Here is a 56592-nt window from a genome sequence, read left to right as displayed (position 1 = left end):
CGCCACCGCCACCCCGTAGGCGGCCGTGACACCCAGCTCACGGTGCGTGAACCGCCACAGCGGCACGACCGCGCCGGCCAGCAGCACGGCCTGCGCCACCAGCAGCGTGCGAGGGTCGTCGTACACCAGGTACAGGGGGGCGAGCAGCACCAGCAGCGGCGACACGTGGTCACCGAGCACGCTGAAGTGCGGCCCGAACCCGTTGTGCACGCCCTTGACGATCGCCACCGGCAGATGCCCCTGGGCGTAGGAGCGCACCGCCTGGTCGAAGATCACCAGGTCGTACGTGGACGAGCGCCACGTGCGGAACCGGTTGAGGGCGAGCACCGAGTAGCACAGCGCCGCCGCGACCACGATCGCGGCGACGGCGACGCGGTGCGCCGACCCGGTTGCCCGCCGTGCCGGGACCACGGCGTCGCTGACCGCCGTGACCGCCCCGGAGCTGGTCACGGTCGCATCAGCCCGGCCACCGTCATGGCGGCCAGCGTAGCGCCCGCGCTTCCGCCCGCCGGCGTGGAGTTGACGGCCGCTACTACGTCCTGCGATGCTACGTCCCACGTAGTAGTGGAGGTGGCATGTCCGGACTCACCGAGTTCGGCCGGTTCTCAGAACCGGCGTTGCTCGTGCTCGTCAGCCTCGCCGAAGGTCCCAAGCACGGGTATGCGATGCAGGACGACATCGCCGCCATCACCGGCGACCGCCCCGGCCCCGGCACGCTGTACGGGGCGATCCGCCGCCTCGAGGACCTGGCGCTGATCGAGGCCCTGCCGGAGCGCGAGCGCCGCAAGCCCTACCAGCTCACCGCCGCCGGCCGGGCCGCGCTGCAGGCGGAGCTGTCGCGCATGCGGGCCGTCGCCGGCACCGGCCTGCGCCGGTTGGCCCTGTCGTGAACCGCGCGGTCCGGCTGGTTGTCGCCCTGTACCCGCGCCACTTCCGGGACCGGTACGGCCCGGAGATCGCCGACCTGCTCAGCCACTCCCAGCGGCCGCTGCGCGACCTGGCCGACGTGGCACGCTGCGCGCTCGCCGAACGCGTGCGGGCACTCACGTACGCCCGGCTGCGCCCCTACGTGCACGCGACCACCGGCCTGATCGCCGCCCCCGTGGCCTTCGCCGGCGCCTTCCTCGTCTTCTACACCCTCTGCGCGTGGCTGTTCGCGGCCGTTGCCGCCGTCGCCGGCGCATCGCTCACCGCCGGTTCCGCGCGCCTCGTGCCGGCCGCAGCGGCCCTGCCGGTCGCCGCCGGTGCGATCTGGCTGGCCGGGCACGCGCGGCTGCCGTTCACGTCGGCGCTCGCGCCGGCCGGGCTGACCCTCGGCGCCCTGCCGGTGATGCTGCTCGTCACCGATCTCGGCGGCTGGCCCGTGACCGCCGCCGTCGGCACCTGGGGCCTGACGACGTGCGCACTGTCCACAGTGGCCACCGCCCTGACCCGCCGGGGACACCGCCGCCGCGCGGTGCTCACGATGGCGTTCGGCGGCCTCCTGGCCTGCGAGCTGGCGGTCGCCGTGTACGGCCTGACGGTGTTCGGCTCGATGGGCATGGCGGTCGCCGCCTACCCGGTCACCTCGCTCGGCATCGACCCGTCCCTGATGGGTGACCCGTCCGGCCGCGTGGCCGACGCGATGACGATCCTGCCCGCGCTGCTCACCGCCTGCACCGCCTACGCCCTCGGCCTGGCCACCACCACCCGACCCGACACCTCGACGCCCGCCCCCACACCACAGGAAGCCACCTGAGCCACACCACCCCGACGCCCCGATCGCCAGGGCTCCGTCACTCGTTGCGACTGTCCACTGCCGCACGGCATCAGCGACAGATGAGGATCGCGCTGATCATGCGATGACGGCGAGCAGCCTCGCCACGACTTCCTCGGGCTCGCCGAAGCCGGCTGCGCTGCGATACGTGCCACGAGCGCGGAAGTTGGACCGCACCGGCTCCATCTGCGCTTCGTACCTCGGCAGCGCCCGGAGGGCATCGTCATGGCTGCAGGGGGACGCGGCGGGGGCGGACGACCCGGTGCGTGATCCTCCAGCCGTCGTCGCCGTGCCTGAGGGTGTCCTCGTAGGTTCCGCTCGCGACGGACCCGTCCGTCATGACGCCGAGGTACTTGGACAGGGCCTGGACCGTCCCGTCCGGCGCTTCGTCGAGGACGATGTTCGTGACGTGATGGGCCAAGGGGTTCGCCTCGCCGAGCGCGAGTGCGGCGTCCCGCGCGCCGGCCAGCCCGGCGAGCACGCCGCCGCCGAGGGCGGTGACGTCGTACGTGACGTCCTCGATGAACAGGTCGGGCATGCCGGCGAAGTCGCCGCGGTCGGTCAGGTGCCCGTGCAGGTTGATGACGTCCTCGATGGCGAACCGGTCCTCGGCGCTCAGCATCGTGTACCCCTCCACTGAAGTGGGGCTGTCCCCGTTTACTTGCCGTACCATATTCGGGGATGTCCCCGGATAGCAAGCGCCGGCCTCGATCCGACGCGCAACGCAACAGAGAACGCCTGCTCACCGCCGCACGTGAACTCGTGGCCGAGGTCGGCAGCGAGGTCGCCCTCGACGACGTCGCCCGGCGCGCCGGCGTCGGCAACGCGACGCTGTACCGGCACTTCCCCACCCGCGCCGAGCTGCTCGCCGCCCTGTACACCGACGAGGTCGCGGCGCTGTGCGACCACGGCAACCAACTCCTCGCTGCCCCCGCACCGGTCGAGGCGCTCTTCACCTGGCTCGACGCGTTCGTCGCCCACGTGGCGACCAAGCGCCCGCTCGCCCTGGCGGCCACCGACGTCCCGGACGGCCGCCGCACACCGATGTTCGAGGAGTGGCACGCCGCCATCACCACCACGGCCACCGCCCTGGTACGGCGCGCTCAACCGGCGCTCCGGCCGGACATCACCGCCACCGACGTGCTGGCCCTCGCCAGTGGCGCGGCACTCACCACCGACGCCCAGAACGCACGCCGCCTGGTCGCGGTGCTCCGTAACGGTCTGACCGCCCCGCACGACAACGACAGGTGAGCGCTGCGCCGGCTATCGCGAGCCGGCGGCGTCGAGCACCGCGACGATGGGTTCGAGGTCGGCGATGAGCTGGTCGCGCTCGCCCGGCTCCAGGATGGCCAACGCCGCCGAGGCGAGGTCGTCGGTGACCGCCTCGATCTGCTGCTTCGTCTCGCGGCCGGCCTCGCTGAGCGAGCCGGAGTCGTCGATGAGGCCACGGACGCGCATCCCGTCCACAACCGCGGCCAGCTGGTCCGCGGGCAGGTGGTGGACCCTGCCGTACTTCTCCGCAGGGATGCCCTCGGACAGCGCGTGCAGCACGTGGGCCTCCGTCCCGCCGATGCCGGCGGTGACCAGGGCGGCGTTGTGACCGTCCCCGCGGTGCTCGCGCAGCAGGGTGGCCGCGTGCCAGAGCCGGGCCACGGGCTCCTCGGGCACCGGCAGCGTCCGCAGCGCGGCGTACACGACCCGTCCTTCCGTCGGGGCGCTGGTCGCTGCCTTGGTGGCCAGGTCGGCGGCGCGCACGACCGTGTCGGAGTCGGCGAGATCGCCGAGGATCCGCCGTAGCGCCGCGGCGCTGCCCTGCTGGCGGGCGGCGGCCGCCTCCTCGGGAGTCGTGATGTCCCAGACGCGCGGGATGTGGCGGGCGACCTCGCCGGCGGCGAAGTTGTAGAAGACGGCGTCGACCACCTCGGCCGGGACCCGGCCCAGCGGCGCGGCCCGCCCGGCGAAGTAGGCGTCCCAGGTGTTGCGGAGCCCGAGCGCGAAGAGGGCGACGTCCGGCTCGTCAGCGAAGTACGTGACCAGGTGGATCGGCTCCACGAGCTGGTGCAGGCGGCGGGCGGTGTCGCCGGCCACGGGAACCAAGGACTGCATCCGGAACATCTCCTGTGATCGAGAACGGCGACCCCGCGATCGGGGCCACTCACCTCTGCTACGAACGACCCCACCGCGATCCGACACCGCCTCCCGAACAATCTGCAAAATCCTTCGGGCACACCCCTGCAAAGGCCGTCCCAGCAGGCTGGCGGGTAGCCTTCGGGCTCGTGGATGACCGGGCAGTTGAGGCACCACTCTTGCGCACAATGTGGCCGGTCTTCACAGCCGAGCTCGCCGCGGCACTGGCCGCCGAGGGCGAGGATCGATTGACCGATCAGGTCGACCGGCTGCGCGTCGTCGAAGTCTGTGGTTGCGGTGATGACTTCTGCCAGAGCTTCTACACCGCCGCAAAACCCGCTGGCACCTACGGCGTCGGCCACCGCAACGTCTGCCTCGACGCACCGTGGCCGGGCTACCTCATCCTGGACGTCGTCCACGACGAGATCATGTACGTCGAGGTGCTGTACCGACCGCCGTTGTGCTGACGGACGCGCATACGCCGGTGGCTACAGGAGCAACACCATGAACTGAACGCTGCTCGGGGACCGGAGGGGATTTGAACCCCCGGTGGGGCTTGGCACGCCAGCGACCCCACGCGCCTTCGAGTCGCCCGGGCGTGCCCGGCAATCGACTCTGAGCGCTGCAATAACCCGGCTCTGCCACCGGCCCGGACACAGTGTGGTGGGATCTCGCCGGCCACACAGCCGAGTTTCTCGACGGCGGCGGGGAGTTCACCCGGATCGGATCTTGAACGGCAGGCGCTGCGGGCTATTCGCGTGCGGCTGGCATGCCGGCCAAGAGATTGGAGACCGTTGCCTGGTCGGCCGGCGGCAACGCTCGCAGGCAGGTGGGATTTCGGGTGCTGTCCTCGTCCCAGCAGACGACGGTCCCGTCAGTTGTTCGACCCCATTCGGCGGGGACGGCCGACACGAGACCCTCTGCGATCGTCGCGACCCGGCCGGTCACACCGACGACCTGTCGCGCTTCGGTCAGCCGTACGGTGCCTCGGCAACCTCGGCAACCTCGGCGGTCGCGGTGCCGAGGATCGAGGCGAGCAGCAGCAGCGCCGCGGCCCGCCCGGTCGGCGTGGGTTGCCGATCGGCGACCGCGACCAGGGCGCCTCCGCCGAGCTCGATCGGGAAGACCGGCCAGGCGGAGGCCGTACACCACCGCGTCTGGTCAGGTCTTCAGGTCGCCGCCGGGGTCGGGGTGTGGACGGCTGGCGGCGCTTCGGCCAGGGCCTGCCGGCGTACGCCGCGGATGAGCAGGTAGCCGACCATCCAGAACTCGCCGATGGACGCGGGATACGCGAGTGCCTCGGCGACGACCTGTGCGTCCGGGGCGAGGTACCTGATGAACGCGCTGAGCACGTATCCGGCACCGCCACCGACGAGGACCCAGCCCAGGGCGCGGGGCATCCAGCCCGATCGCAGCACGCACCAGCCCATGGGGATGAGCCACAGGCCGAAGAACAGGGCTCCCACGCCCCACAGGTTGTCGCTGACCAGGTACAGCACCTGGACGTTGGCCGCCGCGTCGCCGACCGGGTCGGCCGAGACCCCGACCGCCGTGGCCAGCATCGCCGCGCTCGCGAGGCCCACGACCGCGTTGACCAGGCCGAAGGCGGCGATCCCGCTCGCGGCGACGGGGTCCGCGGTGCGGAACAGGCGGGCGAACCAGACGGCGGCGAGGGTCTGGGTGACGACCATGCCCAGCTCCAGGGCGACGCCGGCGCGGGCGAGCGACTCGTGCGCGACCAGGTTTGCCAGCGTCGCGCCGGGGTCGTCGGCGGCGAAGAGCTGTGGGCGGACGATGAGGAACCCGAGTATGCCGGTGATGGCGTTGCCGAGGTAGAACAGTCCGGTCAGGCGGGCGGTACGGGTCAACGCGTGCATCGTGGCTCCTTCTCGGTCCGGGCGAGGCCCTTGGTTTCGGGGCGTGGAACCGGGCCGCGAGGCGGTTGCCTCGCGCGCCGTGTCACGTTGTGGGGTCTATTCCTGGGTGTCGGAATATCCGAAGACGTCGTCGAGCGGCACCTGGAACACCCGCGCGATCTGGAAGGCCACCTCCAACGACGGCGAGTAGCGGCCCTGCTCGATGGCGATGATGGTCTGGCGGGTCACGCCGATGCGGTCGGCCAGCTCCGCCTGGGTCATCTCCCCGTGCGCGAAGCGCAGCGCCCGTGAGGAGGCGCTGGGGTGGGCCGCCAGGTTCGCCGCCGCTTGCCGCTGCGCGCAGGAGGTCCGGGAGATCATGCACAACCAGGAGCTGGACGCGATGCTCCGTGAGGCGGCCGGGTGACGGTACGCCTGACCCGCCATGGCAGCGCGGCGTGGATCCGCGCATCGCCCTGAGACAGGGCACAGGGCGATGACCCGCGAGGTGATCCGCGGTCCGAGGGCGGTGCCGCTCGGGCTGATCGTGCCGTCGGTGGGGCTGCGCAGACCGGCGAGCCCTGCGCGGCCGTGCCGACGGCGTCCCCACTTGACATCGTCAATGTGAGCGATAACACTCACCCTCGAAACACCAGGGGCCCCTGTGTCGGATTCGAATGTGATCGCTCACATGAAGGCAGCGTCCGCCAGTACAGCTGCCGACACCCCGGGAAAGGCGCACCATGCATCTCAGGTCTCTGCGGCGCACGGCACTCGCCGCCGCCGCTGCCACGGCGATCGTCGCCGCGGCGCTGGTCGCACTGTCGACCACGGTCGCGCAGGCGGCCGGCACGGGCCCCTGCGACATCTACGCCGGCGGCGGCACCCCCTGCGTCGCCGCGCACAGCACCACCCGCGCGCTGTTCGGCGCCTACAGCGGCTCGCTGTACCAGGTGCGGCGCTGGTCCGACGGCGCGACGTCGAACATCGGCGTGCTCAGCGCCGGCGGCTACGCCAACGCCGCCGCGCAGGACTCGTTCTGCAACGGCACGTACTGCACGATCGTGCGCATCTACGACCAGACGTCGCGGCACAACGACCTCACGATCGCTCCCGGCGGCGGCGCCAACCCGACCGCCGACCAGGGCGCGAACGCGGCGGCGCTGCCCATCACCGCCGGCGGGCACAAGGTGTACGGCGTGTACATCTCGGCCGGCAACGGGTACCGCAACAACAACACCAACGGCGTCGCCACCGGCAGCCAGCCCGAGGGCATGTACATGGTGACCGAGGGCACCCACGTCAACGACCGGTGCTGCTTCGACTACGGCAACGCCGAGACGAACAATCTCGACACCGGCAACGGCGACATGGACGCCATCTACTTCGGCAACCTGTGCTGGTTCTCCCCCTGCTCGGCCGGGCCGCGGGTCGCCGCGGACCTGGAGAACGGGCTCTTCGCCGGCGGCAACGGGTCCTGGACGGCCAACACCGGCCGCAACAGCGCGTTCGTGACCGCGATGCTGAAGAACAACGGCACCACGACGTACGCCATCAAGGACGGCAACGCGCAGTCCGGCAGCCTCGCCACGCGGTACGACGGCGGCCTGCCGACCCAGTCCGGTTACCGCCCGATGACCAAGCAGGGCGCCATCATCCTGGGCATCGGCGGCGACAACAGCAACGGCTCCGTCGGCTCGTTCTTCGAGGGCGTCATGACCAGCGGCTACCCGAGCGACGCCACGGAGAACTCGGTCCAGTCCAACATCGTCGCCGTCGGGTACAGCAAGAGCGTCACGTTCCCTGTCAACGGTGCCACGTACCGGCTGACGAACCTCGCCAGCGGCAAGGTCCTCGACGCGGTCAACTGCGGCACCGCCAACGGCACGCAGATCGACGTGTGGCAGGCGCTGGGCAACACGTGCCAGCAGTGGCGCTTCAACAGCGTCGGCCCCAACAAGTGGACGATCACCAACGTCAACGCCAACAAGGTCCTCGACGCCGTCAACTGCGGCCTGGCGCTCGGCACCGCCACCAACCTGTGGCAGTCGCTGGGCAACACCTGCCAGCAGTGGGCGGTCATCCCGGCCGGCAACGGCCGCTACGAGCTCGTCGTCGAGAACAGCGGCATGGTCCTCGACGACCAGAACTGCGGCACCGCCAACGGCACCAAGGTGCAGCTGTGGATGTGGCTCAACAACACCTGCCAGCTCTGGCAGATCGCGGCGTAACGCACGCGGTGGGCGGCGCGGTCGTCAGACGGCCGCGCCGCTCGCGGCGAGCAGCTCCGCGGTGGCGGTCCACAGGCGGCGCTCCCGCTCGCGGTCGTGGGCGACCGGGCGGACCTCGGTCAGCCGGTCCTTCACCACGAACGCGCCGTCGCGCAGGTGCGCCCACCGCTCGTCCAGCGCCACGGAGGCGAGCATCGGGCCGGAGCGGCGCGGGGTGGACACGAACGGCAGGCGGCCCAGCCCGCGACCGATCGCCTGCAGCGCCCGCGGGGCCCCGCGGCTCAGGGCGGTGCCGGGCATCCAGCCGGGCTCGAACACCGACACGCCCACCCCCGGGGCGTGCCGTTGCAGCTCGTGGGCGTAGTACAGGATCGCCAGCTTGGCGGTGCTGTAGGCGACTCCCGACGCGGTCATGTCCGGCTTCGCGCCGGCGGGCGCCGGCCGGGCGAGCTCCACGGGGTCGCGCCACCGCGCCTCCGGCACCCCGAGCACCCGGCGCCAGAAGTTGGCGCTGTACGTGTTGGAGCCGAGCAGCACGATCCGGGCCGGCTCCGCCGGCGAGCCGAGCAGGTCCGCGATGAGCTGGGCGTGCGCGAGGTGGTTCACGGCGAAGGTCAGCTCGTAGCCGTCGGCGGACGCGGCCCGCGTGTCGGCCGACATGTGGCCCGCGTTGGCGATCAGCGCGCCGATGGGGCGCACCGTCCCGGCGGCGACGAGGTGCCGGACGGTGGCAGCCGCTGCCCGTACATCGGCCAACCGCGACAGGTCGCAGCCGATCTCATGGACGGTGGCGCCACGCGCCCGCGCCTCGTCGGCGACCTCGCGCAGCGCGGGCCCGGCCCGGCCGACCAGCAGGAGCTCGGCGCCCGGCCCGTCGGCCACGGCGAGGGTGGTGGCGCGGCCCAGACCTCGGGTCGGGCCGGTGATGAGCGTTGTCATGCTCCGAGCGTGACCGCCCGGAACGCCGTCAGGCAGTCGTCGCGTTGTCGTAGGACTGCCAGGGCCAGGACACGCCCGCCGGCCCGGTGGAGACTGGGCGGGTGGAGCAGTGGGAGTTCGGCCGGGCGGTGCGCCGCTGGCGTGACCGGGTCGCGCCGGAGACCGCCGGCCTGCCGGTCGGCCGGCGCCGCCGCGCCGCGGGACTGCGCCGCGAGGAGCTCGCCGGGCTCGCCGGGATCTCCGCGGACTACCTGACCCGGCTGGAGCAGGGGCGGGCGACGGCGCCGTCGGTACAGGTGGTGCAGGCCCTCGCGCGGGCGCTGCGCCTGTCCGGTCCCGACCGGGACCTGCTCTACCGGCTCGCCGGCCACGCCCCGCCCGGCGCCGATGTCGTGCCGTCGCACATCCCGCCGAGCGTGCAGCGGCTGCTCGACCGGCTCGCGCACACCCCGGTCGTCGTGTACGACGCCACCTGGACGCTGGTGGTCGCGAACGCCCCGTACGACGCGCTCATGGGCGAGACGTCGGGCTGGCACGGCCTGGAACGCAACGCCGTCTGGCGCAACCTCGCCGGCTTCCCGACCCGTGTCGTCCACACCGCGCAGGAGCAGGCCCGTCACACGGCGCTGCTGGTGGCGGACCTGCGCCAGACCGCGTCGCGGTATCCGGCGGACCGTTCGCTGCGCCGGCTGATCGACGACCTCGCGGCCGCGAGCCCGCGCTTCACCGAGCTGTGGGAGGGCGAGGCGCCCGCACCGCCGTCGGAGCCGTCGCGGCACAAGACCGTCGAGCACCCGGCCGTCGGCCGGATCACCCTGGACTGCGACACGCTCGTCGTCACCGCCGACGACCTGCGCATCACCGTCTACACGGCCGAGCCGGGCACCGACGACGCCGACCGGCTCGCCCTCGCCGTCGTGCTCGGCACGCAGACCCTGACCGGTTCCGCGTGACGGCGCTTCGATGGACAATGCCGCCATGCAGGTTTACCGGGGTGTGTCGGCGTTCCACCTGACGGCGGTCAACGAGGGCGTCGACGTGGTCGAGCAGGCGCTGCTGGCCGCCGGGATGACGTTCACCCGGACCGCGGTGACCGTCGGCTGGCCGGGCGGCCGCGGCGAGGGCGCCGAGTTCGTCTTCGTGCTGCCCGGCACCAACCAGCGCCCCGGCCTCGACCTCGTCCAGCACCTGCGGTCCACCGGCATGTGGCTGCTGATTCGTAAGGTCGACGGCACGACGCCAGGGTGACGATGCAAAAATTGGTCGTGTCTCGTCGTGACTCACAGCGAACGTCCAGGGTCGCGGAGCATGATGGACCGGCGAGCGGTGACTGCATCCTCGCTGGGGGGTCTGTGCTGCACCCGGCCTGGCCGGCGTCGCAGGGCAGTTCGGCGTCACCTGTAGCACCGTCTGCAAACGTCAGCCGGCGCGGACCGCACTCGTGCCGGCATCGATCTGGAGGATTCATGGGAGTCAGCCTCAGCAAGGGCGGCAATGTCAGTCTGACCAAGGCCGCGCCCGGCCTGGCCGCGGTCAACGTGGGTCTGGGCTGGGACGTGCGCACCACCACCGGCGCGGACTTCGACCTGGACGCCAGCGCGCTGCTCGTGGGCGCGGACGGCAAGGTCCTGTCCGACCAGCACTTCGTGTTCTTCAACAACCTCAAGTCGCCCGACGGCACGGTCGAGCACACCGGTGACAACCTGACCGGTGAGGGCGAGGGTGACGACGAGATGATCAAGGTGAACCTCGCCGGGGTCGCCCCCGAGGTTGACAAGATCGTCTTCCCGGTGTCCATCCACGACGCCGACGCCCGCAACCAGTCCTTCGGGCAGGTCACCAACGCGTTCATCCGGGTGGTCAACTCCGCCGACAACAACGAGCTGGCCCGGTACGACCTGAGCGAGGACTACTCGACGGAGACCGCGCTGGTCTTCGGCGAGCTGTACCGCAACGGCGGCGAGTGGAAGTTCCGCGCCGTCGGGCAGGGCTACGCGTCCGGCCTGGCCGGCATCGCGAAGGACTACGGCGTCAACGTGTAACCAGGCGTCACCAGACCGGCGGGCCCCTCCGATCCTGGATGGGCCCGCCGCGCTGTGCGTGAGCTGGGCGGCCTGGAGACCATCGACATGAAGGCCTTCCTGGCCGAGGCGCAGAAGGGTGCCGGCGGCGCTGGCAAGATCGTCGGCTGAGCCGGCGGGGCGCGGACGTGCGTTCAGGACGGTGGTGCCGGACCGCTCACCGCCGGCGCGAACGGGCCCGCAGGAACTCGACGCCGATCGGCACCACCGACAGCACGACGACGCCGATGAGGATCAGCTCGATGTTGGACTTCACGAACGCGATCTGCCCCAGGAAGTAGCCCAGCACCGTGACGCCGGTGCCCCACAGCGCGCCGCCGACGGCGTTGTACAACACGAACGTGCGGTAGTGCATGCCGCTGGTGCCGGCGACGATCGGGGTGAACGTCCGCACCACCGGCACGAAGCGGGCCAGGACGATCGACCGGGCACCGTACCGGGCGAAGAACTCCTGCGCCTTGGCGAGGTGCTCCTGCTTGAACAGCCTCGAGTTCGGCCGCCGGAACAGCGCGGAGCCGACCCGCCGGCCGAACAGGTAGCCGAACTGGTCGCCGGCGAACGCGGCGACCGACACCAGCAGGCACACCAGCCACAGCGGCTGGTGCAGGTAGCGGCCGTCGGCGACGAGCAGCCCGGTGGTGAACAGCAGTGAGTCGCCCGGCAGGAAGAACCCGATCAGCAGGCCGGACTCGGCGAAGACGATCGCCAGGATGCCGAGCATCCCGAAGGTGGAGATGAGCCATTCGGGGTCCAGGAACTTCACACGGTCTTCCTTACGACGGTTGCGGCCGGAGCTGATGCGACGAGGGCGACCGCCGCGGCGGCGATGCCGAGTGCGGCGAGGATGTCGCCCGGGTAGTGCACGCCTACCCAGATCCGGGCCACCCCGACCGCGACTGCCGCGACCAGCAGGGCGACGCCCGCGCCGCGGTGCAGGAACACCCCGACGGCCAGAGCGATCGCGAACGCGGCGGTGGCGTGGTCGCTGGGCAGTGACACCCCGCCGGCGTGCGCGACGAGCTGGTGCACCTGGTGCGTCTGGAACGGGCGCAGCTGCCCGTTCAGGTGGTTCAGCAGCTGCGCGCCGAGAAACGCCACCAGCAGCGCGGCGAACACGTAGGCGACCTGGCCGCGCCGGCCGCCCCGCAGCGCCCACACGACGACCGCGGCGAACGCCGCGAACACGACGTAGATGAACGGGCCGGCGAGGAACTCCATGATGTCATCGACCCCGTCGACCCGGCCGGCGTGGTCGTTGATCAGCTGGAACAGTCGGTAGTTCATCCTGGCCAAGGTAGGGATCCGAACCTGAGAATCCGATGAAGGCGCCGCCGGCCGTCACGGGCGCGCGACGACCGCGGTGCGCGGCGCGGGCCGGAAGAACAGGCGAGCACGACGCCCGCGAACAGCAGCCAGGCGGTGACCTCCAGGACGCAGACCGTTCCCACGAGCCGCTCCGAGCGTAGGCTTACCTAACGTCGCCAATCTCCTACACGTTGTGGGAATACGCAAGCGGAGCGACCGTGGCGGCCACTCAGGGCGTCGGGCTGGCGGTCGGGGACGCGCCGGCAGGGGGCACGGACGGGGAGGCGGTGGCCACCGGCCCGTCGTCGTCGCGTTCCCCGCCTTCGTCCCGGTCGGCCTGTTCGCCGCGGTCCCGGCGGTCGCCGTGGTCGGCGTGCTCCCCGTGCCGGTCGCCACCCTCGCCGTGCAGGCCGACGATCGCGGCTCCGGCGACCGCGCCCAGGGCGGCACAGGGAACCACCGCCAGGACCAAGGTTGCCGCGACGGCCACCACTGCGGCACGGCCGGGCGTGGCGACGAGCCCCGACCAACGGGACCGCGTCGTCGCTGAGGCCGGCGCCGGGCCGGGCCACAGAGGTTGGCCGTTCTCGATCTCGGGCAGGTCCGGAGCTGCGGGTTCGTGTTCAGCACTCATGACCGGCGAAGGTAGGGCGGCGAACCTGAGAATTCGATGAACGGCGTGCTCAGTGCAGCTGGAGCGGAGCGCGTCCGGCAGACTCGCCGAGCGGCGGCAGCCCGTACCACCGCTGGACGGTGCGCAGGATCGAGTAGTGGTCCTGCTGTGGCCGATGACGGCGTCGTACCGCTTGTTCTCCATCACCACGATCACCACATGGTCGGCGGCCCGGGATCGGCCGCGGGGCCGGTCGTCACCGGCGTCCCAGATCCCGGGGTCGTCGTCGGCGCCGCGATCTGGGACGTCCTGGGCTCCCGCGCCGCGTGGCCGTGGTGGACCGCGTCCGCGTGCCTCGGCCTCTTCACCGCCCGGTGGGTGCCGATGCCGGACGCCGCGCACGGCTGGCTGACGCTCGCCTACGTCGTGGCGTGCGCGGCCCTGCTGCCCACCCCGTTCGGGTGCGGGCGCTTTCAGCGACCGTTCAGGTCCCACCTGTGAGGCTCCCGTGATGAAGGTCGCCCGCCGTACGGCGAACAAGGTGCCCGAAGTCACCGTCTACTTCTGGATCATCAAGGTCCTGGCCACCACGGTGGGCGAGACCGCCGCCGACCTGCTCAACATGAACCGGCTGCGCGCCCTGGGCCCGGTCCTGGCGTTTTGGGCCGCGTACGTGCTGACCCGACCGCTCGGCGCGTCGCTCGGCGACTGGCTTTCGCAGTCCCGTGACGCCGCCGGTCTGGGCCTGGGTACGGTCGGACCGAGCGTGGTGTTCCTGCTCGCGTCGGTCCTGCTCGTCGTCCACCTGACCCGCAGCCGGGTGGACGTCGTCGACGAACGGGCCGGCGGGCCCTGCGAGCCGGTCCCGATCAACGCCCGGACCTACCCCTAGGAGGCGGAGTGCGGCTGCTGCTGGTCGAGGACGAGGTCGGGCTGGCCGAGACGATCCGGGACGGCCTGCGCATCGAGGGCTTCACCACCGACGTGATGTTCAACGGTGTGGACGGGCTGTGGGCGGCGACCGAGTCACCCAACGGCGCCTACGACGCGATCGTGCTGGACATCATGCTGCCGGGGCTGAGCGGCTACGAGGTGTGCCGGCAGCTGCGGCAGCGTGACGTGTGGACGCCGGTGCTGATGCTGACCGCGAAGGACGGCGACTACGACGAGGCCGACGGGCTCGACCTCGGCGCCGACGACTACCTCACCAAACCGTTCTCGTTCGTGGTGCTCGTCGCGCGGCTGCGGGCCCTGATCCGCCGCGGCGCGCCGCAACGGCCGGTCGTGCTCAGCGCCGGCGACCTGCGCCTGGACCCGGCCCGGCGGCGGGTGACCCGCGGCGACGACGAGATCCCGGTCACGCCGCGGGAGTTCGCGCTGCTGGAGTTCATGATGCGGCACGCCGGTGACGTGGTCACCAAGACCGCCATCATCGAGAACGTGTGGGACGCCGCGTTCGACGGCGACCCGAACATCATCGAGGTCTACGTCGGCTACATCCGCAAGAAGATCGACCACCCGTACGGACGGTCCGCGATCCGCACCGTCCGCGGCGCCGGCTACCGCATGGACCCGGACGGCGGCTGATGCGTCGCGTCCCGGTGCTCTGCGCGGCCGCGCTGGGCCTGCTCACCGTCCTCGTCGTCGTCCGGTTCGGCCCGCTGGTCCGCCTCGACTCCGCGGTCAGCGAGGCGGCCCGCCACGCCGCCCTGCGGCACGACGGCTGGCGCGCGGCGATGTCGGCGATCACCCACAGCGCCGACAGCCTGGTGCTGGTACCGGCCGGGCTGCTGCTCGCCGTGGTCCTGCTGTGGAAGCGGTGGCGGACCGGCCTGTGGTTCCTGCTCGGCACCGCCACGGCTGCCACCGCCGTCCGGCTCACCGTCATGACCCTGGTGCACCGGCCGCGCCCGGTCGACCAGCTCACCCCGACCGCCGGATGGGCGTTCCCGTCCGGGCACACCACGTCCTCGGCGGTGACCGCCGGCATCCTCATCGTGCTCGGGTGCGCCGTCCTGACCGGCCGCCGGTCGCGCCGCGTCCTCGTCGCCGTCGCCGGCACCTGGGCCGTGCTCGTCGGCGTCAGCCGGGTCGCGCTGCTCGCGCACTGGCCCAGCGACGTCCTCGGCGGCTGGCTCCTCGCCACCGCCGTCACCGTCGCCCTCGCCCGCGGTCTGCGGGTTCAGCGTTCCTTCAGGACCGCGCGGCCACCATCCCCTCAGCGTGACGACGGCCGGACGCACCGGCCGGAGGGGAGCCCGGAATGCACCATCCAGCGGCACGACAGCGCACCGTCGTCGTCTCGGCCAGCTTCGGCGCCGGACACGACGGCGCCGCCGCCGAACTGACCCGCCGCCTGCGCGCCGGCGGGCACCAGGTCGACCGGCACGACTTCGTCGACCTGGTGCCACGGCGGGCCGGGGTGCTGCTGCGCGGCCTGTACCGGCGGCAGCTGACCACACTCCCCCGCACCTGGGGCTGGCTGCTCGCCCTCGCCGGCTCGCAGCGGCTCACCGGCGGCGCCGCCGCGCTCACCGCCGCCACCGACGCCGCGATGCAAGCCGCGGTCGGCACCCTCGCCGCGCATCAGGCGGTGCCGCGATGACGTGGCTCGTCACCGGCGGCGCCGGATACATCGGCGCGCACGTCGTCGCGGCGCTCGTGGCGGCCGGGGAGCCGGTCGTCGCCCTCGACGACCTGTCCACCGGCGACCCCGCCCGCCTTCCCGCCGCGGTGCCGCTCGTCGTCGCCGACGCCGGCGACCCGGTGCTGCTGCGGGCGACGCTCGAGCGGCACCGCGTCACCGGGGTCATGCACCTGGCGGGCAGCAAGTCCGTGCCGGAGTCGGTGCGCCGTCCCATCTGGTACCACCAGCAGAACGTCGGACTCGTCGCAGCGCTGCTCGCCGCGATGGTCGACACCGGTGTGCGCCGGCTGGTGTTCTCGTCGTCGGCCGCCGTGTACGGCGTGCCCGGCACCGCGACCGTGGCAGAGGACGCGCCGGCCCGGCCGGTCAACCCGTACGGGCAGACGAAACTCGTCGCGGAGGACCTCGTGGCCGCCGCGGGCCGGGCGCACGACCTGTCCTGGATCGCGTTGCGCTACTTCAACGCCGTCGGCGCGGGCGCCCCGCACCTCGGCGACCGCGGCGCCACGAACCTGCTGCCGCTCACGTTCGCGGCGCAGGAGACCGGGGTGCCGTTGACCATCGCCGGCACCGCGCTGCCGACCGCGGACGGCACAGGCGTGCGCGACTACGTGCACGTGGCGGACCTCGCCGAGGCGCACCGGCTCGCCGCCCGCCACCTCACCCGCGGTCACCGTGCCGCGGTGTACAACGCCGGCGCCGGCCGCGGGCACTCGGTGCTGGACGTCGTGCGGGCCGTCGCCACGGTCACCGGCGCGCCGGTCCCGGTCAGGTCCGGCCCGCCACGTCCGGGTGACCCGCCGGAGGTCGTCGCGGCGATCGACCGCATCCGTGCCGACCTGCGCTGGCGGCCCCGGCACACGCTGCTGGACGCCGTCACCTCGGCCTGGCAGGCCCGCACCGCCACGCTCACCGCCGCCGGCGGGCGCGGACAGCACGGGTAGCGCGCGGGCCGCCGGGCAGGTCACGGATATGGTGGTGATCGTGGCTGACTCCAACGCGCGCCGTGCCCCGGGCTCACTGGAGGCTCAGGCGATGGCCGCGCTGTGGGCCGCCGGCGAGCCGCTGTCCCCGGCCCAGCTGCAGGCCGCGCTCGACGCCGGCCTGGCGTACAACACCGTGCAGACGATCCTCGTGCGGCTGCACGACAAGGGTCTGCTGGAGCGCCGGCCCGCCGGGCGCGGGCGGGGTCACGTGTACTGGCCGGCCCGGGACGCGGCGACGGCGGCGGCCCAGCAGATGCGGGCGGTGCTGGACGGGCCGACGGACCGGCAGGCGGTGCTGCGCCGGTTCACCGACGACCTCGCCGAGGACGACCTGGCGACGCTGCGCGCGCTGCTGCGGCAGGAGCCGCCGGCGTGACCGTCGCCGTCTACCTGCCGCTGCTGCTGCCGGCGCTGCTCGCGGTCGCCGCGCGCTCGCTGGCCGCCGCGGCCGCGCCGGAGCGGACGGCCCGGGCCCTCGCCGCCGCTGCCGCCCTGGCGGCCACGGTCAGCACCGGCAGCCTGGCGCTGCTGGCGCTGACGCTGCTCGATGACCTGCCCGCGCTGGAGGCCCGGGAGCACGCGGCCGCCTACCCGCTGCCCGAGCCGGTCCCAGGCGTGGTGGCGCTGGCCGCGGCGGCCGCCCTGGTCTGGGTCGGCCGGCGTTGCGTGGCGCACCTGCGGCAGGAGCGGGCCGTCACCCGGGACCTGCTCGCCGCTGGGGTGCCGCACGACGGGCTGCTCGTCGCCGACCTTCCCGAGCCGCACGCCGTGGCGGTGCCGGCGGGCGCCGGCCGGGCCGGGCACGTGCTGGTGACCGCGGGCCTGCTGCGGCTGCTGGACCGCACCGAACGCGCCGCGGTCCTCGCCCACGAGCACGCGCACCTGCGCCACCGCCATCACCGGACGGTCGCGTTCGCCGCCGCCGCCGCGGCCGCCAACCCGCTGCTGCGCCCGGTCTCCCGGGTCGTCGCGCTGCTGGTGGAGCGCAGCGCGGACGAGACGGCCGCCGCCGCGGTCGGGGACCGGCACGTCGTGGCCCGGGCCATCGCGAAGGTCGCCCTGGCCGGCGGCGGGCGGCGTCCCGCCGGTGGCCTCGCGGCCGGCGGGTCCGACGTCGTGCGCCGCGTCCAGGCGCTCACCCGGCCGGCCGCCGGCTGTCTCCGCGCCGCGGGCCGCTTCCGGGCCGCCATGGCCGCGAGCACGGCGGTCGTGGTCGTCTGTGTGGCGGCGGGCGGCGCCGCGGCCGCCGACTTCGTCGCCGTCGCCCGCGCCTGGCTGTAAACCGCGCGTGGTGGCCGATCACCGGGCGGGCAGCGCCGCGGGCGCCGACTCGTCGCCGTCGCCCGCGCCTGACTGGAGTGGCCGCGGTCGCATGACGGCCGGGCCGCGCGGGGTGGTGTCCGGTCAGCCGGGCGCCATGGGCAACCGGATCCGCAGCAGCGCACCACCGTGGGGCCCTTCGTGGACGGTGAGCGTGCCGCCGTGCGCGGCGACGACGTCGCGGGCGATCGGCAGCCCCAGTCCTGTGCCACCGGCCTGGCGGGAGCGGTCGTCGTCGAGCCGCACGAACCGGCCGAAGACCCGCTCCCGCTCGGCCGCCGGGATGCCGGGCCCGTCGTCGGCGACGGTCAGCTCGGCCGTGCCGCCGGCCGCGCTCAGGCCGATCTCGACGCGGCCGCGGGCGTGCCGGGCGGCGTTGTCGAGCAGGTTGCGCAGGACCCGCTGCAGGTGGTGCGGATCGCCGTCGACGCGGACGGGGCTGACCCGAGCCTCCACCCGCAGGCCGGGGTGGCCGGCGCTGAGCCGGTCGCGTTCGGTGTAGACGATGTCGTCGAGGTCGACGTCCTCCCGGCGCAGCTGCGGACCGGACTCGTCGATGCGGGCGAGCAGCAGTAGGTCGGCGATGAGCCGGGCCATCCGGGCGCTCTCGTGCCGCATCCGGGTGACGTGGACGCCGGCGGCCGGCGGCAGGTCGGCGGCGGCCAGCAGGTCGAGGCCGGCGTGGATGGTCGACAGCGGGCTGCGCAGCTCGTGGCTGGCGTCGGCGACGAACCGGCGCTGGGCGTCGGAGGCCGACTCGATCCGGTCCAGCATCGTGTTCATCGTCGTGGCGAGCGCGGCGATCTCGTCGGCGGTGGCCGGCACCGGCAGCCGGGTGTGCAGGTTGCGGGCGGTGATCGTGTCGGCCTGGCGGCGCATCGCGTCGACCGGGCGCAGCGTACGGCCGACGAACAGGAACGTGGCCGCGCCGACGACGAGGGTGAGCAACGGCATCCCCACGGCCAGCGCGCCGATGACCGCCTCGGTCCCGTCGTTGACCTCGTCGAGCGACTGCGCGACCAGGACCGTCCGCGGCCCGTCGGGGGTGCTGACCCCCAGCGCGACGATCCGGAAGTGATCGTCGCGGGCGAGCTCGAGCCCGCGCTGCTCGCGCAGCGTCTGCCCCGGCTGGGGTCGCAGCGGGGAGATCGCGCCGCTCCCGGCGACGGCGGCCGACGCCGCGACGACCCGCCCACCCCCGTCGACCACCTGGACGACGGTGCGGTCCCGCGCGGTCGGCCGCAGCGTGGCGGCGAGACCGGCCCCATCCGCGGTGCCGAGCGCCGCGGCGACCTGGGTGGCGCGCTGGCCGATCGCCTGGTCGATGTTGTCGGTGAGGATGAACCGGGCGGCGACCACGAGCGTCGCCCCGCTGGCGAGCGCCGCGACGGCGACGACGGCCGCCGCGGCGAGCGCGGACCGCATCCGCACCCCGAACCGGCCCGTCAACCGCCCCCACCACCTGGTCATACTCCTGAACCTAGCGGTGGCGACCTGAAGCGGCGCTGAAGACGCCCCCGAGCGTGGTTACCCGCGGCGCGCGACGTAGACGACGTTGACGGCGAACTCGTCCGCGCCGGGCACCTTCCCCGCGACGGCGTCGAAGGCGCGCGCCGCACGGTTGAGCCCGGGCCGCTCATACCAGCCTTTGCTCAGCATCGCGAACCCGCGCCGCTGCACGACCTCGAACCCGTGCGACCGCAGCAACCCGTACATCTGCCGGTGGGACAGCTCGGCGAACCACGGGTTGTCCGCCTGCCGGCGGGCCCGCAGGTGACGCACCGACCGGGCGTTGCCGTGGTTCTCGACGACGAGCAGCCCCGCCTCGGCGTTCGGCAGCGCCTCGGCGGCGAACGACAGGGCCCGGTGCCGGACATCGTCCTGGACGTTGAGCATCAACCGGAACATGGTCACGATCGCCGGACCGTGTGTCGGCACCGGCGCGGGCACGGGCCCGCCGGCCGCCACCTGGTGAAACGCGGCATTGACGCCGAGCTCGGCGGCCTTGGCCATCATGTCGGCGGAGGTGTCGTAGCCGTGCGCCTCATGGACCAGGCCGTGCAGGGCACGGATCGCCCGCCCGGTCCCGCAGGCGAAGTCGTGCTGCGTCGGCCGCCAGGTCCGGAACGTCCGCCGCACCAGCGCCCGCAGGTACGCCCGTTGCCGGCTGCCGACATGCGACGCGTACGTGCCCGGCGCGTACGTGGTGTGCTCGTACTTGTCGACCGCGTCGGCGTTCTGGAACACCTTCGTGTAGCCGTTGGTCATGCGCCTGCCCTCCCGGGCGGCCCCCGCCTGCCCGCCCACGTCACCTACAACGAGTAGGAGCCAGCTGGGACACCCCCTCACACGGCCGTTGACTCAAACGGAGGACACCCGCCGCCGAGCAGACACCTCGCGGGCAGGGCCGCGGCTCGTGGCCGTGTGATGTTCAGACAGCCATAGACTCACGTTCATCGATGACTCGGGACGGTCCGGAAGGGTCGGTCTCCTTGGTTCCGCAACCTGGGAGGGCTCATGGATCGTCGTACGTTGCTGCGCGCCACCGTCGCTGGGGCCGGCGGGCTGGCGCTGCCCTTCACCGCGTGGTCGGCGGCGTACGCCGCGCCCGCGCAGAACGCCGCCGGGCCGTACGGGGCGCTGCAGGCCGCCGACGCCAACGGGATCCAGCTGCCCGCCGGGTTCACGAGCTCGGTCGTCGCCCGGTCCCGGCAGACGGTGCCCGGCACCTCATACGTGTGGCACGACGCGCCCGACGGCGGCGCCGTCATCCCCAACGGCACCGGGTGGATCTACGTGTCCAACGCCGAGACCAGCTCGGGCTCGGGCGGCGGTGCGTCGCGGCTGGTCTTCGACGCCAGCGGCGCCGTGGTCGGGGCGTCGCGGATTCTCTCCGGCACCAACAACAACTGCGCCGGCGGGAAAACGCCGTGGAACACGTGGCTGTCGTGCGAGGAGATCAGCCTCGGCCGGGTCTGGGAGACCTACCCGCTCGGCGGCACCGCCGTGGCCCGTCCGGCGATGGGCCGGTTCAAGCACGAGGCCGCCGCGGCCGACCCGGTTCGCCGCGTCATCTACCTGACCGAGGACGAGACCAACGGCAAGTTCTACCGCTTCGTGCCGACCACGTGGGGCGACCTGTCGTCGGGCACGCTGCAGGTGCTGGTGGCCGGCAGCGCCACGTCCGGCTCGTTCACCTGGGCGAACGTCCCCGACCCGGACGGCTCCCCCACCGCCACCCGCAGCCAGGTCTCCGGCGCGAAGTCGTTCAACGGCGGCGAGGGCTGCCACTACGCGGACGACACCGTCTGGTTCACCACCAAGGGTGACAACCGCGTGTGGCAGGTCAACCTCGCCGGCGGCACGTACGAGCTGGCCTACGACGACAACCTGGTCAGCCCCGGCACCGCCCCGCTCACCGGCGTCGACAACGTCACCGGGTCCACCGCCGGGGACCTGTACGTCGCCGAGGACGGCGGCAACATGGAGATCTGCCTCATCACGCCGGACGACAAGATCTCCGTCTTCCTGCGCATCACCGGGCAGAGCTCGTCGGAGATCACCGGACCGGCGTTCACCCCGGCCGGCAACCGCCTCTACTTCTCCTCTCAGCGCGGCACGACCGGCGCCTCGTCGGGCGGCATCACGTACTGCGTCACCGGCCCGTTCCGCACCTGACCCACCCACCGCGGCAGCGCCGGGCGAGGCATCCCGCACCGCCACGCCCGGCGCTGCCGCCACCGAACCACCCGCCCGACGTTTGCCGGCACGGCCGGAGCGTCGAATACTGGAGCTGAGGGTGTCAACCGAACCACCTCGAGGGCGTGCGACGTCGTGACCGGAAGGACCATCGATCATGGATGCGTCCGAGCTACTGAACACCGCGGTGGCCGATCTGGCCCTGGTGCAGGACGTCGAGCAGGCTCAACGCATCATCCGGGGCGCCGCGAGGCGCCTGGCGAACGCGCACGGCTCCACCGTGGTGCTTCTGGAAGATGGGTACTGCTTCTACGCCGACGAGGACGCGGTGAGCCCGCTGTGGAAAGGGCAACGATTCCCCGTGCGGCAGTGCATCAGCGGGTGGTCGATGCTCAACCGTCAGCCGGCCATCGTGCCGGACATCCAGTTCGACGAACGGGTGCCGCAGGAGGCGTACCGGCCGACATTCGTGAAGAGCCTCGCCATCGTCCCGATGCGTGTCGAGGATCCGCTGGGGGCGATCGGCGCCTACTGGATCCAGCCGCACCGGGTCACCGACGAGGAACTGGCCCGGCTCGAGGCACTGGCCGGAGCCGCCGGCGCGGCGTTGACCCGTCTCATGGCCCCGGAGACGGCCGAGCTGGTGAGCGCAGAAGCAGCCGGCGCACTTGCGTAGCGCGGCACATCATCGTGCGATCCGGCTCGCCAGCGCGGGCCGGGACGAATGGCGGGCTGCGTGCGTCCGCTCCGCGATCGGCGGGCCGCCGGCGCGATCACACCGCTGCCGTGCGGTAAGATACTCGTTCAGGAATTGTGTCAGCACGACCGCAATTGCGGGCGTCGTGTTGACGGCGAGGCGAAAGAACGATCGCCGGTGTCGGACTACCTGGTGCCGTTGCTGCTGAGAACGAAGCCTCCGCCCGCCTGGCTCGGGCTGGTCGTCGCCTTCGCGTGCGTCGCGGCGGAGACCCTTGTGATGTTTCCCCTCCGGGACGGCTCTCGGACGGCCGCCACCGGCGTGGTCTACCTCTGCGGCGTCCTGGTCGTCTCGATGGTGTGGAAGCCGTGGCTCAGCGTCCTGACGGCCGTCGCCAGCGCCTTCGCCTTCAACTACGTTCACGTCGCGCCGTACTGGACGCTGGACTTCACCGCGCGCCGGGACCTGCTGACCGTCTTGGTGTTCATCGCGGCCGGGCTGGCGGTCGGTCACCTGGCGGATCTCGCCCGCGCCCGAGCCGCCGAGGCGGCCGAACGCCGCCAGGAAGCCACCCTCGCCACCGGGCTGGCCAAGCGCATGCTGTGCGCAGCCGATCTGCATTCGGCGCTCGGCTCGGCGTCGCAGCGGCTCGCGCAGGCGCTTGAGCTACGGTCCGCGGTGATCGAGCTCGACGTGATTCCCGGGGACGGGCAGCGGGTCGCGCTCCCGCTGTGTGACGGTGCGACCCGCCTGGGCACCCTGCTGGTCCCGGCCGACCTCCCCGAGCGGACGCTGGAGCGCCTGCGGCAACACGTGGTGCCGACGCTGGAGTGGCTGCTGTACGCGGCACGTGACCACGACGCGATCGTCGACTCGCTGAACGCGAGCCGCAAGGTCGCCCTGCTCGTGGACGAACAGGCCGCGTGGCGGCGCGTGGCCATGCTGGTCGCACGGGGCTGCGCACTCATCGACGTGTTCGACGCGATGACGGAAGAACTCTGCCGGGCCCTCGGTGACGTCCGCACGGCGCTGATGCGCTACGAGCCGAACCGCACCGCCACCTGCCTTGCGGGTCTGAGCGAGCTGGGCGCCCCGATGTCGATCCCGCTCGAAGAAGACAGCATCGTCGCGACGGTGCTGCGCACGAGGCGTCCGGCCCGGATCGACAGCTACGACGGTGCCCCCGGTCCGGCCGCGACGACCGAACGCGGACTGGGCATACGTGCGGCGGTCGGCGTTCCCGTCATGGCCAACGGGCGTATCTGGGGCATGCTCGCCGTCGTGTCGTTCACGACCGAGGCGGTGCCGCCCGCGGCCGAACGGCGCCTGGCCGACTTCAGCAACCTCATCGCGAGCGCGATCGCCAACGCCGAGCATCACGCGCAGCTCGCCGCATCCCGTGCCCGCATCGTCGCCGCCGCCGACAACACCCGGCGACAGTTCGAACGGGCGCTGCACGACGGTGCGCTGCAGCGGGTCGTCTCGCTCGGACTCGAGCTCAGCATGACCGAGGCGTCGATGCCACCGGAGCTGAACAGGTACAAGACGCAGCTGTCACATACCGCACAGGGCCTGAACGGCGTGTTCGAGAGCCTGCAGGAGGTCTCGCGGGGCATCCATCCGGCGATCATGTGCACGGGCGGGCTCGGCGCCTCGATCAAGTCGCTCGCCCGCCGGACCGCGATTCCGGTGGACCTGAACCTGAACATCGACCGGCGGCTGCCCGACCACACCGAGGTGGCCGTGTACTACATCGTGTCCGAGGCGCTCGCCAACGCCGTCAAGCACGCCAAGGCGACCATGGTGCACGTCAACGCCGAGGCGGAGAACGCGGTGTTCCGGCTCTCGGTGCAGGATGACGGCGTCGGCGGAGCCAGCCTCGGCAAGGGGTCCGGACTGATCGGCCTGCAGGACCGCGTCGAGGCCCTCGGCGGCCACATGGAAGTCGTGAGCCCGGTCAGGCACGGCACTGCGCTCCTGGTCAAGATCCCTATCGACGAACGGTTATAGCTGTTCACCGCCGGCCCGGCGCTCCGCGAGCGCGTCCCACGGCGCCCGCCCAGCTCGGTAGCGAGCGGACGCCGTGGACCCTGATCACTGCGGGAAGTCGCCGGGGTCGACCGAGTCGGTGTCGGCGTTGCCGCCGACGCTGGCCTTGAGGGTGATCTCCCAGGTGGTGTACTGCCTGCTCGTGGTCTTGAACTCGAAGAGGTCCTCGAACTTCTCGAACTCGCAGGAGCGGGTGAACCCGGCGACGCCCGCGTCCCAGTCGACGCCGGTGGCCATGTACACCTGGTAGTTGCCGTCCTTGACCTTCTTGACCTTGTACGTCTTGCCGGCCGAGACGTAGACCGTCCAGGCCGCGACCTTGCCGCCGTTCGGGACGAGGCTCACGACGACGTCGGTCGTGCTGCCGCTGTTGTTGATCGTGAATTCGCCGGACCCGTTGAGGGTTCCCTTCTTCACCATGGTGCCGTTCGCCAGCGTGCGGGTCTGCTGGGCGACCGGCGCCGGCAGCCACGCGCCGAACTTGAAGGCGGCCCCGAAGGCCTTGACCGCGTCCCGGAGGTAGGTCGCCGCCGGCAAGCCGCTCACCTGGGCGACCGCCGCGGGACCGGCGCAGATCTCGCCGTTCTTCGCGTCTCCGGTCAGCGCCACGAAGTCGCTGCCCAACGCGTCGAACGCCCGCTTGAGCTGCTCGTGGCCGGCGGCCGCCTCGTTCGGCGGGGTGACGGACGTGAACCGGGGCGCGCTCGTCTTGACCGCATCGGCCAGGGCCTGCGCGGCCTCGACCGTCGCCGCCTGGTTCTTCGCCGCGGCGACCTTCTGCCACGCCGGTCCCATCACCGCGTCGGCGTCGGTCAGGAGCGTCTGGTACGCGGTGGCGGTCAACGGCTCCGGCGCCTTGCTCGGCGTCGGGCTCGCCGATGCGCCGCCCGCCGCACCCGAGGAGGTCCGCTTCTGGTCGGGGTCACCGCCGACGAAGGCCGCAGCCACACCGACACCGCACACGAGCAGGAGCACGGCGGCGACGACGCCGATGATCAGCTTGTTCCTCGACCCCGTGGGCGTGCCCCGGTCGCCGCTGGGCCACCCCGCGCCCGGGCCGCCGATGACGGGACCGGTGGGCGGCGCGTTCCAGCCGGGCGCACCCGTGGGCGGCATCCCGGACGCGTCCGGCATCCCGTACGCGGGCATGCCAGAGGTCGGCGCTCCATACGCGGGCATACCAGAGGTGGGCGCTCCATACGCGGGCATACCGGAAGTGGGTGGACCGTACGCGGGCATGCCGGAGGTCGGCGCACCGTACGCGGGCATACCGGGGGCGGGTGCACCATATGCGGGCATACCGGGGGCTGGCGCGCCAAATGCCGGCATACCGGAGGCGGGTGTCGCGGAGGTAGGCATGCCGGACGTGGGAATGCCGGAGGTCGGCATGCCCGGGGCGGGGGCGTCAGGTGCGCCCCACGCAGGGAAGTCCGGGTTCGGCCCGGTGGGAGAGGGCGGCGTTGTCACGCGTGCACCGTACCGGTTCAGATGCAAGTGCAGGTGCCCCGACCGGCAGTTGAAGATCACTCTGGCGGACCCCGGCGCCGCGACGGCGAGCATCCGATGCGCCGTGGTCGGACTAGACTGATGTCAGTGCAGATCGGTGCGCTGTCCCGGCTGGTGCGACCGACACCCCCGCCCATTGAGTTGGGGATCGCGGTCGCCACTGGACTGACCGTGGTCGAGACCCTGCTGGTCTATCCACTCCGGCAGGCCATGGTGCCGTATTTCCCGGGCATGATCTACATCGTCGGCGTGCTGATCACCTCAATGGTTTGGGGTATGTGGCTCGGGATGGCCACCGCGGTGGCGAGCACCCTGGCGTTCGTCTACTACCACGTCCGGCCCTTCGAGAGTTTCGCCGCCGGGGACGTACGGCAGGTCGTCGACCTGGCGGTCCTGCTCATCGTCGCGGTGGCCACGAGCGCGGTGGCGAATCTGTCCCGGGTGCGTGCCGTCCAGGCCGAGGAGTCCGATCTCACCGCTGAGATGGCCCGGCTGCTGCTGTACGCCGAGGACCTTCCCGCGGTGCTGCCCGCCGTCGCACAGCGCATCGCGCGATCCCTCCAGCTGCCGGACGCCGCGATCCACCTCGCGACCGTCCCCGGCGATGACCGGCACGCGGCGTTTCCCCTGTACATCGACGTCGCCCAGCGCGCGACCCTGGTGGTGCCCGCCGAGACGCCCAAGCAGACGATGCAGCGGCTGCGGGACAGCATCGTGCCGTCGTTGACGCCGCTGCTGAACGCCGGCTGGGAACGTGCCGCCGTGCTGAACTCCCTCGAGACGAGCCGGGAGCAGCTGCGCCGGCTCGCCGCCGAACAGGCCGCGCTGGGGCGGGTGGCGAAGCTCGTGGCCGGCGGCAGTCCTCCGGCCGAAGTCTTCGACGCGATCACCACCGAGCTGCACGGACTGATGAGCGAATACAGCACGTGGCTGTGCCGCTACGAACCCGACGGCACGGCCAGCGTCGTCGCGACCAACCTCACCGACGACCTCACGACCGACGTGCGCTGGCCCATCGACGGCGAGAACGTCCTGGTCAAGGTGCGGAACACGGGGTGCGCCGCCAGGGTGGACACCTTCGACGGCGCGGCCGGCCCCGTCGCCGCGTACGCCCGTGACATGGGTATCCATTCCGTGGTCGGGGTGCCGATCGTGGTCGACGGGCGGCTGTGGGGCGTGGCGGGCGTGGCGTGGGTCCGGTCCGAGCCGCTGCCGCCCGGCACCGAGGCACGCGTCGCGGAGTTCACCGACCTCGCCGCCATCGCCATTGCCAACGCCGAGGGCAAGGCCGAGCTCTCCGCGTCCCGAACCCGGCTCGTCGCCGCCGCGGACCAGGCCCGCCAGCGCATCGAACGCAACCTGCACGACGGCGCGATGCAGCACTTCCTCGCCGTGGCGATGCAGCTCGGTGCCGCGGAGGCCATCCTGCCGCCGGAACTGACGGAGGCCAGGGCGGAACTGTCGCACGCCCGGCGCGGCCTGATCAGTGCAATGGACAACCTGCGCGAGATCTCGCGGGGCATCCATCCGACGTTGCTCGCCTCGGACGGTCTGCCGACCGCGCTCAGGGCGCTCGCCCGAAGATCCCCGGTGCCGGTCGACCTCGACGTCCAAACCGACCAGCGCATGCCCCCGGTGGTCGAGACGGCCGCGTACTACATCGTCTCCGAGGCGCTGACCAACGCGGTCAAACACGCCCACGCCACGGTCGTGCACGTGCAGGCGACCCGGAACGACATGCTGCACCTGTCGATCGACGACGACGGCATCGGCGGCGCCGACCCGCACCGCGGCACCGGCCTCACCGGCCTCCAGGACCGGGTCGAGGCACTCGGCGGGCACCTCACCATCAGTAGCCCCGCCGACGGCGGCACCCGGCTGTCGGCCACCATCCCGACCGATTCCATCCCCCTGCAACTGTCCTGAGTCGGCGCACCGCGGCGGGCCGCCGGTCGAGACGCTGCGGCGGATCAGCCGGCCGGCTGGGTCCCGGGCAGCCCTCGGTCAGGTGGCAGCGATGGAGTAGGCGCCGCTCGCGCAGCCGGTGATGCGCCAGCCGCCCGGCACCCGCTCGGCCGACGCGTTGCGGACGTTCGTGGTGCGGACGGTCGGCTCGGCCTCGCCGGGGAACCAGACGTCGACCTGGCAGTTCGCCGGGTCGGACGGGGCGGTCGCGGTGATCCGCAGGTCGGTGCCGCGGGGGCCCGCCGTCAGTGACACCAGGCGGCCCGGGAAGGCCCGGGGGTAGGCACGCGACAGCGGTTCGGCGAAGGGTGCCGGCGGTGGGATCGATTCGCCTGTACGGCAGTCGACCTCGACCAGGTTGCCGGACGTGGTCGCGTCGGCGCCGGTCTCCGGTGAGCCGCAGCCCTGCCGCCAGACCCAGAACGCGCCGCCGATACCGAGCCGGTCCTGGGCCGCGGCGAACCGCCGCACCTTGGCAGCGTCCGTCGCGGGTTCGCCGAACCAGCCCCATTCGCCGGGCCACAGTGCGGCGCCGTAGGCGGCGGCCGCGCGGGCCGACACGGTGAGGTTCCGCTCGATCGACGCGATCGTCAGGCCCAGGCTCTGATCCATGCTGATGGACTCGCTGTACGGGTGCGGGGCGAACACCAGTTGCCGGTCCGCGGTGAACTCGGGTGGCGGGGCCACGTCGAAGCCGAGGCCGGACCACAGCACGCTCGGCTGGAAGAAGACGAGGTGGGGGAAGCCGCCTGCGGCGCCCTCGGCCGCGCGGATCGCGGTGATGGCGGCGTCGTAGAACCGGCCCAGCAGCAGCCCGGAGCTGGTCGGCGGGTTGGGTCCGATGCCCGGCTCGTTGAGCAGGTCGTACCCGGCGACGGCCGGTTCGCCGGCGAAGGCGCGGGCGACGAACGCCCAGGCGCGGACGAGCTCGGTCTGGAGGCCGTCGCGGTCGGCGTACAGGTTTCCGTACGCCGTCGCCACCGCGGGCGCGAGGTCCCGGGCCAGGAACTGGCAGTGTGCCGTGCCGTCGGTGATCGTCGCCCAGGCCGGCGCGCCGTCCCAGCCGGTGGTCGGGGTGGTGCCGCCGCCGCATTGCTCGGACGGCCGCGCGAGGGCGTTGCCCCACGCGTCCTGGTGCATGTCCAGCACAGTGTAGATCCCGTGTGCCTTGGCGCCCGTGACCGCCGCCTGGATCTCGCGGAGGTACGACTGGTCGAACCTGCCCCGCTCGGGCTCCAGCCGCGACCACGACATGCCGAGACGGATCACGTTGAAGCCCATCGCCGCCATCTGGGCGAAGTCGTCATCGGTCAGCGGCCGCGTCGCCGGTACCGCCGGATCGCGCAGGTAGTAGTCGATCAACTGGTTCACGTTGACGCCCCGCAGGATCACCTGCCGGCCGGTGACGTCGCCGATCGTGGCCGGCCCGTCGCGCCGGGGCGCCGGGTGGACCAGGAGCCGCTGCATGCCGCCGGTCCCCGCGACCGCGGCGACGGACGGCGGTCCGGGCTGGACCGGCGCGCCGATGACCGGCGCGAGCGCGAGGAGCAGCACCCCGACCGCCACGAGGACCGCCAGCCGCGGTCGCGTGTCGGGACGCAGCAGCAGCACGGACGGCCACCGCGAGCCGATCCCGGCAACGATGAGCGCCGCGGCCGGGCCGACGGCCGCGCCGTAGCTGAGCCCCGTCGCGACGCTGATCAGCGCGGTGCCGATCCACCAGCTGTCCGGCCCGGCGCCGGAGAGGTGGTCCGACAGCGGCGCGGTCGCCGCGCCGACGACCCCGAGACCGAGACCGCCGACCACCGAGGCCAGCCACACGGTCACGCCGCTGCCGGACAACCTGCGCCCGAAGGCCCGCACGACCGCCGCGACGACGGTGAGGAACACGGCCATGCCGAGGAGGAAGCCGAGCACGCCGTTGGCGGCGGTCGGAGCGATGAGGAACCCCGCGAATGCGTATCCGACCGGGCCGCCGCGCCACCACTGCGCCGCCGGTCCCACCGCGGCGAGCACGGCCACGGCGAACACCACGAGCACTGGCGCGAGGACCGGTTGCGCCGCCGGGGGCTCGTCCCGGGAGCGGGCCGCCGGGCCGACGCGGACGGCGAGCGCGGCGCAGCCCGCCACCAGCGCGCCGACGACGACGTACTTCAGTGCCGCGAAGCCGCTCGTGCTCACCGCGTACCGAAGCGCCGAACCGACGGAAAGATGCCGTCCCAGCACGGGAATCGCCGACACGAAGCCACTCGCGGCGCTCGCCCAGGCGCCCGCGCCGACGGTCGCGACCCAGGCGGCGACGAACACCCACCGGGCCGCCAACCGCCCGCCGGCGAGCAGGACCGGGAGCGCCGCGCCGGCCAGCAGGACCGGAAGCCCGACGACGAGGGGTGCCCAGCGGTAGGTGCTGCCGGTGCCGGCGAGGGGCAGTCCTCGACCGCCGACCGGTGCGAGCAGACCCGAGGGATCCGTCGCGGCGCCGACCGCGACGACGGCGATGAGCAGGGCGACCACGGTCGCGGCGGCGCGGGCCTGCGGCGCGGCCCAGATCCGTCGGAGGGTCATGAGGGCGAGTTGGCAGTCATAGTGAACGCGATTCTTACTCGCGTTCGGCGGTTTGTCAGCCCCTTCCAGCCACGTCGTCGGCCGGTGTGGCGGCGGGTGCAGCACCCGCCGCCACAGCAGCTCACCTTCTGTAGTGCACGGCGATGCGGGCCAGCTCCGCTCCTCGCCCCTTCATGTACCGCTGCCCGACCCAGGACGTGAAGGCGGCGAGCGCGGCCGGCGACGAGCCCGGCGACCACGCCTCCTCCTTCGTCAGGTCGAAGTAGGTGAGCAGTTTGAGATCGGGGTACGCGCCCGTGTGCAGCGTCGCGTTCATGTTCCTCAGCCACTGCGCCTTGTCGCCGCCGTCCTCGGTCGACGCGAACTCGGCGATCGTCACGGGCCGGTTCGGCGCGACGGCGCGGGCCTTGGCGTACGCGGCGGCGAACGTCTCGTCGAAGGTGGTCCAGTGATCGCCGGTCGGGTCCCACGACGGGCCGAATCCCCAGTTGTAGCCGTCGATGCCGACCCAGTCGACGTACGCGTCGCCGGGGTAGGCGGCCGCCGGGTCGTTGTAGGGCGCGTCCGGTGACGAGCCGTTGTTGTAGGCCCACACCCATTGCACGTTGCGCGCGCCGGCGGCCACGACGAGGTCGTGCACGTGGCGGTACGCCCGCACGTACTGGGCCGGGTCGGCGTTGTTGTTGGCGATGCCCCACGGATACCAGTTGCCGTTGAACTCGTGGCCCCAGCGGACCAGGATCGGCATGCGCACGGCGGCGAACTCCTTGGCGCGCGCCGTGATGTAGCCGTCCCACGAACCGTCGATGATGTCCTGCAGGTGGATCTGCGCGGGGTCGTCGGGGCCGAGGGCGGTGTCCCAGGGTTCCCAGGTGTAGTGCGGCATGATGCCGTGGCGCCAGAGCGTCCTGGCCTCCGCCACCGGGAAGGGACGGCCGCTCGCCCAGCTGTCGAACCACATCACGCTGGCGGGCGTGACGCCGTACAGGCTTCTGACGTTGGCGGCGATCGTGGTGGGGTCCTCCTCCCGGAACATGCCCAGGTACCGCGTCGGCGCCGTGTCCCGGCCGGCTCCGGCCGCGGCGGTGCCGGCGCCGGACACCACCAACGCGACGGCGGCGGCCGCCGCGCACAGCAGTGTTCGCATCCGCATGTTGCCTCCCAGTCGATGTTGAGAGCGCTCTCCCGCCGGCTTGTTGATAGACGCCGACGATTGGTAGCGCTTCCAGTTTCAAGCTAGCGGCGGGCGGTCGCGACGTAAAGAGGCAGGGCTCGATCCTTGACAACAGCGCCGCAGGGTCACACGCTGTCATCGACGCAGCCGGGTCAGATCGACTGGAAGCGCTTCCGGTCTCCCCCAACCTGCCGGCACCGCGTCCGGGATCCCGCCAAATCCCCGTTCGTCGTGCGTGAGCAGCGGCTCCGCACGGCTTGTAGGACTGGAGACCTCACATGTTGCGGACTCGATTGACCGCGTTGGTCCTCGCCACCATCGGCCTCACGGCCGTGCTGAGCGTGCCCCACGCGGAGGCCGCCATCGGACCCAGCTTCGTGGACAACCTGAACTCGTTCGACACCGGTCGCTGGCACAAGGCCGACGGCTACAGCAACGGCGGCATGTTCAACGCCGGCTGGCGCGCCGACCACGTCTGGTTCAGCGGCGGCGTCATGGGCATCAACCTGGACACCGCGTCCTGCCCGGGCGGCTGCTCCGGCAAGCCCTACGCCTCCGGCGAATACCGCAGCAACGACCTGTTCACGTACGGGCGATTCGAGGCCCGACTGAAGGCCGTCAAGAACCCCGGCACGGTGACCTCGTTCTTCACCTACACCGGGCCCAGCGACGGGCAGCCGTGGGACGAGATCGACGTGGAGATCCTCGGCAAGAACACCAACCAGCTGCAGACCAACTACTTCACCGGTGGTGTCGGCGGGCACGAGACCGTCATCAACCTCGGGTTCGACGCCTCGGCCGGCTACCACGACTACGCCTTCGAGTGGTGGAACGGCGGCACCATCAACTGGTTCGTCGACGGCAGGCTCGTCCACCAGGAGAACGGCTCGCGCGGGGCGCTGCCCACCCACCCGCAGCGCATCATGATGAACCTGTGGCCCGGCGTCGGCGTCGACGGCTGGCTGCAACCGTTCAGGTACCCGGGCAGGACCCTGACCGCCACCTACGACTGGGTGAAGTACACCCGGTACTGAACCGGGGTCAGGCCGACTCGCGCACGACGAGCTTCGCGGGCAGGATCAGCGACGCCGGCTGGGCCCCGTCCAGCAGTTCGACCAGCATCCGGGCGGCCTCGCGACCCAGCGACTGCACCGGCTGGTGCATGGTGGTGAGCGTCGGGTCGGTGTGCAGCGCGATGGGCATGTCGTCGAAGCCCACCACGGCGACGTCGCCGGGCACCGCGCGGCCGGCGTCGCGCAGCACCCGCAAGGCCCCGGCCGCCATGTTGTCGTTGGCGGCGACCACGGCGTCGAGGTCCGGATGCGCGTGCAGCAGCGCGCGCATCGCCTCGGCGCCGCTCGCCTCCAGGAAGTCGCCGGGAGCGGTCGCGTACGGCTCGAGGCCGGCCAGGAGCAACGCCTCCGCATAGCCGCGAAGGCGCTCCCGGCCCACGGCGGTGTCCTCCGGGCCGGTGATCATCGCGATGCGGCGGCGCCCGGCGCGCAGGAGATGCTCGGTGGCGGCCCGCGAACCGCCGGCGTTGTCGACGTCGACGTAGTACGGCGGCGTCCCGTGAACCGGCAGGCCGATGAACACCGTCGGCAGGCCCGACTTCGTGGCGATGTCGATCATGGGGTCGGCGCCGCGCGTCGCGACCAGCATCACGCCGTCGGCCCCCCGGGTCTGCAGGAAGTTCCGCAGCCGCCGCTGGCCGTGATCGTTCGTGGCCAGGCTGAGCATGAGGTGCAGGTCGGTCTTCTCCAGCGCGGCGGACGCGCCGACGATGACCTGCGCGAAGAACGGGTCACCGAACACCTCCGGCCCCTCGCCGGAGACCGCCAGCACGACCACGCCGGTCTGGCGGGTGGCCAGCGCCCGCGCGCTGCGGTTGGGGGTGAACCCGAGCTCCCGGATCGCCTTCTCGACGGCGTCCCGCTTGGCGCGGCTCACGTTGGGCCCGTTGTTGATCACCCGGGAGGCGACGGTGCGGGACACCCGGGCGCGCTCGGCGACCTCATCGAGGGTCGGCGGTCGAGACGGGACCGGTGACGGCATGCGTGGTCCCTCCGCTCACGGTCCAGCCATGGTAGGTAGCCCCGCACGGACCTGTAAAGTTCCCCGACCCGCGGCTTCGCGGTGCGGCCGGCGATGCCGCTCGGCCCGGTCGTCGGCATGCTGACCGTGTGCCTCGGCCTGCTTGAGCGGGCCGGCATCGGCACCGTGGCCGGGTTGGCGCTGCTGGTCCTCGTCCTGCTCGTCAGCTCCAAACCCGGTGACACCTATGGATTGGCTGACGAGGTGATCGGCGATCCGGCCGGGGCTGCGGAGTCCGGCACCCCCGCGTAGTCGGGCAGCTCGATGCCGTTGATCGCGCGCCCGACCAGCTCGGTGAACCATTCGCCGGCGAAATCGGGGCCCGGCTCGGCGTCTGGCCCGGGGACGTCGCGGGTGCGGGCGTTCAGCCGGCCGATCTCCTGGTTGGCCTCGACGAACGAGCGCATCCGCGCCTCGTAGCGGGCGAACCCGGCGGCGGGGTCCCACCCGGCGGCGGCCAGCTCTCCGGCCAGCAGGTAGGCGCCGACCAGGGCCAGCCCGGTGCCCTGCCCGGACATCGGCGACGAGCTGAACGCCGCGTCCCCGAGCAGCCCCACCCGTCCGCTCGACCAGCGGTCCATCACCACCTGGGCGACCTGGTCGAGGTAGAAGTCCGGGGTGTCGTCCAGGTGCGCGAGGATGTCCGGGCTCAACCAGCCCAGGCCGGCCATCCGTTCACGCAGCAGCACCTTCTGGGCCGCGACGTCACGGTAGTCGACGTCGAAGTCAGCCGAGGCGAAGTAGAACATCGCCATCGCCCGGGTGGCGTCCTGGATGGGTCGCAGGAGGGCTGAGCGCCCGGACTCCTGATCCTGGTGCTCGAGCAGCCAGCGGTCCAGCCCGAACTCGTTGGGCACGCTGTAGAAGGCCAGCACGTGCCCGAGGTGGCGGAGGAACCGCTCATGCGGCCCGAAGACCATCGCCCGCAGCGCCGAGTGCAGCCCGTCGGCCCCGACCACCAGGTCGAAGCGCCGCCGGTCGCCGCCCGCGAAGGCCACGTCGACCCCGTCGGCGTCCTGGGTGAGTTCGGCGATCCGGTCGCCGAAGATGTACTCGACGCCGTCGCGGGTGTCGTCGTAGAGCACCCGGGACAGGTCCCCGCGCAGGATCTCGATGTCCGCGATGAACCCGTCGCCACCGTCGTCGTCGGCACGGAAGGTCTCCAGCACTCGCCCGTCCGCGTCCACGGTGTGCGCGCCGGCGGTGTCGGTGCACGCCGCGCGCACCGCCGCGTCCAGCCCCATGCGCCCGATGACCTCCTTGGCCACCCCGCGCGCGTCCACCGCCTGCACAGGCCAACTTCTGTCGGTGTGTCCAGCCGTATCGACCACGGATCCGCACAAACCTATCGGGAGTCGGCCAAGATACGACGGAAACCGGCAAACAGTGATCTCGGGTTAACGGTGCACCTGAAAGCGCAGGTGAAGCACCCGGTTGCCCTGAATCACCACGTCAGGTTCCTCCAGCAGGTGCTGCGCGTGGACCGGCCCGAAGTAGCGCTTGCCGGACCCGAACACGACGGGGACGACGTCCATGCGCACCTCGTCGATCAGGCCCGCGGCAAGCACCTGGCCACCGACGTCGCCGGCGGCGACCTCGACCACGCGGTCACCCGCAAGCTCCTGCGCCTTGGCCACGGCTGCCTCGACGCCGTCGACGAAGTGAAACGGCGCCTCGGGGTCCCAGCCCTCGGGCGCCGGCCGGTGCGACACCACGACCACGTGGTCGATCCCGCCCGGAGGCTTCCCGTCCCAGCCGTCCGTCAGGTCGAAGACGTGGCGGCCGACGACTGTCACCCCGATCTGGTCCCAGTACGGCCGGGTGTAGTCGTAGGACGTCTGCGACACCTTCAACGCGCCGCTCTCGTCCAACGGGACGTCACCGCTGGACAACCAGTCGAACAGCGGTCCGGGCTGGTCGTTCTCGTCCGCGACGAAGCCGTCCACCGACACCGAGCTGTACATGACCACCTTGCCCACGCGGCTCTCCTCTGCTTTGGGATGCCCCAAATTAGCGTGCCGTGAGCTGTCGCTCTTGTAAGAAATCAATCGGCCGGCAGCGGCCAGCCGTCGAACACGTGGCCGGGATGTTCGCGCAGGAACCGCCGCCGGACCTCGACGTACCGGGTCGGCGTGAGCCCGGTGAACGCCCGGAACTCGTGGCCGAAGTGGGCCTGGTCGAAGTAGCCCGCGCGACCGACGAGGTCGCCCCAGTCGATCGGTCCGGCGGGGTCGATCGCGAACACGGTGGCGGCGAAGCGGTGGGTGCGGGCCAGCCGCTTCGGCGTGACGCCGATGAGCTCCTTGAACCGCTGCGCCAGATGGGTGCTGCTGACACCGGCTGCCACGCTCAGGTCGCCGATCGCCACCGCCCCGCCGGTCGCCGCGATGACGCTGCTCGTATGGCGGACCAGGCCCAGGCCGGCGGTCTCGCACAGCCGTCGCATCAGCTCCTCCTCGAGCAGCGTCAGCATCTCGTGCGGTCCGGGCGCCGTCGCCAGCCGGTCTCGCAGCTCAGCAACGGCGGGCCGGCCCCAGACCTGCTCCACCGTCACCGGCCGGTCACACAGCTCGGCCGCGGGCATCGGCAGGAACGGCGCCAGCCCCCACGGCTTGACGTGCACGCCGACGGACCGGGTCGGGAGTGGGTAGCTGAACTCCAACGCACGGGTGGGCGTGGTGACCACGCAGCCGTCGGCGTACTCGGCCGTCTCGATGTCGGTGCCGGCGCGGATGCGGAACGGCGCCCCGAGGTTGACGATGAGCAACGCCGCCGGCATCGGCGGCAGCGTCAGCCGGGCGTACGGCGGCGCACCGTCCAGGTAGTACAGGTCGTCGATCAGCCCGTCCAGCGGCGGTCGCGGCACTCTGGACACGTACTCCACGCCCACAGCATCGCCGACGCCCCGCCGGCATCGCGCGCCGGGGCTCGCACAGGGGTACTACCCTCCGCGGCATGTCTGAAGATCATGTGTACGGTGTGCGGCTCTTCGTCCCGGGGGTCGCGGCGACGATGGCGCAGTGGCAGGACTCGCTCGGACGGTCCGGGCTGACCCTGGACGGCAAGTCGCTCACATCGCAGCGCCTCGGCTTCCGCGCGCCGGTGGACTGGGTGGAGAACGACGGCTCGTTCGGCCAGGCGTTCGGCTACGGCACGATGTCGGCGCAGGAGCAGTCCGCCATCGCCGCGGCCGGCAGCGCTCTGGTCCTGGATCTGCCGGTGTACCTCGATGCGGCGGCGGACGAGGTCGCGACGCTGATCGCCGCGCTGGGCGACGCCGGAGCGCTGGGCGTGCGGCTCGAGCAGTCGAAGCTGGGCTGGTCCGTCCCGCACTGGCTGGAGAGCCTCGAGGGCGGCGACCCGTGGCTGCTCTACCGGTGCGCCGTCGTGGTGCTGCAGGACGGCGGTGTGTCGCGAACCTGCGGCATGCACGCGTTCGGGCTGCCGGACGCGGAGGTCGAGGCCGCACCGTCCGAGGCCAACCGGCTCCTCGGCGAGCTCAACGTGTACCAACTGGCCGAGGACCCCGTGCTGGTCAGCGGCGACACCTTCAGGCCCGACCTGGACACCCCTCGCCGCCGCCTCGAGCGCTGGCCCGACGACGGGTACCCGACGGGCCACCCCTGCAACAACCCCTTCGGCACCTGGCGTCTGGGCCCCGAGGGAGGCGAGGCGGATCCGCGGCGCGAGCTTCAGCCCGTGTTCATCCCCGCGCTGGTGGCCCTCCTCCACGCCGCCGAGGCGGAGGCCGGCCGGCACCTGCAACGCGAAGAGGTGGAACGCATCACCAACGAAGGCGCCTGCATGATGATGACCCACGCCAACGCGCAGCAGCTCGAACGCAGCCGCGGCTACGCGGACCTCGAGCCCGACCTCGCCTGGTGGCAGTGGCAGCTCGTCCGCGAATCGCAAGGCTGACACCGCAGCGATCCCGGCGGTCAGGTCGGTGCGGACCGGAGGGTTTCCACGACCGGGTGGCGGGTGGCGGCAATCGCGGGGACGGCGGTGAGCGCGGCGACGGCGAACAGGACGCCGAGTGCGGTGGCGAGCAGCCACGGACCGGGCGGGTACTGGACGTCGCCGGTGCTGACGAGCGCGACGAGCCCGATGCCGGCCGGGATCCCCGCGGCGACGCCGGGTATGGCGGGAAGCAGCTGCGCTGCCGCCAGGCCCGCGCCGGCCTGAGCGGGCGTGGCACCGAGCGCCCGCGCGACGGCCAGCGGCTGCCGGGCGTCGAGGAACGCGGTCCAGGCGCTCACGACGGCGTTGATGAGCGCGAGCACGCACAGCACGACGGTGAGCAGGAGCGCGGCCTGCTCGCCCCGTTGCCACCGGGGGTCGGCGAGCTCCGCGGCCAGGCCTGTTGCGGCGGCGGCGAGCCCGATCACGAGGTACTCGGCGACGTGGCCGGCGGCGATCATGGCCGGTCCGGCGCCGGCGGCCTTGAGCAGCCCGACCCGGCGGCGCCGGGTGATGATCCGGCCCGCGACGATGCCGGCGACCCCGGCCAGCGCGAGGCCGCTGAGCAGCCAGCTGCCGACGAGCAGCGTGATCTGCGCGTCGCTGTACAGGCGGCCGTTGAGGTGGCCGATCTCCTGCCACGTGGTGAGCTGGTCGCCGACGGCGTACGTGGTGCTGGCCGCCGGGTCGGCGAGCTTGAGGTTGAGGGTGTACGACAGCGGCTGGCCGCCCGCGAGTGTGGCGATGTCGCTGCCGTCGACCCAGACGAGGCCGCCGCGCTCGACCAGGATACTGCCGGGGTAGTGCCATCCGGCGTACGGGTACGTCGCTCTGGCGGCGGTGACGGCGGTCCCGGTCACGCGCCGCGGATGGCCGCCGATGTCGACCGTGTCGCCGGTGCGGATGCCGAGGGCGTCGGCGAAGGCGCGCTCGACGACCACGCCGCCGGGGCGCACCCAGGTGCCGCCGGTCACGGCGGGCCGGTCGATCGGTGCGGGTGCGGTGTCGCGGCCCTGGACGACGACGTGCGCGGACGTGCCGCCGGCCGTCATCGTCAGGTACGCGATCGGGAAGGGGCCGCTGTGACCGGTGACGCCGGCCGCGGTGGTCAGCGGTGCGAGCTCGTCCAGCGCGGCCTGGCCGGTGGCCCGGGGTGTCACGATCACGTCCGGGCCGGCGGTGGCGGTCCGGGTCTGCTGGAACGGCCGTTCGGCGAGCTCGTTGAGAGTGAGGCCGAGGGTCAGCGTGGCGGTGGCGGCGGTGATGGCGACCAGCAGCAGGACGGTCTCGGTCCGGCGGCGGCGCAGGTCCCGCACCAGCAGCCGGCAGAGCAGCAGGAGGCGACCGGACACGTCAGTGCCGCCCGTCGCGGACGGTGCCGGCGAGCTGGTTGTCGTCGGCGAACGCCCCGTCACGCATGGAGATCACCCGGTCGGCGACCGCCGCGATACGGGCGTCGTGGGTGACCACCACGAGGGTCTGTCCCGCGGTGCGCAGCTCCTCGAACAACCGCAGCACGTCCAGGGTGGCGGCGCTGTCCAGGTTGCCGGTGGGTTCGTCGGCCAGGACGACCAGCGGCTCGTTGCTCAACGCGCGGGCGATGGCGACCCGCTGGCGCTGGCCGCCGGACAGCGCCGAGGGCAGGTGGCCGGCGCGGTCGGCGAGCCCGACCCGGTCGAGCAGGTGCAGGGCGTGCCGGCGCGCCTCGCGGGGCCGCCGGCCGGCCAGCAGCGCGGCCAGCTCGACGTTCTCCACGGCGGTGAGCTCGTCCATGAGGTGGAACGACTGGAAGACGAACCCGACGCTGTCGCGCCGCAGCCGGGCCAGGGCCCGTTCGCTCATCGTGTCGATCCGGTGGCCGGCCAGCCACACCTGCCCGCCGGTGGGGCGTTGCAGCCCGCCGAGCAGGTGCAGCAGGGTGGACTTGCCGCAGCCGCTGGGCCCCATGATCGCCAGTGCCTGCCCGGCGGGCACGTCCAGGTCGACCTCGTCGACCGCGCGGACCAGCCCGTCGTCCTCGCCGTACCGCCTGGTCAGCCCGCGCGCCCGCAGCACCGTCGATCCGGTCACGCCCCCGCCTTCCGTCCGGTCCGGTCACGCGCGGTCCAGATGCGCTCGCACGCCTCCAGCCACTCCAGGTCGGCCCGCAGCCGCAGCACGACACCCTCCAGCAGCAGCCCGGCGACCGGGTCCATCGACCGGTCCAGCGCGCTGCCAACCTCGGCGGTGGCGATCTTCCGCCATACCTTCGCAGCCGATATATTGAACCGCGTGGAAACCCCACTGCGTGAACCGACATTCCTGATCCTCACCGCCCTCGCCGGCGAGCCGATGCACGGCTACGGCCTGATCGCCGAGGTGGCCCGGCTGTCCGACGGCCGCATCTCGCTGCGTCCCGGCACGCTGTACGGCGCGCTGGACCGGCTGGTCGACGCGGGCCTGGTGAGCGTCGACCACGAGGAGATCGTCGACGGCCGCCTACGCCGCTACTACCGGCTCACCGAGCCGGGCGGCGACCTGCTGGTCGCAGAGACCGAACGCATGCGCCGCAACGTCGAGGCGGCCACCACCCGGCTGCGCGCCATCAAGGCCGCACCCCGCCTGAGCAGAGGACTCGCATGAGCCCGCCTGAACCCGCTCGGTGCGATGCTCGATGACGCCGGCCCCGGCCGGCCCCAAGTCCCGGTGTGGTCGTCCATGGCCACCGCCGCGATGCTGGTCGCCGTGGTGGGACCAGCACTGCTGACCCTGGCCCTCGCCGCTCAAGGCCGGCGCTCGACAGGTGGCCGGCCGCTGCCGGCCCACTGCCCGACTTGCGGCGCCCCGTCAAACTCCGCGTAGTACGCCACCGGCGGTCGGATGCACACGGATGGAAGGACGCACGGCGTGGAGGAATGGGAGTTCGACGACGACGTCATGGAGCGGTTGACGGCGTCCGACGGGTTGACCGTCGAAGCACCCGCGTTTCGGCCGGAGCTGGCACAGGCGGTGGTGACGGCACTGCACGCCGAGTACGACATCGATGTCGTGGTGGGCTGCCTGTCGCTGGGCACGCTGCCGACCCTGCTCGAGACCGCAACGGCCGAGCCCGACGAGGAAGCCCGTGACCTGCTCGACGAGGTCATCGAGCAGCTGCTGTCGTCCCAGCCCGACGAGAGCTATGCCGCGGTCCGGCAATGGGCGGCGGCCGACGACCCGCGCGTGCGCGCCGCCGGGCACCTCGGCCTCGGCCGCTTCCGCGCCGCCGGCGACGACTCCTGGCTCGCCGGCGGCTGGCTCGACGAGGACGAGGCGCTCGTCGAGCACGGGCTCGCTGACTCCGACCCAGCCGTCCAGGCGGCCGCCCGCACCGCATACCTGGCCGCCGACGAGTGATCTGGACGGGTGACGGTCAGGTGAGGAGGGCGAGGAGTTCGTCGGCGGCGGATGTCGCGGCGACGCGATGGATGCGCGCGAGTGCGTCGAGCGCTGCTGTGATTGGTTCGGTCCGCAACGTCTCGGCGATGAGCGCGGAGCATGCCGGGTGTTCGGGTGCGGTTTGCGCGAGCAGCAGCAGCGTTTCCCGACGTCGTGACGGTTGACTGGTCGCCCTGATCGCCGCGGATGCCGCCGCGATGAGGTCATCGACGAGGTCGAACCGACCGTCGCGTCGGGCATCTTCGATCGCCGTGATGAAGTCCTCCGGCGTTGCGCTCGAGGCACGGGGTTCCGCGTTGGTGGGCGCCGATTGTGTAGTGCCGGCGGTGCGGGCCTTCGCCGTGTCGGTGAGGATTCGGTGTGCCCATTGCCGCAGTGGGTGGTCGTCGATGCGGTTCGCGTCTCGGGTCAGGCGGTCGAGGTCGGCGGTGCGGGCGCCGTGCAGCACGATGGCGAACCATGCGTGGGCGGCGCCGCTTGGCGGGCGTACCTGGGCGGCCGCCTGTTCGGCGGTTGTCAGGTCGCCCGCGGCGGCGGCTCGGGCCGCAGCGTCGATGAGTGTGTCGGTCCGGCGGTCTGGGATGTCGATTGCGGTGGCCAGCTCGATGGCTCGGGCCGGTGAGCCTGCACTTGCGACGTAGGCGAGGGCCAGGGCTCGCTGGTCCGGGTGGTTGATCGCTCGGGCCACCTCGGTGGCGGCGTCGAGATTGCCTGCTGCGATGGCTGCTGCGACGTGGGCCTGCTCGGCGCGGGAACGTTCGTCCGGGTTGCTGATGGTGGCGGACAGGTGACGCATGACAGCCAGCAGTTTGTCGGTGGTGGCGTGGTCGGTGTCGCGGACCGCGACCCGCACGCGGTCGGCAAGCCGCTCGACCGGTCCGCAGGTCAGCGGTCCCACCTCGGCCAGCAGGGCGGCCGCGGCCGGCGGTTGCAGTGCCATCGCGACCGCGACGAACGCCTGGGCCCGTTGGGCCGGGTCGGTGACGAGCCGGGCCGCGTGTTCCGCGGCGGCGGTGAGCCGGGCCGAGCGCGCGGGGTCGGCGGTGAGGGTGCACGCCGCGGAGGCGAGGGTCTCGGCCTGCCATTGCGGATCGGGCACGGCACGGGCAGCGGCTGCGGCGATGTCCAGCAGCGCCCGGCCGCGGTCGTTCTCACCAGCGGTGACGGCACCGTCTGCGACGAGGATGAGCAACTCCAGGTCGCCGTGCTCACGGGCGATCTCCTCGGCCGGGCCGAGGTCGCCGTGCTCGATCGCGATCGAGGCGATCCGCGGGACCGCGCGTGCTCGGACCTCGGGGTTGCCGATCCGGCTGGTTGCGGCGGTCGCGGCGGCGTAGTCACGGCGGACCGCGTGAGCCAGAGCGATCTTCTGATCCAGCCGGTCGTGGCTGCCGCTGGGATGGCGGATCAGTTCGGCGGCCCGCTCGGCGGCGGCGATGTGCCCGGCGTCGGCGGCTGCTTCGGCAATTCGACAGAGGGCGTCATGTCGCCGGTACGGCTCGGCAGCGGTTACGGCGGCCGCTGCGGCGGTGTCGGCGTCGCCGAGCTCGGCCATCGCCGTGACCGCGGCGTAGAGCGGATCGTTCCGTCCTGCGGGTTCCTGGCGGGCCGCGACGACGACCGCGTCGGCGAGCGCGGTGCGGGCCTCGACGACGTTGCCGCGTTCGCGGTGGATGAGCGCCACGGTCACCAATCCGTCCGCCCTGCCGGCCTTGGCGGCGTCGCGTCCTTCGACCTCGGCGACGGCGATGTCGCCCAGGGTCGCGATGGCGCGCACCGCGCTGAGCCAGGCATCCCACTGCGATGTGTCAGCGTCGGGCTCGGGCCGGACCAGTGCCTCGGCCAGCGCGGCCAGGCACGCCTCGGTGTGCTCGCTCGTAGCGGTGGCGATCGCTGCGAGCGAGCTCATCCGCTCGAACGGATCGGGCACCGCCATGGCCCGCGCCACTGCTTGCTCCGCATCGCCGACAGCGGCGAGGGTGCTGACCAACTTTGTGTGGTCGAACCAGCGCCCACCGGTGAAGGCTTCGGCGGCCGCGGCGTCGATCCAGGTGCGGGCCCGGGTCTGGTCGCCTCGCTCATACATCGCCCGAGCCACATGGGCCAGCGCCGAGGGCCCGAAGGACAACGACAGACGCTCGGCCCTGACGACGTCGCCGGCGGCTACGGCGGCCAGAGCGATCATTTCGAGGACGTCGTGACGGCGGTTCCGGATCGCGTCCGCGACGGCCTCGGCCTGATCGAACTCGCCGGCATCAGCCGCGGCGACCGCCGCCCGCTCGAACAGGTCGTCTTCGACCCGCCAGGGATCGAGGGTCCGCACATCCGCCATCTGCGCCGCAGCCGTGTCCTCGTCGTCGCTGGGCAGGTCTGGTCGCCTCCGGGCCCAGACGATGGAGTTCCACAGTGCGGCGCGTTCGTCGGGATCGGTGCTCGCGAACGCGCTGCGTTCGGCCGCGCGCAGCAGATGGCCGGCGCGGTCGGTGTCACCGCGACGAGACGCGGTGCGGGCCTCATCGACGAGTGCTTCAACCGTGAGCCCGGGACTCTCCGTGCGGTCTGCCGGCTCGGCGGGAGGTGGCGGGCTCGGCACGGCGGGGGTGGCCGTGGCCTCGGCGATGGCCGCCAGGGCGGCGTCGCGTTGGGTCGGGTCCGGGATCGACCGGGCCAAGGCATCCGCGCGGGCCGACTCGCCCAGCCGGGCCCACAAGGCCGGCAGCGGCACCGGAATGTTGCGGTTCCGGCGGGTCAGCACCGAACGGTGGACGGCAAGACGGGCCAGAGCGACGAGGTCCGGGCGACGCTCGCCGGCCAGAGCATCCTGGGCTGCGACGATCTCCGTCAGTGCGGCACCGTCCGCGCCCGACCGGTCGAGCAGACGGGCGTGCCGGGTCGAGTCGGTGGCCAGCGCGACGATCCTCGGGAGGTCCATGGTGTTCAGCAGCAGGCCGAGGTACCCCTGCAGGAGGTATCCGGGTGTGTCCACCGGCCAACGCCGCCGCCGGTACGTGTCGGCCCAGTCGTGCAACTGTTGGCGGCGCGCGTCCAGCGCGCGGTCGCCAAGCAGGGCAAGGGCCTCTCGCTGCAGCTCCTCGTGACCCAGCACGTAGGTCTCGGCGCGATTCGGGTCGCGCTGGTGTGTGCCGCCGGGTTGGTCGCCCTGGCGCGGATCGGCCGAGGCCCAAGGGTCGCGGCGGACGGTGAAGGTACGGCCGGCGACTGCGCCCAACCGGTCTTCGACCTGCCACGGGCGGCGGCCGGTGAGTTCGGCCAGGTCGGCCGCGCTCAGGCCGCCTCCGGCCGCGGCGACGAACGCCAGCAGGTCACCGTCGGGGTTGTCGGCGGCGAGCAGACGCTTGAGCTCGTGTTGGGCTGTGGTCCGGATGACGGCGGCATGTGGGGAGGGGGTCAGCGGGCGAACGATCGCCGGGTCGCGCAACGGATGGCCCGGCGGCACGTCCGGCGGCAGCGGCGGGTTCGGCCTGCCGGTGACGATGACCCGCAGGCCGGCCGTAGGCCGGGCGGGCAGCAGGGCGGCGATGCTGTGGCCATCGGGTCCGGTTGCGGTGCCGTGGTCCTCGTCCAGGCCGTCGACGACGAGGACGAGGCGCTCACCACGGGCCTGGCAGTCCGCTGCCGCCTCCTCCAGCACGGCGAGCAGATGAGCCTCGCGAGTGGCGGGCGTCAGCAGCGCGGGAGCCGGGCGGCCGAGCAAGGTCAGGAGCTGTTCCAGCACGACGTCAGCGAAGGCGACGCTGTCGTCCTGACGGGCCAGTCGCGCGGTGACGAAGAACGACACCAGCCGCACGTCCTGCGGAGGGTGCAGCACAAACCAGGCGATGAGGGCCGACTTGCCGACCCATGCGGGGGCACGCAGCCACAGGTACACGTCTGCGTCCGGCGCGGTGCAGAAGTCTCGCAACGCGGCCAGCTCCGCCTCGCGTTCCAGTAGCTCGGCGGGGGCGATGCGGGCCACCTGCTCCAGATACGCCGACCTGACCGGCTCAACCGGCGGCAGCGGACCGGCGGCCTGGTGATACTCGATCGTCACGTTGCCTTCGACGACTCCGGTGTTCGCGAAGCCGCCGTTGCTGGCTGTGGCACTGCCGGAGTCATTGACACTGATCCGACCTTCATCGGACACGGCTGACACGGCCTGGCCGGACGCGTCGAGGTCGGTCACGACCGCGAGCGACGCACGACACCGGAAATGGCGGACGAGCCGGTGCCCTCGGCGACTGCGTCTCCGGACCTGACCACCCGCACCGGTCCACCATCCCCGGTGAGATCAGCCCCGGTCACAGCCTGACCGCCACCCGTCGCCTCAGCGTTGCCGGTGTCCTCGACATGATCAGGATCGGACATCGATGCTCCTCCAGCCACCGGCAACAGATACGGAGCGCCCAACGCCAGCAGCGCCACCACAAGCCCCGCAACACTGATGAACGCGTCCGCCTCATCGGGGCCAACCACGACCAGGTACACCGACACCCCGACCACGAGCGCACCGAAGACCGTCCGCCCCGCCCACACCCACCGCCGACTCCGGACCGGCATCACGATCCACCCCCTGCCGCGCTGGCCACGAGCGACGCACGGTCAGCGTATAAGCACCCATCAACCTGAGGTGATCATGCAGTCACCCTTTCGAGATCCCGCGGTTGCGCTACCACCTGACGGACGGCGACGTCACGAACTGGTCGAGGAAGGTCCGGATTGTTGCCGGGTCGATTCGGGCGATCTGCTCGAGCGGAGTTGTCCAGCGCCCGACGGCGAGCGCCTCTGCGATCAACCTTCGGGCGCGGTCGGGTTCAACGACATCGGCAAGGTTGGCCAACGCCGCCGCCTGCGACCACGGATCGGAGTCGGACCGAGCGGTCTGTTCAGCTTGCGCTGCCAGGGCCGTGGCGCGCTCGTGGTCGCCGGCGGCGGTCACAGCGGCAACCAGCTCGACCAGCGCCTTCGCCCGCCAGTACGGCTCAGCGATGTCCTGGATGACCTGTTCCGCGCGGGCAGCCAGTGCCTTGGCCTTCGGGTGGTCGCCGGCGGCCGTGGCTGCCCCGACCAGGCCGATCAACGCGCGCGCGTACTCGTCCGGGCTGGCGACGATGCGGACCTGCGCTATGAGGGCCTCGGCTCGTTTGTGGTTGCCGGCAGCGGCGAAGGCAGTAGCCACGCCGATCAACGCATGTGGTTGCCGGTAAGGGTCAACGATGGATCGCGCCATCTTGCCGCTCCGGATTGCCGAGGCTTGTGCCTCGGCGTGACGGCCGGCGGCAGCCGCCGCCGTAGCCAGCCCGGTCAACGCCAGTGATCGCCAGTACGAGTCGGCGATGGACCTGGCGATCTTCCGGGCCCGGTCGTGGTCGCCGGCGGCGATGACCACGGCGGTCAACGCCTCCGCCCGCGGGCTGGAGCCCGCGATCGCTCGGGCGATCTTCTCGGCTCGCTTGATGTCGCCGGAGGTCGCGACCGCCTTGGCGACATCGGTCAACGCGGCTGCCCGCCAGTATGAGCCGGCGAGGGACCGCGCGATCTCCTCGGCTCGGTCGTGATCGCCGATGACAGCGAGCGCTGTGGCCACCTCGGTCGACACATGTACCTTGCGGTCTTTCTCGCCGGCGATGGAGCGGACGTTCTGTTCGGCTTCGATTGCCAGCGCTTTGGCCCGGTCGAGGTCACCGGCTGCGGCGATCGCGGTTGCCAGATCAGTCAGGGCCTGTGCCTGCGCCTCCTGATCGGCCAGGGAGCGGGCGATCTCGGCGGCACGCTCGTGGTCACCGGCGGCGGTGACTGCGGTGGCAAGCCCATGCAACGCCCGTGACCGCTTGTCCGCATCGATGATGGAGCCGGCCAGCTGTTCGGCTCGGGATGCCAGCGCCATTGCCTTGTCACGGTCGCCGGCCGCGCTGAATACGGCGATCAGGCTGGTCAGCGCCCGCGCCTGCTGGCCAGGGTCGCGAGTGGGGGAAAGCGTGTTCTGCTCGGCCTGGAGTGCAAGGCGTCTGGCTCGGTCGTGGTCACCCGCTGCGGTGGCCGCGGTGGCCAAGTTGGTCAACGTGGCGGGCCCGAAGAGTGAGTCGGCTCCGGAGCGGGCGATCCGTTCGGCTTCAGATGCCATGCCCTGGGCCCGGTTGTGGTCGCCGGCCACGTCGAGCGCGGTGGCAAGCTCGAACAACGCTCGCCCACGCGAGTACCAGATGAGGGAGCGGACAATCAGTTCGGCCTCGGTTGCCAGCGCCCCGGCCTTGTCGTGTCTGCCGGCGGCGGCCGCTGCGGCAACCAAGGCGGTCAAAGCACGAGCCAGGCAGTGCGGCTCGGTGAAAGAGCGGGCGATCCGCTCGGCCCGTGCGTGATCCCCAGTGGCAGCGACCGCGATGGCCAGGTCGCTCAGTACCCTCGCCTGCTCCTGCGAAGTGCCGATCGCGTCGGCGATCTGTTCGGATGCGTCGTAGTCACCGGAGGCGGTGACGACGGCCGCCAGGTCGATCAATGCCCGCTCGCGTTGGTCGAGGTCGGTAATGGATCGGGCGGCGGATTCGGCTTGGGCCGCCAGGACCCTGGCCAGGCTGTGGTCGCTGGCGCTTACGGCGCCGGCCAGGTCGATCAACGCGTTTGCCCGCGAACTCGGACTGGTGATGGAACGGGCGATCTGTTCGGCTTGGGCTGCCAGCGCGTTCGCCCGACCGTGGTCGCCGACGGATGCGGCCGCGGTGACGAGGCCGGTCAGCGCTTTCACTCGCGCGTCTCGACTGGTGATGGACTGGGCGAGTGCTTCGGCGCGGTCGGGTTGGCCGAGCGTGACCCAGACCGCCGGAAGATTGGTGGGGATGTTGGCATTGCGGTCGGCGAGTCGGTTTCGGTGCCAGGAGAGGCGCAGCGCGGCCAGCAGGTCAGGTGGCGGCTGTGCGATCAGCACCGAGAAGGCGGTGGCGATGTCGATGAGCGCCGCGGTGTCAGCCCCGGTGATGTCGAGGAGCCGATCCTGGCGCGTGGTGTCGGTGACAAGGGTGACCAGCCGGGGAAGATCGCCGAGCTCGGCGAGCAGTCGGGGGTAGCCGTTGAGGAGATATTCAGGTGTCGTGGGCGGCCAACGTTCGCCGCCGGGTGGAGTGCGGTAGCCGTCGGCCCAGCTGTGCAGCCGCTGTTGGTAGCCGACGATGCGGACCCCGATGTAGCTGATCGCGGCCGCCTGAAGTTCTTCGTGCCCGAGCAGGTAGACGTCGCGCCCGGTCGTCGGGTTCCATTGCGCCAGGCGGCGGGTAAGGGTTCGACCGGCGACGGTGTGGAGAACGTCTTCGATGTGGACCAGCCCGGCGCCGGTCAGCTCACACAGGTCGCCGCTGGACAGGCCGCCGCGGGCAGCGGCAAGAAAGCCGAGCAGATCCTGTTCGACCCGGGTGCCCTTCAGGAGGCGTTTGATCTCGACCTGCCCGAGACGCTGCAGGTCGCGGGCGTGCGGCGAGTCGTCGAGGAGCCGGATGATGCCGGGGTCGCGCAGGGGGTGCCAGTCGGGGACGTCGTCCGGGACGGGTGGGTTGGGACGGCCGGAGACGATGATCCGCATGCCCGCCGGTGGGTTGGCAGGTAGGAGTGCGGCGATGCTGTGGGCGTCGGGTCCGAGGGTGACACCGCGGTCTTCGTCGAGACCGTCCACGATCAGGACCAGACGTCCGCCGGCGGCGTGGCAGCCGGCGGCGGCTCGGGCGAGAAGGTCGTGCAGGTGCGCTTCGCGAGTGGCTTCGCTCATCGTCGCGGGTAGGTCCTGCCCGATCAGGGCGGCCAGTTGCTCGAGAACGACGGTGGTGAACGCTTCCCGGGTGTCCTGCCCGGCCAGCCGGGCCGTGATGAAGAACGACACGACCCAGATCCGCCCGGCACGCCCTTCGCCGGCGTGGAGGACGAACGTCGACAACAGCGCCGACTTCCCCGCCCACGGCCCGGCCCGCCACCACGCATACGGACCACGCTCACCGTCCACACAGAACGCGGCGAGCTCCGCCAGCTCCGCGTCCCGGCCCAGCAACACCGGCGGAGCGATCCGCCTCACCTGCTCCCGATACGCCGACCTGACCACCCGAACCAACGACACCGGGGCGGCAGCGTGAAAATGCTGGTGAACCTCGGTCGTCACGCGTCCCGGATATTGATTGATCTGGACATTGTGATCACCGATCTGCACACCTTGACCCGACTCGACGTCAACGTCGAACCGCCCGACAGCGGGCCTCCTTTCAGGCCCAGACGAGGAAGCCGTGCCGGACGACGCACTCACCGACGCCACACCTCCCACCACTCGCATCCCCGTCTGATTCTGACGTACGGACAGCCCGACCACCGGGCGTGGCGGCCGGGACGTTGACGACCTCCACTGAACGGAGGTGGTTTCCACACGTTCGTCGGAGCGTGGGGGCCCTACACTTCGCCGTGTGGCGGGGAACGCGTTCGCGGATTCGTGGCTGGCTATCGATTACGGCACCTCCAACACGGTGGCGATGCTCTCGTATCCCGACGGCAGGGTCCGGCCCATGCTGTTCGACGGGTCGCCGCTACTGCCGTCGACCGTCTGTGTCGGCGCCAACGGGCAGATCCTGACCGGTCGGGCGGCGCAGCGGCAGGCGCGGCTCGTGCCGGAGTCGTGCGAGCCCAACCCGAAGCGCCGTGTCGACGACCGTAACCTGCTGCTCGGTGAGCAGAGCGTCCCCGTCGTGGACCTGGTCGCCGCGACCCTCGGCAGGGTGCGGCAGGAGGCCACGCGGGCGCTGTCGATGTCGCCGTCGCGGGTCGTCATCACGTACCCCGTGGAGTGGGGCCCGGCGCGCCAGTCGGTGCTCGTGGACGCGGCCCGGCAGGCAGGGCTGCCGCAGGTGGTGCTCGTCCCCGAGCCGACCGCGGCCGCCACGTACTTCGCCACCGTCCTCGGCCGGGAGCTGCAGCCCGGCGGCTGTGTCGTCGTCTACGACCTCGGCGCCGGCACGTTCGACGTCAGCGTGGTGCAGCGCGGGCCGACCGGGTTCGCGCCGCTGTCGTACCGCGGACTCGACGACTTCGGCGGGCTCGACCTGGACGAGAGTGTGCTGTCCATCGCCGGCGACGCGGTCGCGGCGGCCTCCCCGCAGGAGTGGCAGCGGCTGCGCTCGCCGCAGAACACGGCGGACAGCCGCGCCTTCCGGACGCTGTGGCAGGACGCCACCGAGGTGAAGGAGGCGCTGTCGTCCCAGTCGTCGGCGGCCATGCTGGTGCCGCTCGTCGACCGCGAGGTCATCGTGGGCCGCGAGCAGTTCGAGGAGCTGGCCCGGCCGCGCCTGGCCGACACGGTGCGGATCACCACGCAGTGCATCCGTGAGGCCCGCATCGAGCCGCAGCAGATCGGCGGTGTGTTCCTGGTCGGCGGCGGCACCCGGATCCCGTTGGTGTCGACGCTGCTGCACACCGCGCTGGGCGTCGCGCCGACGGTCCTGGACCAGCCGGAGCTCGTCGTCGCCGAGGGCGCCCTGCGCGCGATGGTGGCCACCGGCGAGCCCACGGCTCCGGCGTTCGCGGCGGCCTCTTCGGGTGGCCGGGTGCCGGCGCAGGCGGGACCGGCTCCGGTCAGCGCACCGCCGACGGTGACGAGCGTGCCGCCCGCCCCGGCCAGCGCACCGCCCACGGTGACGAGCGTGCCGCCCGCCCCGGCGCCGGTCAGTGTCCCGCCGGTCCCGACCTCGCCGGTCGTCGGCTACCCGGGCACCGCTGAGTACGCCGCGCCGCCCGGACCGTTCCCGCCCGCGGTGTCGAGCGACCCGTTCCCGTCGAGCAACGAGTGGCCCGCCGCGGCACCCGTCTCCCCCACCGTCGCCGCGCCGGCGCCGCAGCCGCGCCGCCCGGCCGAGTTCGCCACCGCGTCCGGGAGCCCTCTGCTGCGCATCTTCCTGTCCTTCGTCGTGGGCATCGGGGTGTCGATCCTGGGCACCTGGATCGCCTACCAGGTGGGCGAGAACCACGGCGACCACTGGCACCACGGCAATTACGCCGCCGCCATGCTGGTGCTGATCGCGGTCCCCGGCGCCCTGCTGGTCACGCAGGCGTTCGCCGGGATCGCCCGGTTGTCGCGCCGCACCAGGCTGCACATCGACGAGGCCGGCATCCGTGTCCTGGCCGGCGACCCGGAGTCCGAGGGCCGCTGGCGGGCGGTCGGCTGGGCGGTGCCCGCCGTCGCGTTGTCCGCGGTCTGCCTGTACTTCTTCCCGTTCTGGGACGTCAGCGACGACGGCCAGTGGACGATGGCGGTCCTGTCCGGGATCGGCCTGGTCGGGATCGTCGTCGCGGTCGTCCAGCTGGGCCGGGGGCAGGCGCGGCGGATCACCTGGCTGACGCTGCACCGCCGGTCGCCGCAGGCCGGTGACCCCCGCGCCGTCATCGAGGTCGACAGCTACCCGTGGCCGCAGCTGCGGGGCGTCGCCGTGCGGCGGGTCGGCGCCGCCCGGCGCCAGGCGCTCGTCGTCGTGCCGGTCGACCGGGGCGAGCTGCTGCGCCGCCCCTCGGTGCACCGGCGGGCCATGCGCGACGGCATCGGCTTCGTCGCCGCCGATCTCACGTCCGCCGGCATCCCGGTCGCGCCGGTCATCAGCGTCCTGCACGACCACGCCGGCGACCGGCTCGTCGGCGCGCTCGCGATCTGAGCCACCGACGCGCTCGTCAGGCCACGACCAAGAGCAAAGCCAAGCGCAAAAGCCAAGCGCAAAAGCCAGGAGCAAAGCACGGTCAACCCGCGTGGGTGAGGTCCTCGGGCACGACGATCCGCTCGTACATCTCGTCGCTGACGCCCCGCCGCAGCGCCGCCTCCTTGAGGGACAGGCCGTCGTCGATGGCAAGGTGCGCGATCTCGGACGCCTTGTCGTAGCCGATGACCGGCGACAGCGCGGTGACCATCATGACCGAGCGGTCCACGTTCTGCCGCAGCTGGTCGCGGTCGAGCCTGACGCCTTCGACGAGGAACTCGCGGAAGTGCTCGGCGGCGTCGGCGAGGATGCGGATCGAGTGCAGGACGTTGCTGATGACGACGGGCCGGAAGGCGTTGAGCTCGAAGTTGCCCTCGTTGCCGCCGATGGCCACGGCGGTGTCCGACCCGAGCACCTGGACGCACACCATGAGCATCGCTTCGGCCTGGGTGGGGTTCACCTTGCCGGGCATGATCGACGATCCGGGCTCGTTGGCGGGCAGGAGCAGCTCGTGCAGGCCGGTACGCGGTCCTGAGCCGAGCCACCGGATGTCGTTGGCGAACTTGAACAGCGCCGTGGCGATCCCGCGCAGCGCGGCCGACGTGCGCACGAGCGGGTCCAGGGAAGCCTGGGCGGCGAACTTGTTGGGCGCGGTGACGAACGGCCGGCCGGTCAGCTCCGCGATCACCGCGGCGGTGTCCTCGCCGAAGCCGGTCGGGGCGTTGAGGCCGGTGCCGACGGCGGTGCCGCCCATCGCCAGCCGGTACAGGCCGCGCCTGGTCGAGGCCAGGTGTTCGACGGCGTCCTCGAGCTGGGCGGCGTAGCCGGACCACTCCTGGCCGACGGTGAGCGGGGTGGCGTCCTCCAGGTGTGTCCGGCCGATCTTCACGACGTCGGCCCACTCGCGGCTCTTGACCACGGTGGCGTCGTGCAGCCTGGCGAGCGCCGGTAGCAGGTGCTCCTCGATCGCGACGACCGCGGCGATGTGCATGGCGGTGGGGAAGGTGTCGTTGGAGGACTGGCCCATGTTGACGTCGTCGTTCGGGTGTACCGGCGTCTTGCTGCCCAGTTTCCCGCCGACAAGCTGGATCGCGCGGTTGGAGATCACCTCGTTGACGTTCATGTTGGACTGGGTGCCGGAGCCGGTCTGCCAGACGTACAACGGGAACTCGCTGTCGAGGTCGCCGGCGATCACCTCGTCGGCCACGCGTGCGATCAGGTCGGCCTTCCACTGCGGCATCCGCCCGGCGCGGGCGTTGACGATCGCCGCGGCCTTCTTGACGTAGCCGTAGGCGTGGTAGACCGCCTTGGGCATGCGGTCGTCGCCGATGTCGAAGTGGACCAGGGAGCGCTGGGTCTGCGCGCCCCAGTAGTGGTCGGCCGGGACGGCGACCGGGCCGAGCGAGTCGGTTTCGGTGCGGGTGCCGGTGGCGTCGATGCCGATGGGCACGTCGCGCACCTCGGGCACGCGACGGCCAGCGGGCTTGGGTTCGGCCATCTCGTCACCCTGCCTTGACCGGACGGTACTCCGGTTGCCACATCGCATCCCGTACCTGCCGTGCCGGGTCGGTGAGCTCGGCACGGGCCAGATCCTCGTCGGCGGCCCGCTGCGCCACGGCGGCCGCGACGGTGGCCGACACGTCCCGCAGGTTCTCCACGTGCGGCAGCAGCGACGCGCCGGGTGTGCTCACGTCCACCAGGCCGGCGACGGCTTCGGCGGCGGCCGCGAACATCCCGTCGCTGATCCGCTTGGCCCTGGCGACGATGGCGCCGAGGCCGAGTCCGGGGTACAGCAGGGCGTTGTTCGCCTGCCCGATGCCGTAGGTGACGCCCTGGTAGGTGACCGGCGGGACCGGGATGCCGGTGGCGACGAGGCCACGGCCTCCGGTCCACGCGATGAGCTGGTCGGGCATCGCCTCGATGCGTTCCGTCGGGTTGGACAGCGGGAAGATGATCGGCCGGTCCACGTGCCCGGCCATCTCCTTGACGATGCCTTCGGTGAACGCGCCGTGCACGGTCGAGGTGCCGACCAGCATGGTCGGCCTGCCGTTCGCGACGGTCTCCCGCAACCCGATGCGGCCGTCCCGTCGCCAGGCCGCGACCTCGCCGGCCGGTCGGGCGTACGGGGTCTGGTAGTCGCGCAGGTCCGTCATGTCGTCGGTCAGCAGCCCCTGCTTGTCGACGCACCAGATCTGCCGGATCGCGGTGTCCCGGTCCGCTCCGTCGCGGACCATCGCGTCGCGGAGCTGGTCGGCGATGCCGACCCCGGCGGTGCCGGAGCCGAAGATGACGATCCGCTGGTCCCGCATCCTGGTGCCGGCCACCCGCACCGCGCTCAGGGCCGCGGCGAGCACGATCGCGCCGGTGCCCTGCATGTCGTCGTTGAACGTGCACACCTGGTCGCGGTAGCGCTCCAGGATCCGGCGGCCGTTGCTCGGGCCGAAGTCCTCCCAGTGCAGCAGCGCGTTCGGGAACAGCTTGGTCGCCGCCCGCACGTAGGCGTCGATGAACTCGTCGTAGCGTCGCCCGCGTTCCCGGGCGTGCCGGTTGCCGAGGTAGTCCGGGTCGTTGAGCAGTTCCCCGTTGTCGGTACCGACGTCGAGCGCGACCGGAATCACCCGGCCCGGGTCGATGCCGGCCGCGGCGGTGTAGACGGCCAGCTTGCCGACCGCGATGTCGATGCCGCCGGAGCCCCAGTCGCCGATCCCCAGGATCTCCTCGGCGTCGGAGGCGACGATCAGGTCCACGTCGTCGGCGCCCAGCCCGGTGTCGGACAGCGCCTTCTCCACCCGGTCGGGTTCGTCGACCGACAGGTACACCCCGCGCGGGCGGCGGTACTCGTGGCTGTACCGCTTGATCGCCTCACCCACGGTCGGGTCGTAGACGACCGGCAGCATCTCGCGCAGGTGCTCGGCCAGCAGCCGGTAGAACAGCACCTCGTCGTTGTCCTGCAACATGGCCAGGAAGACGTTCTTGTGCAGGTCGGAAGGCTGGCGGTGGTACTGCTCGTACACCCGCCGCACCTGGTCGTCCAGGGACAGGACCGCCGGCGGTAGCAGCCCCTCCAGCCCCAGCGCGGTGCGCTCCTCGTGGGTGAAGGCCGTGCCCTTGTTCAGCAAGGGTGTGCCGAGCACCTCCGCGCCACGGGCCGTGGTGACGTATGCGCCGTTTTCCGACCGGAACTTCCGCTTCGCGGCCACCCGCGTGCCTACGGTCATCGAAACGCCTCCGAGTCTGCTCAGTCACGTTCACAACCGCCGGTCCATCTACCCGCTGTCGGCCGAGTACACCTCGGGCCGGGGCGTCACGGCGGGCTGGTCGCGGCGAGAACGGTGCGACCGTCACGGAGGAGGGCGAGGTCGAGGGCGACCTGTCTGGAGGACCAGCCGTTGAACGCGGCGCTGTGCCGGAACCGCTCCCGCAGTTCGGCGGCGACGAGATCGCGCATCGGCCGGGCCGCCGACCCGATCGTGGCGAGGTGGGCGGCGATCTCCAAGCGGCGTCGCGGCTCGGCGGTCCAGAGCCGGGTGAGGGCCGGCAGCGGGGTCTCGGCGTCGCCGGCGATTCGCCAGAGGGCCTGGGCCACGGCGACATGGATGTCGTCGTCGGCGGTGTCGAGCAGGGCGCGCAGCGGTGCTTCGAGGGCGGCCCCGGCCGGTCCGAGCCGGCCGGCCGCTTCGGCGGCGAAGTGCGAGGCGTCCCACGGGTCGTCGAGGTGGCGGCCGAGCAGCTCGACCGACTGCGTCGCCTCCCCCGTGACCTGCCACAGTGCGACGGCCGCGACGACCCCGCCGTCGCGGTCGAGCGTGGCCCGCAGTGCCGGGACGGCCGCCGCCGCGGCCGGGCCGATGCTGCCGAGGGCGGTGGCGGTGATCAGGTCGATCGGTCCGGCGAGCAGCTCGGGCACGGCCTCGGCGGCCGCCGGGCCGAGCGCCGCGGCGACCCGGGTCAGGACCCTGCGGTGTCCGGCCGCGGCATCGCCGGTCGACCCGGCGCAGCGGCGCAGGACGGTGGGCAGGAGGTCGGGCGCCGTCGTGGCATACCGGGCCGCGAGCGGGGCGGAGTTGCCCGGCGGGATGTCGCGGTCGACGATCGCCCGGACGGCGGGCAGCGCCCGGTCGTCGTCGAGCGCGGCCAGCGCCCACACGGTCGGGCCGACGGTCGGCTCCCACCCCCGCCAGGTGACGACCCAGGGCGGGGGCCCGTCGCCGTACCGGGACTCCGGCGCGGCGGATGCGACGGCGGCGGCCAGCGCATCGGCGGCGGGTGCGGCGAGCGCGTCGAGATGGTGCAGGACGAGCGCGGCCCGGCCGGCCAGGCGACCGTCGGCGAGCTGGGCGCCGACGAGCGCGACGAGGTCGGTGTAGTCGCCGCGCCAGTACCCGACGAGGCCCAGGGCCGGGCGCAGCGCGGCGGATCGCGCCGCCGGCGGGCCGGCCGACAGCAGGCCGGTGAGCAGCGCGACGCGGTCCTCGATCCGCTCGTCGAGGGCCAGGCTGAGGTCTTCCACGAGCGCGTCCCGGCTGCCGGCCGGCCGCAAGCCGCTGATGTGCGTGGGCGTCACCGCCGAGGAGAGGTCCTCCCAGCGGGACACGTCCAGGGCCGGCAGTGTCTCCGGCGCCACCCCCTGCAGGTCCGCCCGGAGCAGCTCGACGACGGCAGGGATCAGGTCACCGGCGAGCGCTTCCGGGGCCGTGTCGACGAGGTCGGCGGCCGCGGCGAGCCTGCACCGCACGTCCGCGGCGGCGGGGCCGGGTGCAGCGGACCAGTCTGTGAACCAGTTCGTGAACCAGGTGCCGACCGCGGCCGGGTCGACGCCGGAGACCAGGCCCGCGGCGGCGAGCCGGCCCAGGCCCGCGACCGCCGCGGCGAGCGCGCCGCGGACGTCGGGGTCCGGCTCGGCCG

General features: G+C 72.3%; 53 protein-coding genes and 1 tRNA gene (1 of these 54 only partly in view). 26 read left to right on the top strand and 28 right to left on the bottom strand.

Translation table 11 applies throughout. From position 1 onward, the window contains the following. Positions 1–450, bottom strand: the start of a protein-coding gene (locus ABZ321_RS32110) for a DUF2079 domain-containing protein (protein WP_354898242.1). It extends 1113 nt beyond the left edge of the window; the window shows 450 of its 1563 coding nt (coding positions 1–450); it begins with the start codon at positions 448–450; the stop codon falls past the left edge of the window. 125 nt (positions 451–575) lie between these two features. Here ABZ321_RS32110 and ABZ321_RS32105 point away from each other — a divergent pair, with 125 nt between their 5' ends. Next, complete coding sequence (locus ABZ321_RS32105) at positions 576–890, top strand: PadR family transcriptional regulator (protein ID WP_344500596.1); 315 nt, start codon at positions 576–578, stop codon at positions 888–890. Beyond that, the gene (locus ABZ321_RS32100; RefSeq protein ID WP_354898239.1) at positions 887–1738 is read left to right on the top strand and encodes a hypothetical protein; all 852 of its coding nucleotides are present in this window, start codon (positions 887–889) and stop codon (positions 1736–1738) included. The genes ABZ321_RS32105 and ABZ321_RS32100 overlap by 4 nt, the downstream gene beginning before the upstream one ends. A gap of 241 nt (positions 1739–1979) precedes the next feature. Here ABZ321_RS32100 and ABZ321_RS32095 read toward each other — a convergent pair whose 3' ends face one another. Then, a complete protein-coding gene (locus ABZ321_RS32095) occupies positions 1980–2378 on the bottom strand; it encodes a nuclear transport factor 2 family protein (protein ID WP_354898236.1) in 399 nt (132 codons plus the stop codon). A gap of 59 nt (positions 2379–2437) precedes the next feature. Here ABZ321_RS32095 and ABZ321_RS32090 point away from each other — a divergent pair, with 59 nt between their 5' ends. Then, positions 2438–3007, top strand: a complete 570-nt coding sequence (locus tag ABZ321_RS32090) for a helix-turn-helix domain-containing protein (RefSeq protein ID WP_354898233.1) — start codon at positions 2438–2440, stop codon at positions 3005–3007. 12 nt (positions 3008–3019) lie between these two features. Here ABZ321_RS32090 and ABZ321_RS32085 read toward each other — a convergent pair whose 3' ends face one another. Next, positions 3020–3862, bottom strand: coding sequence for a MarR family transcriptional regulator (locus ABZ321_RS32085; protein ID WP_354898230.1), 843 nt, complete (start codon positions 3860–3862; stop codon positions 3020–3022). A 170-nt stretch (positions 3863–4032) separates the two neighbouring features. Between ABZ321_RS32085 and ABZ321_RS32080 the strand changes: the two genes are divergently transcribed. Then, positions 4033–4350 (top strand): hypothetical protein, encoded by a 318-nt coding sequence (locus tag ABZ321_RS32080; protein WP_354898227.1) that lies wholly within the window; start codon positions 4033–4035, stop codon positions 4348–4350. A gap of 56 nt (positions 4351–4406) precedes the next feature. Here ABZ321_RS32080 and ABZ321_RS32075 read toward each other — a convergent pair. The 3 genes from ABZ321_RS32075 to ABZ321_RS32065 all read right to left on the bottom strand — a co-directional run bounded on the left by ABZ321_RS32075 (position 4407) and on the right by ABZ321_RS32065 (position 6120). After that, positions 4407–4534, bottom strand: a tRNA-OTHER gene (locus ABZ321_RS32075). Positions 4535–5052: 518 nt separating this feature from the next. After that, positions 5053–5760, bottom strand: a complete 708-nt coding sequence (locus ABZ321_RS32070) for a DUF4386 domain-containing protein (RefSeq protein ID WP_354898224.1) — start codon at positions 5758–5760, stop codon at positions 5053–5055. A 96-nt stretch (positions 5761–5856) separates the two neighbouring features. Continuing rightward, positions 5857–6120, bottom strand: coding sequence for a helix-turn-helix transcriptional regulator (locus tag ABZ321_RS32065; RefSeq protein WP_354898221.1), 264 nt, complete (start codon positions 6118–6120; stop codon positions 5857–5859). A 362-nt stretch (positions 6121–6482) separates the two neighbouring features. Here ABZ321_RS32065 and ABZ321_RS32060 point away from each other — a divergent pair, with 362 nt between their 5' ends. Then, a complete protein-coding gene (locus ABZ321_RS32060; RefSeq protein WP_354898218.1) occupies positions 6483–7970 on the top strand; it encodes an arabinofuranosidase catalytic domain-containing protein in 1488 nt (495 codons plus the stop codon). A gap of 24 nt (positions 7971–7994) precedes the next feature. On the opposite strand, the gene ABZ321_RS32055 is transcribed toward ABZ321_RS32060, so the two are convergent. Further along, positions 7995–8909, bottom strand: coding sequence for an SDR family NAD(P)-dependent oxidoreductase (locus tag ABZ321_RS32055; RefSeq protein ID WP_354898215.1), 915 nt, complete (start codon positions 8907–8909; stop codon positions 7995–7997). A gap of 101 nt (positions 8910–9010) precedes the next feature. Between ABZ321_RS32055 and ABZ321_RS32050 the strand changes: the two genes are divergently transcribed. The 3 genes from ABZ321_RS32050 to ABZ321_RS32040 all read left to right on the top strand — a co-directional run bounded on the left by ABZ321_RS32050 (position 9011) and on the right by ABZ321_RS32040 (position 10951). Continuing rightward, complete coding sequence (locus ABZ321_RS32050) at positions 9011–9862, top strand: helix-turn-helix transcriptional regulator (RefSeq protein ID WP_354898212.1); 852 nt, start codon at positions 9011–9013, stop codon at positions 9860–9862. A 25-nt stretch (positions 9863–9887) separates the two neighbouring features. Then, on the top strand, positions 9888–10157 hold the full coding sequence (locus ABZ321_RS32045) for a hypothetical protein (RefSeq protein WP_354898209.1): 270 nt from the start codon (positions 9888–9890) through the stop codon (positions 10155–10157). A 218-nt stretch (positions 10158–10375) separates the two neighbouring features. Further along, positions 10376–10951: a TerD family protein gene (locus tag ABZ321_RS32040; RefSeq protein WP_344500570.1), complete on the top strand. Its 576-nt coding sequence runs from the start codon at positions 10376–10378 to the stop codon at positions 10949–10951. Positions 10952–11147: 196 nt separating this feature from the next. On the opposite strand, the gene ABZ321_RS32035 is transcribed toward ABZ321_RS32040, so the two are convergent. The 3 genes from ABZ321_RS32035 to ABZ321_RS32025 form a co-directional block, all read right to left on the bottom strand. Continuing rightward, positions 11148–11711: a VTT domain-containing protein gene (locus tag ABZ321_RS32035; protein WP_344500750.1), complete on the bottom strand. Its 564-nt coding sequence runs from the start codon at positions 11709–11711 to the stop codon at positions 11148–11150. A 38-nt stretch (positions 11712–11749) separates the two neighbouring features. Next, positions 11750–12274, bottom strand: coding sequence for a phosphatase PAP2 family protein (locus ABZ321_RS32030; RefSeq protein WP_344500568.1), 525 nt, complete (start codon positions 12272–12274; stop codon positions 11750–11752). 250 nt (positions 12275–12524) lie between these two features. Next, entirely contained in the window at positions 12525–12929 is a 405-nt protein-coding gene (locus ABZ321_RS32025; protein WP_354898206.1) for a hypothetical protein, read from the bottom strand. 198 nt (positions 12930–13127) lie between these two features. Between ABZ321_RS32025 and ABZ321_RS32020 the strand changes: the two genes are divergently transcribed. From ABZ321_RS32020 to ABZ321_RS31985, 8 genes are read left to right on the top strand one after another with little or no spacing between them, the layout of a single operon-like run. Continuing rightward, positions 13128–13409, top strand: coding sequence for a hypothetical protein (locus tag ABZ321_RS32020; protein ID WP_354898203.1), 282 nt, complete (start codon positions 13128–13130; stop codon positions 13407–13409). 10 nt (positions 13410–13419) lie between these two features. Beyond that, positions 13420–13800, top strand: coding sequence for a hypothetical protein (locus tag ABZ321_RS32015; protein WP_354898200.1), 381 nt, complete (start codon positions 13420–13422; stop codon positions 13798–13800). An 8-nt stretch (positions 13801–13808) separates the two neighbouring features. Continuing rightward, entirely contained in the window at positions 13809–14495 is a 687-nt protein-coding gene (locus ABZ321_RS32010) for a response regulator transcription factor (protein WP_344500560.1), read from the top strand. After that, complete coding sequence (locus ABZ321_RS32005; RefSeq protein ID WP_354898197.1) at positions 14495–15256, top strand: phosphatase PAP2 family protein; 762 nt, start codon at positions 14495–14497, stop codon at positions 15254–15256. The genes ABZ321_RS32010 and ABZ321_RS32005 overlap by 1 nt, the downstream gene beginning before the upstream one ends. Continuing rightward, positions 15172–15513 carry a hypothetical protein gene (locus ABZ321_RS32000; protein WP_354898194.1) on the top strand — a complete coding sequence of 114 codons (342 nt, stop codon included), beginning with the start codon at positions 15172–15174 and terminating at the stop codon, positions 15511–15513. Before ABZ321_RS32005 ends, ABZ321_RS32000 begins: the two co-directional genes overlap by 85 nt. Beyond that, positions 15510–16499 (top strand): UDP-glucose 4-epimerase GalE, encoded by a 990-nt coding sequence (gene galE, locus ABZ321_RS31995; RefSeq protein WP_354898191.1) that lies wholly within the window; start codon positions 15510–15512, stop codon positions 16497–16499. The genes ABZ321_RS32000 and galE overlap by 4 nt, the downstream gene beginning before the upstream one ends. Positions 16500–16539: 40 nt before the next feature. Further along, positions 16540–16917, top strand: coding sequence for a BlaI/MecI/CopY family transcriptional regulator (locus ABZ321_RS31990; protein WP_344500552.1), 378 nt, complete (start codon positions 16540–16542; stop codon positions 16915–16917). Continuing rightward, on the top strand, positions 16914–17822 hold the full coding sequence (locus ABZ321_RS31985) for a M48 family metalloprotease (protein WP_354898188.1): 909 nt from the start codon (positions 16914–16916) through the stop codon (positions 17820–17822). Before ABZ321_RS31990 ends, ABZ321_RS31985 begins: the two co-directional genes overlap by 4 nt. A gap of 123 nt (positions 17823–17945) precedes the next feature. Here the strand turns inward: ABZ321_RS31985 and ABZ321_RS31980 are convergent, their stop codons facing one another. Together ABZ321_RS31980 and ABZ321_RS31975 are read right to left on the bottom strand one after the other, a co-directional pair. Next, positions 17946–19331 (bottom strand): HAMP domain-containing sensor histidine kinase, encoded by a 1386-nt coding sequence (locus ABZ321_RS31980; protein ID WP_354898185.1) that lies wholly within the window; start codon positions 19329–19331, stop codon positions 17946–17948. A gap of 57 nt (positions 19332–19388) precedes the next feature. Further along, positions 19389–20129: a methyltransferase domain-containing protein gene (locus ABZ321_RS31975; RefSeq protein ID WP_344500546.1), complete on the bottom strand. Its 741-nt coding sequence runs from the start codon at positions 20127–20129 to the stop codon at positions 19389–19391. Between the two features lie 249 nt (positions 20130–20378). On the opposite strand from ABZ321_RS31975, the gene ABZ321_RS31970 reads away from it, so the two are divergent. The 3 genes from ABZ321_RS31970 to ABZ321_RS31960 all read left to right on the top strand — a co-directional run bounded on the left by ABZ321_RS31970 (position 20379) and on the right by ABZ321_RS31960 (position 24267). Then, complete coding sequence (locus ABZ321_RS31970; RefSeq protein ID WP_344500544.1) at positions 20379–21539, top strand: alkaline phosphatase PhoX; 1161 nt, start codon at positions 20379–20381, stop codon at positions 21537–21539. A 178-nt stretch (positions 21540–21717) separates the two neighbouring features. Next, positions 21718–22236, top strand: coding sequence for a GAF domain-containing protein (locus tag ABZ321_RS31965; RefSeq protein ID WP_344500542.1), 519 nt, complete (start codon positions 21718–21720; stop codon positions 22234–22236). Between the two features lie 60 nt (positions 22237–22296). Next, entirely contained in the window at positions 22297–24267 is a 1971-nt protein-coding gene (locus ABZ321_RS31960) for a DUF4118 domain-containing protein (protein WP_354898181.1), read from the top strand. An 84-nt stretch (positions 24268–24351) separates the two neighbouring features. On the opposite strand, the gene ABZ321_RS31955 is transcribed toward ABZ321_RS31960, so the two are convergent. Continuing rightward, positions 24352–25455: a hypothetical protein gene (locus ABZ321_RS31955; protein ID WP_344500539.1), complete on the bottom strand. Its 1104-nt coding sequence runs from the start codon at positions 25453–25455 to the stop codon at positions 24352–24354. A gap of 339 nt (positions 25456–25794) precedes the next feature. On the opposite strand from ABZ321_RS31955, the gene ABZ321_RS31950 reads away from it, so the two are divergent. Further along, positions 25795–27738 carry a DUF4118 domain-containing protein gene (locus tag ABZ321_RS31950; protein WP_354898179.1) on the top strand — a complete coding sequence of 648 codons (1944 nt, stop codon included), beginning with the start codon at positions 25795–25797 and terminating at the stop codon, positions 27736–27738. A 78-nt stretch (positions 27739–27816) separates the two neighbouring features. On the opposite strand, the gene ABZ321_RS31945 is transcribed toward ABZ321_RS31950, so the two are convergent. Together ABZ321_RS31945 and ABZ321_RS31940 are read right to left on the bottom strand one after the other, a co-directional pair. Beyond that, positions 27817–30342, bottom strand: coding sequence for a cellulase family glycosylhydrolase (locus tag ABZ321_RS31945; protein ID WP_354898176.1), 2526 nt, complete (start codon positions 30340–30342; stop codon positions 27817–27819). A gap of 121 nt (positions 30343–30463) precedes the next feature. Further along, the gene (locus ABZ321_RS31940; RefSeq protein WP_354898173.1) at positions 30464–31495 is read right to left on the bottom strand and encodes a glycosyl hydrolase; all 1032 of its coding nucleotides are present in this window, start codon (positions 31493–31495) and stop codon (positions 30464–30466) included. Positions 31496–31794: 299 nt separating this feature from the next. Here ABZ321_RS31940 and ABZ321_RS31935 point away from each other — a divergent pair, with 299 nt between their 5' ends. Next, positions 31795–32550 carry a glycoside hydrolase family 16 protein gene (locus ABZ321_RS31935; protein ID WP_354898170.1) on the top strand — a complete coding sequence of 252 codons (756 nt, stop codon included), beginning with the start codon at positions 31795–31797 and terminating at the stop codon, positions 32548–32550. 7 nt (positions 32551–32557) lie between these two features. On the opposite strand, the gene ABZ321_RS31930 is transcribed toward ABZ321_RS31935, so the two are convergent. Further along, the gene (locus ABZ321_RS31930) at positions 32558–33571 is read right to left on the bottom strand and encodes a LacI family DNA-binding transcriptional regulator (protein ID WP_344500529.1); all 1014 of its coding nucleotides are present in this window, start codon (positions 33569–33571) and stop codon (positions 32558–32560) included. Positions 33572–33664: 93 nt separating this feature from the next. Here ABZ321_RS31930 and ABZ321_RS31925 point away from each other — a divergent pair, with 93 nt between their 5' ends. Next, positions 33665–33862: a hypothetical protein gene (locus ABZ321_RS31925; protein WP_354898168.1), complete on the top strand. Its 198-nt coding sequence runs from the start codon at positions 33665–33667 to the stop codon at positions 33860–33862. Here ABZ321_RS31925 and ABZ321_RS31920 read toward each other — a convergent pair. The 3 genes from ABZ321_RS31920 to ABZ321_RS31910 all read right to left on the bottom strand — a co-directional run bounded on the left by ABZ321_RS31920 (position 33796) and on the right by ABZ321_RS31910 (position 36494). Further along, on the bottom strand, positions 33796–34902 hold the full coding sequence (locus ABZ321_RS31920; protein ID WP_354898165.1) for an FAD-dependent monooxygenase: 1107 nt from the start codon (positions 34900–34902) through the stop codon (positions 33796–33798). The two genes, ABZ321_RS31925 and ABZ321_RS31920, sit on opposite strands and share 67 nt — an antisense overlap. A 105-nt stretch (positions 34903–35007) precedes the next feature. Next, positions 35008–35589: a dihydrofolate reductase family protein gene (locus tag ABZ321_RS31915; RefSeq protein WP_354898162.1), complete on the bottom strand. Its 582-nt coding sequence runs from the start codon at positions 35587–35589 to the stop codon at positions 35008–35010. A 65-nt stretch (positions 35590–35654) separates the two neighbouring features. Further along, on the bottom strand, positions 35655–36494 hold the full coding sequence (locus ABZ321_RS31910) for a helix-turn-helix domain-containing protein (RefSeq protein WP_354898159.1): 840 nt from the start codon (positions 36492–36494) through the stop codon (positions 35655–35657). A 71-nt stretch (positions 36495–36565) separates the two neighbouring features. Here ABZ321_RS31910 and ABZ321_RS31905 point away from each other — a divergent pair, with 71 nt between their 5' ends. After that, positions 36566–37528: a DUF4261 domain-containing protein gene (locus ABZ321_RS31905; RefSeq protein WP_354898157.1), complete on the top strand. Its 963-nt coding sequence runs from the start codon at positions 36566–36568 to the stop codon at positions 37526–37528. A gap of 20 nt (positions 37529–37548) precedes the next feature. Here the strand turns inward: ABZ321_RS31905 and ABZ321_RS31900 are convergent, their stop codons facing one another. From ABZ321_RS31900 to ABZ321_RS31890, 3 genes are read right to left on the bottom strand one after another with little or no spacing between them, the layout of a single operon-like run. Next, positions 37549–38922 carry an FtsX-like permease family protein gene (locus tag ABZ321_RS31900; protein ID WP_354898154.1) on the bottom strand — a complete coding sequence of 458 codons (1374 nt, stop codon included), beginning with the start codon at positions 38920–38922 and terminating at the stop codon, positions 37549–37551. A 1-nt stretch (position 38923) separates the two neighbouring features. Continuing rightward, entirely contained in the window at positions 38924–39640 is a 717-nt protein-coding gene (locus ABZ321_RS31895; RefSeq protein ID WP_354898151.1) for an ABC transporter ATP-binding protein, read from the bottom strand. Further along, positions 39637–39765, bottom strand: coding sequence for a hypothetical protein (locus ABZ321_RS31890; protein ID WP_354898148.1), 129 nt, complete (start codon positions 39763–39765; stop codon positions 39637–39639). Before ABZ321_RS31890 ends, ABZ321_RS31895 begins: the two co-directional genes overlap by 4 nt. A 76-nt stretch (positions 39766–39841) precedes the next feature. On the opposite strand from ABZ321_RS31890, the gene ABZ321_RS31885 reads away from it, so the two are divergent. Both ABZ321_RS31885 and ABZ321_RS31880 read left to right on the top strand, forming a co-directional pair. Further along, positions 39842–40192: a helix-turn-helix transcriptional regulator gene (locus tag ABZ321_RS31885; protein WP_354898145.1), complete on the top strand. Its 351-nt coding sequence runs from the start codon at positions 39842–39844 to the stop codon at positions 40190–40192. A gap of 264 nt (positions 40193–40456) precedes the next feature. Then, the gene (locus tag ABZ321_RS31880) at positions 40457–40945 is read left to right on the top strand and encodes a hypothetical protein (RefSeq protein ID WP_354898143.1); all 489 of its coding nucleotides are present in this window, start codon (positions 40457–40459) and stop codon (positions 40943–40945) included. 16 nt (positions 40946–40961) lie between these two features. Here the strand turns inward: ABZ321_RS31880 and ABZ321_RS31875 are convergent, their stop codons facing one another. The 3 genes from ABZ321_RS31875 to ABZ321_RS31865 form a co-directional block, all read right to left on the bottom strand. After that, a complete protein-coding gene (locus tag ABZ321_RS31875) occupies positions 40962–45170 on the bottom strand; it encodes a hypothetical protein (RefSeq protein ID WP_354898140.1) in 4209 nt (1402 codons plus the stop codon). Beyond that, positions 45167–45472: a hypothetical protein gene (locus ABZ321_RS31870; RefSeq protein WP_354898138.1), complete on the bottom strand. Its 306-nt coding sequence runs from the start codon at positions 45470–45472 to the stop codon at positions 45167–45169. Before ABZ321_RS31870 ends, ABZ321_RS31875 begins: the two co-directional genes overlap by 4 nt. A 181-nt stretch (positions 45473–45653) precedes the next feature. Beyond that, positions 45654–49169, bottom strand: coding sequence for a hypothetical protein (locus tag ABZ321_RS31865; protein WP_354898135.1), 3516 nt, complete (start codon positions 49167–49169; stop codon positions 45654–45656). A 247-nt stretch (positions 49170–49416) separates the two neighbouring features. Here ABZ321_RS31865 and ABZ321_RS31860 point away from each other — a divergent pair, with 247 nt between their 5' ends. Next, positions 49417–51648 (top strand): Hsp70 family protein, encoded by a 2232-nt coding sequence (locus tag ABZ321_RS31860; protein WP_354898132.1) that lies wholly within the window; start codon positions 49417–49419, stop codon positions 51646–51648. Positions 51649–51730: 82 nt separating this feature from the next. Here ABZ321_RS31860 and fumC read toward each other — a convergent pair whose 3' ends face one another. The 3 genes from fumC to ABZ321_RS31845 all read right to left on the bottom strand — a co-directional run. Continuing rightward, positions 51731–53185, bottom strand: a complete 1455-nt coding sequence (fumC, locus tag ABZ321_RS31855; RefSeq protein ID WP_344500507.1) for a class II fumarate hydratase — start codon at positions 53183–53185, stop codon at positions 51731–51733. A gap of 4 nt (positions 53186–53189) precedes the next feature. After that, a complete protein-coding gene (locus tag ABZ321_RS31850; protein ID WP_344500505.1) occupies positions 53190–54905 on the bottom strand; it encodes an NAD-dependent malic enzyme in 1716 nt (571 codons plus the stop codon). Positions 54906–54991: 86 nt separating this feature from the next. Then, positions 54992–56592: hypothetical protein (locus tag ABZ321_RS31845; RefSeq protein WP_354898128.1), on the bottom strand; the 1601-nt coding region annotated here is incomplete at its 5' end.

Origin of the sequence: Dactylosporangium sp. NPDC006015, from assembly GCF_040614215.1 — a bacterium.
Classification (GTDB): Bacteria; Actinomycetota; Actinomycetes; order Mycobacteriales; family Micromonosporaceae; genus Dactylosporangium; species Dactylosporangium maewongense.
The sequence above is the reverse complement of the archived record's forward strand: the minus strand, read 5'-3'. Positions and strand labels throughout refer to the sequence as shown.

Coding starts and splice junctions, on each gene's coding strand:
- ABZ321_RS31890 (WP_354898148.1), bottom strand. CDS start 39,765: ATGGACCCGGTCGCCGGGCTGCTGCTGGAGGGTGTCGTGCTGCGGCTG.
- ABZ321_RS32090 (WP_354898233.1), top strand. CDS start 2,438: ATGTCCCCGGATAGCAAGCGCCGGCCTCGATCCGACGCGCAACGCAAC.
- ABZ321_RS32030 (WP_344500568.1), bottom strand. CDS start 12,274: ATGAACTACCGACTGTTCCAGCTGATCAACGACCACGCCGGCCGGGTC.
- ABZ321_RS32065 (WP_354898221.1), bottom strand. CDS start 6,120: ATGATCTCCCGGACCTCCTGCGCGCAGCGGCAAGCGGCGGCGAACCTG.
- ABZ321_RS31945 (WP_354898176.1), bottom strand. CDS start 30,342: ATGACCCTCCGACGGATCTGGGCCGCGCCGCAGGCCCGCGCCGCCGCG.
- ABZ321_RS31905 (WP_354898157.1), top strand. CDS start 36,566: ATGTCTGAAGATCATGTGTACGGTGTGCGGCTCTTCGTCCCGGGGGTC.
- ABZ321_RS32000 (WP_354898194.1), top strand. CDS start 15,172: ATGCACCATCCAGCGGCACGACAGCGCACCGTCGTCGTCTCGGCCAGC.
- ABZ321_RS32005 (WP_354898197.1), top strand. CDS start 14,495: ATGCGTCGCGTCCCGGTGCTCTGCGCGGCCGCGCTGGGCCTGCTCACC.
- fumC (WP_344500507.1), bottom strand. CDS start 53,185: ATGGCCGAACCCAAGCCCGCTGGCCGTCGCGTGCCCGAGGTGCGCGAC.
- ABZ321_RS32040 (WP_344500570.1), top strand. CDS start 10,376: ATGGGAGTCAGCCTCAGCAAGGGCGGCAATGTCAGTCTGACCAAGGCC.
- ABZ321_RS31980 (WP_354898185.1), bottom strand. CDS start 19,331: ATGACCAGGTGGTGGGGGCGGTTGACGGGCCGGTTCGGGGTGCGGATG.
- ABZ321_RS32020 (WP_354898203.1), top strand. CDS start 13,128: ATGGTCGGCGGCCCGGGATCGGCCGCGGGGCCGGTCGTCACCGGCGTC.
- ABZ321_RS31955 (WP_344500539.1), bottom strand. CDS start 25,455: ATGCCCGCGTACGGGATGCCGGACGCGTCCGGGATGCCGCCCACGGGT.
- ABZ321_RS31975 (WP_344500546.1), bottom strand. CDS start 20,129: ATGACCAACGGCTACACGAAGGTGTTCCAGAACGCCGACGCGGTCGAC.
- ABZ321_RS31970 (WP_344500544.1), top strand. CDS start 20,379: ATGGATCGTCGTACGTTGCTGCGCGCCACCGTCGCTGGGGCCGGCGGG.
- ABZ321_RS32085 (WP_354898230.1), bottom strand. CDS start 3,862: ATGCAGTCCTTGGTTCCCGTGGCCGGCGACACCGCCCGCCGCCTGCAC.
- ABZ321_RS32035 (WP_344500750.1), bottom strand. CDS start 11,711: ATGCTCGGCATCCTGGCGATCGTCTTCGCCGAGTCCGGCCTGCTGATC.
- ABZ321_RS31965 (WP_344500542.1), top strand. CDS start 21,718: ATGGATGCGTCCGAGCTACTGAACACCGCGGTGGCCGATCTGGCCCTG.
- ABZ321_RS32060 (WP_354898218.1), top strand. CDS start 6,483: ATGCATCTCAGGTCTCTGCGGCGCACGGCACTCGCCGCCGCCGCTGCC.
- ABZ321_RS31940 (WP_354898173.1), bottom strand. CDS start 31,495: ATGCGGATGCGAACACTGCTGTGCGCGGCGGCCGCCGCCGTCGCGTTG.
- ABZ321_RS31950 (WP_354898179.1), top strand. CDS start 25,795: ATGCAAGTGCAGGTGCCCCGACCGGCAGTTGAAGATCACTCTGGCGGA.
- ABZ321_RS32070 (WP_354898224.1), bottom strand. CDS start 5,760: ATGCACGCGTTGACCCGTACCGCCCGCCTGACCGGACTGTTCTACCTC.
- galE (WP_354898191.1), top strand. CDS start 15,510: ATGACGTGGCTCGTCACCGGCGGCGCCGGATACATCGGCGCGCACGTC.
- ABZ321_RS32025 (WP_354898206.1), bottom strand. CDS start 12,929: ATGAGTGCTGAACACGAACCCGCAGCTCCGGACCTGCCCGAGATCGAG.
- ABZ321_RS32055 (WP_354898215.1), bottom strand. CDS start 8,909: ATGACAACGCTCATCACCGGCCCGACCCGAGGTCTGGGCCGCGCCACC.
- ABZ321_RS31930 (WP_344500529.1), bottom strand. CDS start 33,571: ATGCCGTCACCGGTCCCGTCTCGACCGCCGACCCTCGATGAGGTCGCC.
- ABZ321_RS31935 (WP_354898170.1), top strand. CDS start 31,795: ATGTTGCGGACTCGATTGACCGCGTTGGTCCTCGCCACCATCGGCCTC.
- ABZ321_RS32015 (WP_354898200.1), top strand. CDS start 13,420: ATGAAGGTCGCCCGCCGTACGGCGAACAAGGTGCCCGAAGTCACCGTC.
- ABZ321_RS32045 (WP_354898209.1), top strand. CDS start 9,888: ATGCAGGTTTACCGGGGTGTGTCGGCGTTCCACCTGACGGCGGTCAAC.
- ABZ321_RS31850 (WP_344500505.1), bottom strand. CDS start 54,905: ATGACCGTAGGCACGCGGGTGGCCGCGAAGCGGAAGTTCCGGTCGGAA.
- ABZ321_RS31925 (WP_354898168.1), top strand. CDS start 33,665: ATGCCGCTCGGCCCGGTCGTCGGCATGCTGACCGTGTGCCTCGGCCTG.
- ABZ321_RS32105 (WP_344500596.1), top strand. CDS start 576: ATGTCCGGACTCACCGAGTTCGGCCGGTTCTCAGAACCGGCGTTGCTC.
- ABZ321_RS32095 (WP_354898236.1), bottom strand. CDS start 2,378: ATGCTGAGCGCCGAGGACCGGTTCGCCATCGAGGACGTCATCAACCTG.